Below are 57,307 nucleotides of genomic sequence, written 5' to 3'. Positions count from 1 at the left end.
CGCCCGCCACCGCGTCAGCGTCCTCTTCGCCATGCTCCGCGCCGGACCCTTCTACGGACCCAGGAACCGCCGGCTCGCTTGACGAAAGACATAGAGGCCCCCGGGGGAAAGCGCAACACGTTGCCCAGCTCACAACGTCTGCTGCCTGGCGGGGCGGGGACAGAAGAGACCTCAAGCGTGGCCATATCCCTGCCGTACGAGCGGCACATCATCTGGCATCGCACCGGAGGTCACTCGATCCTGTCGGTGCCGTAGCCGAGCCCACCAGAAAGCGGGACTTCCCCAATTGAAGAAGTCCCACTCAACGACAGGAATCAGCCCTCAACGAGCTCGGCGTCGACGATGACGTTCTCAGCATCGGCATCTACGTCGGTGTCGACTTCTACCTTGCTGAGGATCCGGCCGATGCGACGGATGGCATCTTGCTGTCGCTGCGCCTCCTCGCCGCTACGAGCTTTCCGTGCGACCTTGTCCTCCGTGGCGTTCCCGACAACCTGCCACGCCGCGTCCAGCAGCTCCAGCGCCGCGTCCACCGGGTCTGAGCTCCGGCTGAGCATGCCGCCCTGCTCGGGTTTCGCTTCGGCCCGTTGCGTGGGCATCACCGCTTCGGGTGCGGTCGTCCAGGCAGCGCTGAAGGCCTGGCTACGCTCCGCCGGGTCGGAGACACCCCTGGCGGCCGCCACCGCCTTCTTCACTCGCTGCTGGACCTGGTTGGCTACAAGCCGGACCCCGCCTGCCTGGTGGGCCCAGTACAGCTCGGCATAGGCGCGCGCGGCCTCCTGGTCGCTGGTGCGCTCCGCGTACGGTTGCAGCTTTCGCAGGTGACTGTCGGGCAGGGGACGGCCGAGTTCCTTCTGCACGGTCTGCGCCAGACGCCAGGTCTTCTGAAGCCGGTCCGCCTCGCTGGTCGAGAGACCATCGTGCTCCTGCTGCAGGTACTGCTCCCAGGTGCGGGTACCGTCGCCGCGGTACAGGCGGCGCCTTCGGACTACTTCCAGGGAATAGCCGAGCATCCAGCGGGCTGTGCGGGCGTTGTCGACGGCGCGGTGGGCCTCGGTCAGGAGACGCTGCTCGTGCTCCTCGAGCGGACCCTTCGCGGTCTCCGGCGCGGCGTCCACGTCAGGGAGGGTCAGTCCCCAGTGCTCCATCGTGAAGGGCTGAGCGCGCACCTGCGGAGGTCCGGCGGGCCGGTCAGGCACAGCCGGGCTCTCCGACGCGGGACTCACCCTGTCGGCGGGAGGCTGCTGGGCTCCCTTGTTGGCTGCCGCTCGGAAGTCACGCCGCCTAGAAGACTGATGAAGATCTTGGTGAGGGGCTGTCCGGCCGGAGGCCGGATGGTCCCTCTTCGTTATGTGCCGGTTGGGGTGAGGTGCCAGGCACCGTCGACGCGGGTGAGTCCGAGGTTGATCAGTCGGCGGAGGTTGAGGGCGGCGGCTCGGGTGTGGAGCCAGGCGTCGTTCTTGAGGGTGCCGCGGTAGCGCAGGCGGCGGTTGCCGTGGTGGACGAGCCAGGCAACGGCCCGTTCGACCGGTGGCCGCCAGCGGCGGTAGTCGGCCTGCCAGCCGGGATCGGTGGCGGCCTGGTGGCGGGCGGTTGTCTGGAGGTCGTGGTGAGGCCGGATGGTCAGGATGCGTCCGGCCCTGGCTTTGGTGCACCGCTCACGCAGGGGCATCCGGTGCACAAGTCCCCGAAAGAGGCTTTGCGCTGGTAGTGCTGCCCTCCAGGGTCGGACAGGCCAACAGTGTGTCCGGCCGGGCAGGTCACGAGGGCGGCTTGGGTGTCGATGGTGAAGTCGTCGGGGGTGAAGCCGCCGGGGACGGCGGGCCGCAGCGGGGCGGGTTTGAGGAACAGCCGGTGCCCGGCCTCGTGAAGGGTCTGGCGGGCATCGCCGGTGGAGTAGGCGGTGTCACCGAAGACGTCCAGCGGGGTGGTCTCGCCGGCGAGCAGGTCCAGGCCGACGGCGGCCTCGTGGTGCTCGGGCCCGGCGCCGGGCCGCAAGGCGAGGGCGATGTATAAGCCGGTCTCGGGCTCGATGGCCAGGTGGGCCTTGAAGCCGTCCTGCTGGTGGCTGCGGGTCTTGTGGACGTGCCGTGCTTCGGGATCGACGGTGGAGACCAGCCGGCCCAGGGCGTGGGAGGAGGACGGGCCGCGTGCTCTGCGGTCGCAGGGGCCGGCGTCGTTGCCGAGACTGAGCCAGAAGCAGTTCGCGCAACTGGAGGCGGAGCTGGCCAAGGGGCCGGCCGCACACGGCTGGCAGGACCAGCGCTGGACCCTGAGCCGGGTCAAGACCGTGATCGGCCGGCGCTTCCACCTGACCTACACCATTCAGGGCGTGCGCAAGCTGCTGGTGCGTAACGGCTGGTCCTGCCAGGTCCCCGCCCGCCGGGCCCTGGAACGCAACGACGAGGCCGTGGCCGGCTGGGTGAAGGAGACCTGGCCCTGCGCGGAAGACTCGCGGCGGCCCGTGGAGGCTGGCTCGTCTTCGAGGACGAAGCCGGCTTCTCCATGACGCCGCCGCAGGCGAAGACCTGGTCACAGCGCGGCCGAACCCCGGTGGTGCGGGTCCGCGGCCGCTCCCGCAGACGCATCTCCATCACAGCGTTGACCCGCTACAAACCCGGTCACCGCCCGAGGCTGATCTACCGGCCCCGCCGCGACGACGGCAACCGCGACGGACGCAAGAGCTTCTCCTGGCGCGACTACCGCGACCTGCTGACCGCCGCACACCGGCAGCCCGGCGGCCCGATCGTCCCGGTCTGGGACAATCTCAACGTCCACAAGGCCGCCGACCTGCGGGAATGGGCGGCTGCCCAGGACTGGCTGACCATCTACTACCTGCCGCCCTACGCACCCGACCTCAACCCCGTCGAAGGTATCTGGTCGCTGCTGCGGCGCGGCTGGCTCTCCAACGTCGCCTTCAGCACCCCCGAACACCTCGTTCAGACCATCCGACGCGGTCTCCGCCACGACCAGTACCGCAGCCACCTCATAGACGGCTGCCTCACCGAGACAGGACTGACCCTGAGCCCCTGATCACCGAAGACGACATCACGAGTTCAACCTCAGTAGGTTGGCTGACGTGAGTACGCGGGGGCAGAGCTACAGATATGTCGGACCGGTTGAGGTGAAGGCTGCGGTCCGGCCTGGCAGCGGCGGGTGCCCGATCAGCTCGGCAGCTGACTTCGACGGCTGGATCGCTGAGCGATCGGCAGCAGAGCTGACCGAACCGTTCACCTTCGTGGTCAGCACGGATGGTGTGCTTTGGCTGGCGCCGCGGTGAAGTGAGCACGTGGCCTGCGCTGGCGGGGACATGGTTCTGAGTGCTGGCGAGATGAGCTTCGTGTGCGAGGAAGACCGGTGGATCGTGGGCGAGGTCAGCAACCAGTCCACCGGATACTGCCCGGACGTCTCCTCCTGGTCGGCAGTCGCTCATGCTCTGGACGACGTAGAACTTGGGCGGCCCTCTGGCTTCACCCACGAGGTGGTGTTCCGGCGGTGCCCCGACTGCCAGGAGCACAACATCGTGCGCGAGGGCGACTTCGTCTGCGTCTTCTGCGGCAGCGATCTGCCGGAGACGTGGAACGTGGATCCCGCCGTTTGACGGCCCACCCGGGCCGTCAAACGCAAGCTCAAGCAGATCCAGTACCGCCCGCACTTGATCGACGGCTGCCTCGCCGGCACAGACCTGATCATGGACGGCTGACGACGGCCGGCGCGACGGACGCAAGAGCTTCTCCTGGCGCGACTACAGGTACCTGCTGGTCGCCGCACATCAGCAGCTCGGCGGCCCGATTGTGCTCGTCTGGGACAACCTGAACGTGCACAAGGCCGCCGCCCTGTGCCAATGAGCGGAAGGCCAGGACTGGTTGACCATCTACTACCTGCCGCCCTACGCGCCCGACCTCAACCCCGTCGAAGGGATCTGGTCACTGCTGCGACGCGGCTGGCTGTCCAACGTCGCCTTCAGCACTCCCGAACACCTTGTCCAGCGCATCCGCCGCGGCCTGCGGCACATCCAGTACCGCAGTCACCTCATAGACGGCTGCCTCGCCGAGACCGGCCTGACCATCAGGCCCGCATGAACAACCATGCGACATCACGAGTTCAACCTCAGTAGGCACGTCTGGCCTCTACGTGGCAGTGGAATTTGCTCGGGGTGTTGCGCTGCCTGCTGCGGATTTTCTGCTGGTCCTGTGTGCGGGTGGAGGATTTTGCGTAGGGCGTGGCCAGGGGCGGCTCACCGCTCCGTGGGAGCGCGCCCACGAGGGACCTGCGGGTGCCGGTGTCGGCTGATCTCTCTCTGGTACTGGGTGCATCAGTTCGTGTCAGACCTCTTTACGCGGTCGGCGGGCCTCTGTAACCATCTCGTCGCAAGTTGTTGCAGCAACATTCCGGCAGGATCTGCAATCGGTCTCTCGATCCTCCCCCAAGGCGGTTCAGATGCCGGACGCAGCAGGGACCTCGCGCGCGCCCACCAGGCGGCGGGGGTTCCTGGAGCCGTGCCTGACCGCCCCGTTCTCTGGAGATCCCGCATGAAAAAACGAACTCCCCACCACCGGGTGCTGAGACGCTCCCTTGCGGCCGCGACGGCCGCAGCGGGTGCGCTCAGCCTGCTGATGGCGCTGCCCGCCACGTCCCTGTCGGGAACGGACGCGGTGCCGGTGGCCGCTGATGTCGAGTCGACGGCGACCGTCTTCTACTACACGAAGACGAAGAACTGGTCGGCCTACAACCTGCACTACGCCCCCGACGGCGGCTCGTGGACCACCGTGCCGGGCGTGGCAATGGAGGCTTCCTGTACGGACTGGGTCAAGACGACCGTCTCCCTGGGGGCGGCCGGCGGTCTGCAGGCGACGTTCAACAACGGCAGCGGCACCTGGGACAACAACGCCGGCAAGAACTACGACCTGGGTACGGGCGACATCACCGTCAAGGACGGGGTCGTGGCCCACAGCGACCCGTGCGGGGGCGATACGGATCCGGGGCCGACGCCGACCCCGACGCAGGGCGTCAACAGCGCGACCGTGTACTACTCCACGGCGAGCCTGGGGTGGACCACCACGAACCTGCACTACCGGCCGGCCGGGAGCGCCTGGACTGCTGTGCCCGGCATAGGCATGGAAGCCGCGTGCACGGGCTGGGTGAAGAAGACGGTCGACCTCGGCACCGCGACGTCGATGCAGGCCGTGTTCAACAACGGCAACGGCATCTGGGACAACAACAACGGCAGCGACTACACGATCGCCTCCGGTGTGAGCACCGTGAAGGACCGGGTCGTGGCGAAGAACGCCGCAGACCCGTGCGTGGCGGAGGTGCCCGACACCCAGGCGCCGACCGTTCCCACGCAGGTGACGGCGAAGGCGGACGGCGTGGCCATCATTCTGACGTGGGAGCCCTCCACCGACAACAAGAAGGTCACCAAGTACCAGGTCACCCGTACCGGAGGCACGAAGGGCACCGTCGTCACCGACGTGAGCTCGACGGTGCTGTCGGTGGCGGACCTGGAGGAGAAGACCGCCTACACCTTCACCGTGCGCGCGGCCGACGCGGCGGGCAACCTGTCGGATGCCTCGACGCCGACGACGGCCACCACCGGTGTCAAGCCGCCGGCCCCCGCGCCGGGCAAGCCGCTGGGAACCGACCCGCGCAAGGACCCGATCTACTTCGTGCTGACGGCCCGTTTCCACGACGGTGACGCCTCGAACAACCGCGGCGGCAGCCAGCACGAGCGTTCCGGCAACGCCGCCAACAACGACCCCATGTTCCGCGGCGACTTCAAGGGCCTGATCAACAAGCTCGACTACATCAAGGCTCTGGGCATGTCGGCCGTCTGGATCACCCCGGTGGTCCTCAACCGCTCCGACTACGACTACCACGGCTACCACGGTTACGACTTCTACAAGGTCGACCGCCGCCTGGAGTCCGCCGGTGCCTCGTACCAGGACCTCATCAACGCCGCCCACGCCAAGGGCATGAAGATCTACCAGGACGTCGTCTACAACCACTCCTCCCGCTGGGGCGCCAAGGGCCTGTTCACACCCAAGCACTACGGCGTGCGGGACTCGCAGTGGAGCTGGTACTACGACGAACCCAACTCCTCCTTCGAGTACGACGGCCTGTCCATCGAGCCGAAGTCCGGCAAGTCGTACTACAACGGCGACCTGTGGTCCACCGAGCAGCCCACCGGCAACACCTGCGTCAACTGGGGCAAGGCGACGCAGTGGACACCTGAGGGCTACCGCATCTACAACTGCCAGTGGCCCAACGCCACTTCCGGCATCTGGCCCAAGGACATCTACCACACCTGCTGGCTGGGCAACTGGGAGGGCGAGGACTCCCGCTCGTGCTGGCTGCACGACGACCTCGCCGACTTCAACACCGAGAGCCCCAAGACCCAGAACTACCTGATCGGCGCGTACAACAAGTACATCGACATGGGCGTCGACGGCTTCCGTATCGACACGGCCGTCCACATCCCGCGCACCACCTGGAACCGCCGCTTCCTGCCGGCGATCCAGGAGCGGGTCACCCAGCAGCACGGCGCCGAGGCGGCGAAGAACTTCCTCGTCTTCGGTGAGGTCGGTGCCTTCGTCAACGACAAATGGAACCGCGGCTCGGTCAACCACTCCGCCCAGTTCTTCACCTGGAAGGAGCGCAAGGAGTACGCCGCCGACGACGCCAAGGCGGCGCTGGAGATGTACGAGTACGAGAACACCGCGGGCGTCGCGGCTCAGCCGAAGTCCACAAACGCGTTCCTCCAGGGCAACGAGTACCACGCGCCCGACCACAGCCGCTTCTCCGGCATGAACATCATCGACATGCGCATGCACATGAACTTCGGTGACGCGGCCAACGCCTTCCACAACGGCAAGGACTCCGACGACTCCACTAACGACGCCACCTACAACGTCGTCTACGTCGACAGCCACGACTACGGCCCCAACAAGGGCGGCGAACGTTACGCCGGCGGCGCGGACGCGTGGGCGGAGAACATGTCCCTGATGTGGACCTTCCGCGGCATCCCGACGCTCTACTACGGCTCCGAGATCGAGTTCCAGAAGGGCAAAAAAATCGACTGCGGCCCATCCTGCCCGCTGGAGACCACCGGCCGCGCCTACTACGGCGACCACCTCCAGGGTGACGTGAAGGCGTCGGAGTTCAGCAAGGTCGACTCCGCCACCGGCACAGTCGCCACCACGCTGTCCCAGCCGCTGGTCAAGCACCTGCAGCGCCTCAACGAGATCCGCCGCGCGGTTCCCGCCCTGCAGATGGGCCAGTACTCCACCGAGGGCATCGAGGGTCAGATCGCGTACAAGCGCCGCTACACCCAGGGCGCGACTGACAGCTTCGCGCTGGTCACCGTCACCCACGCCGCCTCCTACACTGGCATCCCCAACGGCACCTACACAGACGCCGTCACCGGCGATGTCCAGGTCGTCACCGACGGCAAGCTGTCCGTCGCCGCCCCCGGCAAGGGCAACTTGCGGGTCTACGTCCTCAACGGCACCGGCAAGATCGGCGCCGCCGGACCGTACCTGAAGTAGTCCGCAGACACATCTCCCATCCTCCCTGCAAGACCCGGAGCCCTGGACGAGCCGTGACCCCGCTCGTCCAGGGCTCCGGCCCGCTGGCCGCCCTCGGAGGCGTGTCCGGTGGGAAGCCCCAGCGAAGGAGCCGTCTTCATCCCGGTCACTGGAACGGGCTCGGGGCAGGTGCGTGGCCGGGCGGTGATGCTGATCCCTCACCGCGCGCCGGACGTCGAAAAGGCCGCCCCCCTGTCGGTTGACCGACGCGGGCTGGGGGCGGGAGGGCCTGATGGCGGGTGAGTGCGTGGGTAGCAGCATTGGCAGCTTGATGGTCATGTTGACCGTTCTGACTGCATGCGCGAGTCCCTATCAGTACTACGAGGGAACGGGGCTCCACGACGCCACGGCGGCCGAAGTCGCCGGGGCTGGGAGAACGTCGAGGGAACCCGTGTGGTGCTTCGTGGAGACGGAACGGCCCTTCTCGAAAAACTCGACGGGCAGGACTTCGACTTCGAGGACGGCTGGCGTCTCTCCGGTACGGGAACCTGGCAGCTGACCGACGATGACGGCGGACAGGTCGTCCGACTCGCGCTGACGGCCCGAACCCGAGTCGAGAGGCGCTTTCCCGCACCTGCGGCTGACCCCTCGACTCCGGAGTCCCCGTCGACCTACTCGTGGTTCTTTTAAAGTATGTGGACCGGGATCAGCACGATGGGCTGGTGCTGTTCTTCATGTACGGCGATCCGGACATCGGGAGCATGTACGTGAAGACGCGCGAGACACAGTCATAGCCATTCGTTGATCGCTGCGACCAACACGGTCGCCTCGAAACGGACGGCGAGCTTGTCGTACCGCGTGGCGACAGCACGGTTCCTCTTGAGGCGGTTGATCCCACACTCGACCGCATGGCGCTGGCGGTAGTCGTCCGGGTCGAAGCGCGGCGGCCGGCCTCCGCGGGAACCGCGCTTCCGGCGGTTGCGCGCCTGGTCGGCCTTGTCCGGGATGGTGCAGCGGATCCCGCGGCGGCGCAGGTAGGCACGGTTCCTGCGGGAGGCGTACGCCTTGTCGGCCCGCACGCGATCGGGCCGGACGCGTGGCCGGCCCGCTCCGATGCGGGGCACGCGAACCTTGTCCAGCACGGGTTCGAACTGCGGCGAGTCACCGCGCTGCCCGGCCGTGACCACAATCGACATGGGTTTCTGACCCTGCTCGACGGCCAGGTGGAGCTTGGTGGTGAACCCGCCGCGCGACCGCCCCAGCCCATGATCAGGGAGCTCGGTGAAGATGCCGCCCAATGGTTCCTTCTGCCGGTCGCCCTGCTTGCGGGCCCCGGCCGCGTGCTGATGGGCGCGGCATACCGTGGAGTCGACGCTCAGGTCCCAGACGATCGCGCCCTTCGCGTCGGCCAGGGCCTGGAGCCGGGTAAGGATACGGTGCCAGGTGCCGTTGCGCTGCCACCGGCGGAACAGGTCGTAGACCCGGCCCCACGGCCCGTACTCGACGGGGACGTCCCGCCACGGCATACCGGTCCGGACCCGGAACCGTATGCCGTCGATCAGCTGCCGCCGGGGCCAGACGGGCGGCCGCCCCGACCTGGCACCCTTCGGCAACAGCGGCTCCAGCACCGCCCACTGCTCGTCCGTGAGATCTCCCCGACCCATGAACCGTGATCATTCACAGCCCAAGATCCACTTTCGACACAGGGCCTAGAACGGCTAACACAATGAGCGGAGCTGTCGGTGGGTGATCAGGCAGCGCGTTCGGTCTGCGGTGGGGATGCCCGACGTCCGCGGATGGGTGGGATGGCGTCCGGCGTTCAACTCGGCGAGCAGCACTTCATGCAGCTCCTGCCAGACACCTGCCTCGTTCCAGTCCCGCAGCCGGCGCCAGCAGGCCATATCCGAGCCGAAGCCCAGTTCCTGGGGCGAGTGCTCCCGCTGAATGTCGTTGTACAGCACGAACAAGATCCCGCAGAGAACCTGCCGGTCGGGGCCCGGCTTGCGCCCGGGGTACCGGAAACGGCGTTCCCGCTTCGGCAACAACAGCTCGATCCGCACCCACAGGTCATCCGACATGATCCACGGCGAAGCCCCCAACCCACCACCCACACCCAAACACTCACACCGACACGGTGATCAGCACCAACTCGTCTCATTGCGTTAGCGACTCTAAGAAGATGACGGACACCGTCTCGTCTTCCCGGGCCAGTGATGGGACGGCCTGAGTATCGATCAGGCCCACAAACGATGCCGCGCGATGGCGCACGTCGGGGCCGTGCGTGTGCATCGCGCGGCGTGTGGTCACAGCCGGCGGCTCACAGCAGGCGCCACTCCTGGTACGGCCGGTCGGCGTTGCACGTCTGCTGGACGACACCGGCGCCGTTGTAGATGTTGCCTCCCGCGACCTCCAGGCATTTGCCGCTGTGACGGGCGACCAGCGTGAAGTATCCGTTGGGGCGCTGGACGATCTTCCACTCCTGGTTGGGGGTGTCGTAGCAGTGCCACTGGTGGACCGTCCCGCCGTCGGCCTGGCTCGCATCCGCGACGTCCAGGCACTTGCCGCTGTGGTCGGCACTCACCTTGTAGTAGCCGTTGTCCAGTGAGGTGAAGGTCCAGTTCTGGTTAGCGGTGGTGTAGCACCCCCACTGCTGGACGAACGCGCCGTCGGCCTGGCTCGCATCCGCGACGTCCAGGCACTTGCCGCTGTGGTGGGCCTCCAGCTTGGTGTTGAGCGGGGCGGCGCTCGCAGGTGCGATCGCCCCGGTGACCATCATCGTCGCGCTCAGCGCGAGGGCGTACAGACCGGTGGTGAATACTCGTCCGGGTGTCTTCACGGTGACCTCCTTGCAGCCGCTCTTTTTGGGGGGCGGCTGAACCATCACCGTTATACAAGAACACATAGCGGTATTCATAGAGCACAAGAAATAATAGTATTATAATTTTGTATTCCATCATACACCGGCAAAAACATGACCTCGGAGATGCACTATCGATCAGAAGGCCATTGCGTTCACATACTTGAGCGCGAATCCAGCGAACCGACAACAATGTGGACACCTCGGCCGAGGCTCCCGTAGCTGCGTGGGCGGTCGTGGTCTGGTCGGCCGCAAAAGCGGAAAACGCCTGCAATGCGGGGCTGGCGACGGTGAGCGCTCGTCTGCCAGTTCTTGCTGTCCCTCACGCTGATGGCGGGGCTTACTGAGGTTGAATTCGTGGAGTCCTAGGGCCTGACGGCTCGCCGCCCGTGCAATATTCCCGATGCACGCGGTATCCACAAGGGACGGGCTGACGGCCGAACGTCAGCAGTTCCGCGAGGAGTTACGGCTCAGGGCTGCCGAGCGTTTCGCCGGAGCCAGGCGAGCCCGGTGAGCGACCGGCCCACCGCTGGGCGGTCGTCAGTGAGACCTGGAAGCGTTCCGCGGCCCGGCGAAGAGGCCAGCCGTCCTCGACAACACAGCGGGCCAGCCGCAGGTACCCGGTCTCGGTCAGGGGTGCATTACGGTGGGGCACGAGGGCCCTTCTGGTCGGTGTAGACGTCGCAATCCACACCGGACCCGGAAGGCCCTCACCCGTTCAAGATCCCTCAGTCGAGACCTGCATCACCCGGCCGCAGGTCTGGGCGCCCAGGCCCTGGTAGCCGCGTCGGCAAGGATCTCCACAGCGGGTCCGTCGGCCAAGAGCTTGACCAGCCCTAACTGGCGGGCGTGGGTGATGTCCGCGCAGCCGCCGGGCTTGGTCGGGTTGCAGAAGAGCACGCGGCCGTCCCCGTCCGTGACGACCATGGTCGTGACCGCGTTCTGCTTGTTCTTGCCGGAGATGAACCTGTCCCGGTCCTCGCACCCGGCTGCCGGCCGGCGGACCCGAATCTCGGTGCCGTCGGTGATCCCGGTCTTCCCGTCGACACCGAGGTGGCCGATGACCTCGGCCAGGGTCCGCAGCCGCATGCCCGGGCTGACGGTGCACCCTCGCCCGGCGAGCCGGGGCCGCACCTGGGCGATGGCCCGAGTGATGGTGGAGCGGTCGGCACTGAACCAGCAGGCGGGCACGTCGTGCGTGGTGGCATGCCGGAGGTGCACGAGCGTGGCCAGGAGCCGGTCGACGAACACCAGCCGGTGCTTCGCACCCGCGCCCACAGCGCGCTTCCCCGGCCGTGCCGCAAGCTTGGCCTGGTGCCGTCCGTGCCACAACGGGCCCGGTTCCGTGACGAGTTCAGCGATCACGTTGGCCGACAGACCCGTGATCCTCCGGTCGCTGATCATCGCTGCACAAGACGCGTCCCCCACCACACGACCATGATCGACGATCAGAAGCTCGACACCTTCCTGCCTACCGCGCACGACCTCGCTGGAGAACCTCGTGCACTGGAATGGTGAGCTCGCCGGGCTCATGCAAGATGCCCGCCATGGCGAACCAGCACCGTCAGTCACCTTCCGTCGTAGTCACGCCGTGACCGCTACGGAGAAGGCCGCCACTGGACTCATCAGCCCTGAACAGCTCGTCATCTGGGCACAGGCCGTGCATGTCGAGGCCACGTGGACATCGAGGAAGGACACCAGGCCCTGCCCGAAATCTCGGCCCCCGAGCTGTTCGAACCGGCCACCCGTGATGTCTGCCAACAATGGCTACACGTCCTGACAATCACCGAGGTGGCCACCGATGAGTTCGGCGTCCCCGGCCGCTGCCGCCGCCACGCCACCGTCACCGCCCGGGGTGGCGGGTGCCCCGCCTGCGCAGGCGCCGCCCTCGATCCACGCCTTGTTGCGGGCGAACTCCCGCTCGGCCGCCGGCAACTTCCAAGGCGCGCATCCAGGGCGCCCCCAGCACCGTAGCGAGGCCGGGCGCCGCACGCGGGCGGCACCGACCCGCACGGCAGCGGCACCGGCCTCTTCACGGCTGTCTTCCCGCTGCCCGCCTTTCCGGTGCAGGCGGCGATGTTGGTGGCATCCGCTCAGCCGGCCGACGTGTTCTGTGTCGCCTCACGTGCTTGGGTGAGGGCTCGCTCCCTGAGGTCGCCGCCGAACAACTGCATCGTGGTGGCGGCCAGGATGTCGTCCCTGCCGATGGTCCGCCCGTCCCCCCTGCGGGCGGACAGGGCCCGCAGGGGGTCCTTGAGGGACGGGGGTGGGGCCGGTTCGCCCGACATCACCAGGGCGACCGTACCGAAACGTTTGATCCCGCCCTCGCGGACGACTGTGGCCGCGTTCCGGGCGAGGTCCGTCAGGAACACGCTGGCGATTCCGTCCAGGTCGCGGACCATCGCTGGGACGGCCGTCACCCCCTGGCTCCGCAGCAGCTTCTTCACCCCGGCCTCGAACCTGTGAGCGCCGACCACAGCACTCGGTTTGCGTGACCTGCTGCGCTTACGAGAAGACACGATGACGCCCTCGGCGTCGTACAGGACACCGGTCAGGCCGCGGAATGTCGCGCTGTGCTCGTACCACTTGCTCCCCACCTCGAGCTCGACGTTACGGTCGATCGCCGAGAGAAGGTCCCCGGGAACCAGCCTCTTCCTGGCCTCCGTCGCCGCCGCTTTCCTCGCGCCGTCGATGATCTCCGTCAACACTGTCCGCGTCACCGACGCGGCGGCCCACGCGGCCGACCGAGAGACGTGCATCGCAGTCACGTCCCGGAACACCGCTTTGACGAGAGAAGGCTTGAGCGGCGAGACATCCATGACCGAGGCGGCATGGGGACCGCTGCGCTCAGGGCGTGCGGGCTGTTTAGTCATTGGAGGAAACGCTCCCTGCTATCGGAGGTGTCAAAGGCCCACACTTCACCACGCAGACCCGCTCTCTCCCCCCCATCCTCCCTTGAAGCGGCACCCGGTAAAGGGCCTGACGGGCACATCCCGACGGTCGGGCATGGGTGATGTCCGTGCAGCTGCCGTGCCGAGCCGGGCAGAAGAGGACGCGGCCGTCCCCGCCCGTCTTCGGCGGCACGGCAGCGGTGGCCGCGGCTTTGCCGTGGCCAGTCCACCGGCCGGATCACGCTCTACGGCTGGACTGCCGGGGCACGCTGGTACCAGGTGCCCGGCTTGCCGCCGAGGCCGGCCGGACCGGCCGGGACGAAACCGGCCTTGGCGTCGTACCGGTGGGTGAACTGGTCGTAGTACTCATCGCCACGGTCGGGGACCGAGACAGCGAAGTAGACACGGTTCGCCAGTTCGAAGGCCAGCACCGCCGGGGCACGGGCAGCGTGCAGCCGCTTCAGCTCGGGCATCGCCCGACCCTACCCAGCTGGTGTGCTGAGGCCACCTGAGTTTCCGCCCGCGGCAAAGGGCCCGAGGAGCGCGGCCCACCACCATGGCCGGGGCCCGGCCGCTCGCCTCGGCGCAGTGACCCGCGTCACACCCGGCTCCTGTCAGTGACCGGAGGGCCGTCTCGTTCAGAGGGCACGCGAACGAGACAGGAGCAACGCCATGAAGCACCGCATCGTCGTACTCGGCGCCGGATACGCCGGGGCCTTCGCCGCCGGAAGCCTGGCCCGCCGGCTCTCCCCCGCCGACACCGAGATCACCGTCGTGAACGCCGGGCCCGATTTCGTCGAGCGGATGCGGCTCCACCAGCTCGCGAGCGGCCAGGACCTCGCGTTCCGCAGGCTCTCCGACGTGTTCGCGGGCACCGGGGTGCGGCTGCGGCTGGCGCACGTCACCGGCGTCGACCCCGGGCGCAGAACCGTCGCCGTGACCGGCGAGGACGGCGGCGGCGAGCTCGCCTACGACACGCTTCTCTACGCGCTCGGCAGTTCGGTGGCCCGCCACGGCGTCCCCGGCGTGGCCGAGTACGCCTTCGATGTGACCGGCCGGTCCTCGGCGCTGCGTCTTCGCGAGCGCCTGGCCAGCCTCGGCGGGGGCGGCACCGTGCTGGTCATCGGTGAGGGGCTGACCGGCATCGAGTCCGCCACCGAGTTCGCCGAGGCCCGGCCCGACCTCTCGGTCGCGCTGGCCGCCCGCGGCGAGCTGGGTGCCTGGCTCTCCCCGCGGGCCCGCCGTCACCTGCACCGGGCCTTCGGCCGGCTCGGCATCACCGTCCACGAGCACACCGGTATCGAAGCCGTCGAGCCGGCACGGGCCATCGCCGTCGACGGCAGGTCCGTCCCGGCCGAGGTGACCGTGTGGTCGGCCGGGTTCGCCGTGCATCCCATCGCGGCCGCCAGCGGACTGGAGGTCGCCGGGACCGGCCAGATCGTCGTCGACCGCACCATGCGCTCGGTCTCGCACCCGGACGTCTACGCCATCGGTGACTGCGCCTACGCGATCGGCGGGAGTGGCCGGCCGCTGCCGATGTCCTGCGCCTCGGCCGGGTTCACCAGCATGCAGGCGACCGCCGCGATCATCGCGCGCCTGACGGGCAGCGAGGTCCCGGTCACCGCGCTGAAGTACCACGGCAACCACGTCAGCCTCGGGCGGCGGGACGCGATCTTCCAGCTGGTGGACGGGGACGTCCGGCCGAGGTCCTGGTACCTGGGCGGCCGGACCGCCGCGCGGCTCAAGTCGGGTGTGCTCAAGGGAGCCGGGTGGGGTGCCGCTCACCCGGCCTTCGGCATGCCCCAGCGCAGGCGCCGCCTGGCGACCTCGCCCGTCCGCGCCGGTGTGAGCGCCACTGCCTAGGGTGATCCGCATGGACAGCGCGGCCGTCGAACGGTTCGAGGCCAGCCGGGGCCGGCTGGCCTCGCTCGCGTACCGTCTGCTCGGCTCAGCGGCCGACGCCGAGGACGCCGTACAGGACGCGTTCCTGCGCTGGCAGACCGCGGACCGGGCGCGTATCGAGGTGCCGGAGGCGTGGCTGACCAAGGTCGTCACCCATGTCTGCCTGGACCGGCTCCGCTCGGCGCGGGCGCGTCACGAGCGCGCTGCCGGTGCCTGGCTGCCCGAGCCGCTCCTCGACGGCGACCCGATGCTCGGCCCGGCCGACACCTTCGAGCAGCGTGAATCGGTGTCCTTGGCCGTGCTGGCCCTGCTGGAGTGCCTCTCGCCGGTCGAGCGGGCGGTCTACGTCCTGTTCGAGGCGTTCTCGTACCGCCACACCGAGATCGCCGGGATCCTCGACATCAGCGTGTCCGCGAGCCAGCAGCATGTCCACCGGGCCCGCGTCCGGGTCGCCGCCGGGCGCCGCCGCGGCGGTGAGGCCGACCCCGCGTCCGCGCGCCGGGTCGTCGAGGAGTTCCTCGCTGCCGCCACGTCGGGACGCACCGAACGGCTGGTGGCGCTGCTCACCGACGACGTGACGGCGGTCTCGGACGGTGCCGGACTGGCCAGGCGGCTGTTGCGGTACACGACGCGCGAGCGGGTCGCCTCCCACGTGCGGGCCGGTTTCAAGCCGACACCGGCGAAGCGGCGGCTCGCCGGCGATACACATCGCGTGGGTCAACGGCTCCCCGGCCGTCCTCGCAGTGGTCGACCGCCGGGTCGTGGGCGTCGTGACGTTCGAGGTCAGCGATGGCAAGGTCGCGTCCCTGCGCGGCATCGCCGCCGCGGACCGGCTCGCGCGCCTCAACGAGGCATGGCGGCAGCACGAGCCCGGCGCGCCGGTCATCAGCGCGTGGTGACCGGCGCCACCGGAGTCCAGTGACCTGACTCGGAGCAGGAAGCCTGGGCCCGCCCGCGGGAATCAGCGCGGTCCAGGGGCTGCCTGCCCGGGTGGTCCGGTGAAGAAGTCCGCAAGGGAGGACGCGAGCGGTTCTGGAGCCTCTTCGGCCACGTGGTGCCCGGCGTCGATGCCGTGGCCCCGTACGTCCGGTGCCCACGGCCGCCAGATCCTCAACGGGTTTCCGTACAGCTCTTCGAGGTCGTCCCGGAGCGACCACAGGATCAGTGCCGGGCACCTGATCCGTGCCCCGGCGGCACGGTCGTCCTCCTCGTGCCGGCGGTCGACGGTGAGGCCGGCCCGGTAGTCCTCCAGCATCGCCCGCACCACGTCGGGGTTCCTCGTGGCCGCTCGCCACTCGTCGTAGTTCTCCTGCCCCATGAACTGCGGGTCGCCGCGGTACCAGCTGTCCGGGTCGGCGTTGATGACCCGCTCGGGGATGTCCGGCTGGGCGAAGAAGAACCAGTGCCACCACTGCGTGGCGAACTCGGCCGTGATGCGGGACAGGTGCTCGGTGAGGGGCAGGCAGTCGATCAGCGCCACCCGCGAGACCGCGTCGGGATGATCGAGCGCGAGACGCAGCGCGACACTGCCTCCGCGGTCGTGTCCGGCGAGCGCGAACCGGGTGTGGCCGAGGGAGCGCATCACCTCGACCACGTCGCCGGCGACAGCCCGCTTGGAGTACCCGGCGTGGTCCGCGGTGGGCGCCGGGCCGGTGGAGCGGCCGTAGCCCCGCAGATCCGGGCAGACCACGGTGAACCCGCGCCGGACCAGGAGCGGGGCGACGCGATGCCAGGTCGCGGATGTCCGGGGGTGGCCGTGCAGCAGTACCACCGGCGGCCCCTCCCCGCCGTGGCGAACGAACACCGACGCTTCACCGGTCTGGACCCGCCTGGCCTCGAAGTCCTCGAACAAGACCCGAACCTCCCGTTCTCGTTGGCACACCGCCCCCGCACCTGTCGGCCAGGGCAGCACCGCCACGAGGAGGACCAGGTGCGCAAGCTGGTCCTCCTCGTGGCGGGTGCTGAACCGGCCCAGCTCTCCTTGTGCCCAGCGGAGACCGTGGACACGACTGCCGGACCGGAGTTGTCTGCCGGCCGGCCGGTGCAGCGACGGCGGTGGGCCACGGAACGGATCGCCGGGCCCGCGCGGCACGGTGGTCAGGACAGCGCCGCACGGGCTGTCAGGGTGCCTGCCTGCCGTCGGCGGTGATGCGCGTGACGGCTTCGAGGGTCAGGGCGCGGTCGTGGGGTTCCTGTGCGAGGGCTCGGTGGAGTGCCAGTCCCTCGATGAGGGCGTCGAGCTGGCGGGCGGTGTCCGGGGCGAAGTGCTTCTCCAGGTGGGTGCGGCTGCGCGCCATCCACGCGTGCGTGAGTTCCCGGTAGGCGGGCTGCCGGGCGGCGAGGGTGTACAGCTCCTGGGTGAGGACGAGGTCGCGCCGGCTGCCCTCGGACAGGACGTGGATGAGGTCGGTCACCGCGGCTCTGGCCTGCTCGCGGTCGGTCGGCGCGCTGAGATACGTGTCGAACAGCGTGACGATGTGGTCGGTGAATCGGCGGTACGCCTGCGCCAGCAACTGGTCGATGCCGCTGAAGTGGTAGGTCATCGAGCCCAGGGGAACGCCGGCACGGGCGGCGATCTTCCGGTGGGAGATGCCGGCGACTCCCTCGTCGGCGATGAGGTCGAGGGTCGCGGCGAGGATGCGCTCGCGGCGCTGGGGGTCGGCGTGTCCCGTGGCCATGGCGGTGCTTTCAGAGGGTGCGGACGGTGCGGGCGGGGTTCCCGACGGCGACGACGTCAGCGGGAACGTCCTTGGTGACGACGGCGCCGGCGCCGATGACGGAGTTGTTCCCGATGGTCACGCCGGGCAGCACGATGGCGCCGCCGCCCAGCCAGACGTTGTCGCCGATGGTGATCGGCCTGGCCGCTTCCAGCTTGTCGCGCCGGGGCTGGGGCTCCAGCGGATGGGTCGGGGTGAGCAGCTGGACGCTGGGGCCGATCTGGCAGTCCTCGCCGATGGTGACAGCGGCGACGTCGAGGGCGGTCAGGTTGCAGTTGACGAAGGTGCGCGCGCCGATCGTGATGTTGCTGCCGTAGTCGACGTACAGGGGCGGCCGTACGTGGGCTTCCTCCCCCAGGGAGCCGAGCAGCTCCGCGAGGAGCGGCCGCGCGGCGTCGGCGTCCTCGGCGTAGGCGGCCAGGTAGCGGGCGGCCAGGCGCACCGCGTGCTGCTGGCGCCGGGCGATCTCCGGGTCGTCGGCGATGTAGAGGTCGCCCGCCTGCATGCGCTCCAGGTTCGTGCGCGGGTCATCGGCGAAGTAGTCCGTCGTCGGCATGGGTACGACCGTACATTCCGGAGCATACGATCGTACCTTCTGACGGGCGCGGCAGGACATCGGCCCTGGAGGCGGCAGCGGGGCGGCCGTCAGTCCTCCGGCTCCGCCGACGTCTTGGCACAGAGGTACGGACGCGCGAGCAGCAGGCCGGTGCCGGTGGTGGCGATGCCGAAGTAGACCGGCGCGAGGTGGAGGAAGTCGGTGTAGTGGATCGCGCCGTGCACCGCGACAGCCGGGAGGAAACCGGCGGCCGCCGCCGCGGCCAGGCTCCAGAACACCCACGCCTCACCGCGTCGCCAGCCCCACGCGCTGAGCAGGGTGATGGCCACCGCGGCGGCCATCAGAGCGCCGCCGAACCCCGCCCGGTCGTGGGCGACGAACGGCACGAGCCGGGGGTTGACGGATTCGAGCGTCTGGGTGCTGGCACCCAGGAAGGCCAGGTCGGTCGGCACGAAGACGCCGGTCAGGCCGATCACCGAGATCACCGCTCCGCCGACGAACAGCCCCGCTCCGGTGACGATCAGCAGCAGCTGGCCCACCAGCGACCGCAGGCGCTCCCGCTCCGGCCCCTCGGGCGCCAGGCGCCATCGCGGCGTGTGCGGGGGCCGACGGACCGCGGCCACGAACATCGGGAACAGCACGAGGGTGGTGGCCGTGTGCAGGGGTTCCACGAAGCCGGTGCCCAGGAAGTAGAGCAACGTGGGGAAGCCGATCGCCCCCGAGAGCAGATACACCTCGCGGGCCCATGGCCAGCCGCGTCTGATCCCGCCCACGGCGAGGCCGGTGTAGAGGGCGCCGATCGCTGCCATCGTGCCGGCCATGGTGATCCGGTCGTGCTGGAGGAAGGGCACGAGGTGGTGGTTGGCGGCATGCAGTTCGTGCAGCGTCATGCCGAGGTAGTCGCGGTCGTACCAGAGCAGCACCGGCCCGAGCGTGATCGCTGCGGCGCCGAGTCCGGCGCCCGTCATGCCGAGTCCGACGAGCAGCGCCCACCACCAGGCGGGCCAGCGGCGGGGGTCGCGTCCGACGTCCCGCAGCACCGGGGCGGGCGCGGTGGGCGTGGCCGCCTCGGTGACCCGTTGGAACCAGCCGGGTCCGGCCGCGACGAGTACCCCGGGCCGGGCGAGCACGACGGCGCCCGGTTCCTTGAGCGCGGTGGCCGCGGCGGTGACCGACGGGTCGGACACATGGACCACGTGCGGATCGTCGCCGCTGGTGAACCCGTCGACATGGGGCTGGAGAGCTGCCTCGGCCTCCGGGTCGCAGGCGCGGACCACCAGCGGGACGGAGCGGCCGGCGGCGGCCTCGCGCACGGTCTCCGCGTCGGCCGCCGACACGGGTGCCACCTCGACGACACCGGCCCCGAGCGGGGGCATGGCGCGTACCGCTTCGCGGGCGAGGGAGGGCGGGACTGATATCCCGAGGCGGACGGTCACGGGCTCGCCGGCGATCTCGCCGGCGAGCCGCTTCGGCGGGTGGCGGTGGCCGAACCCCCGGGCGATCAGCCGCGCGCCGGCGGGACGGGAGCCGATCGAGGCCAGCAGCCGCAGTGCGGTCCGCTGCGACCGGCGCCGGCCGAGGAGGGCAGCGGCCGAACCGCGCAGCGGGTGGTACGTCCAGTCCGGCATCAGTCGCCTTCGCTCCCCTTCGCGGTGGCCCGGTCACCGGGCGCGCTCCAGCCCAGCACCGGCGTCATGGAACGCAGCGCCGCCCGCGCCGGCATCAGCCGGGCGGCCGTGTTCCGCAGCAGCACCGCCGGAGGCCACGACAGCTGGCCGACCGCGCCGAGCCGGGCGGAGCGGCGCGTGATGGCCTGCGTTCTCGGGCGGCGCAGCAGGTCGTACGAGCGGAGCGCGGCGGCCACGTCCGGGGTGCCGTCGAGGCAGTGGGCGAGGGTGACCGCGTCCTCAAGCGCCTGGCATGCGCCCTGGCCCAGATTGGGGGTCATGGCGTGGGCCGCGTCGCCGAGCAGCGCGACCCGGCCGTGGACGAAGGAGGGCAGCGGCGGCAGGTCGTACAGGTCGTGCCGGAGGACCGTCTTCGCGGGGACGGCGGCCAGGAGGGCGGGGATGGGAGCCGGCCAGGACCCGAACCGGCGCAGCAGTTCGGCGTACTCGGACGAGCCGGAGGCCGCTCCCGCGGGCAGCGACGCGGTCGCGAAGCAGTACATCCGCCCGCCGGGCAGCGCCGTGTAACCGAACCGGGCCCCGCAGCCCCAGGTCGCCGCGCCCTCGGCGGGCGGCTCGGGGAGGGGCTCGGTGACCATGCGCCAAGCGGTGTAGCCGGCGTACCGAGGACCGGCCGCGTCCGGCCACAGGGCGCGGCGGACCGCGCTGCGCAGCCCGTCGGCGCCGATCACGAGGTCCGGCCGGGACTCGCCCCCACGGTGGCCAACGACCGGGCGGGGCCCGCTGCCGTCGACCGCGGAGACCTCGCTGTCCGGCCGCAGGCTGCCGGCGGGCAGCGCCTCGGCGAGCGCGCGCAGCAGGTCCGCGCGGTGCAGGACCACCAGGGGGTGGCCGAAGCGGCGCGCCAGCTCCGCGTTGTCCGTACGGGACAGCCAGCGGCCCTGCCGGTCGCGTACCCCGCCGGCGGCCTCGACCGCGCCGAGTGCCCGGACGGCGCCGCCCAGGCCGAGCCCCTCAAGCGCGCGCAGCGCGTTCGGCCACAGGGAGATGCCGGCGCCGATCTCGGTGAACTCCCGGGCCCGTTCCAGCACCTCGACGTGCCAGCCCCGGCGATGCAGGGCGATGGCCGCCGCGAGTCCCCCGATCCCGCCGCCGACGATGGTCGCGGCGCGCTGCGGCATGGGTCCTCGCTCCGGGTTCGGGGCACCGCCCCGGTCGTGTGTCCGTCGGTCCGGTGCCCGGCGGCGCGCGATGCGACGCGGACCCGGCTGAGCCGGCACATCCTAGCAACCGGGCGGCGGACGCCGGTCCGGCTGTGTCCGGCCCCCGCCCGGGCCACCGCCGCCCCGCGGCGCCGACCCGCAGGAGCCGGGGCGCGCCGGTCACAGGGACAGGCCGCACCAGGGCCAGGGGCGGAACGCCCGGGAAGCCCGGGGCGGAGGCTCATCCCGGTTCCCGCCCAGCCGATTTCGCCCGCGACGGAGCTGAGCCGGGTGGTCAGGCAGGCGTCCGGGCCCGGAGTGTGGCGCCGGGAGCGAGCGGTGGGCGAGCTGTTCGGCGACGCCGGTCAGCCAGCGCCGGGCCGCGACGCCTCCCCCGTCGGGCGCCACCCGTCCGGGTGGCGCCGCGCTGGTCCCGCGAGGTCATCAGCCGGGGAGTCGCTCGATGAGCCAGGTGCACAGCTCCTCGGTGATGGCCGTGTGCGGTGGTCGTGGACGAGCAGAGGAAGTCGTCCAACTCGCTCTGGGAGCAGCTCCCACAGGGGAGTGGGACCGGGCGCCCACACGGCCAGGGTGTGGCGGTCGACCACGTGCAGCCGCTGCTGCGTGGCGAAGGTGACGGCCGGTGCGGTGACCCGGCCGTTCGTCGCGATCACCGCGACGTCCGCGCCGTGAACCTGGCGGGCGGTGCCGTTGAGGACCTGGAGGTCCGGCGTGCCCACGGCGGCACCGGCGAGGCCGCCTCGCCGGTGCTTGCACTGGATCACCCAGCGCCGCCCGTAGGGATCGGTGGCCTTCACGTCCGCACCCAGGACCCCGCCGCGGCCGACTCGGACCGCGTCGCGGCAGCCGTCACGGCGCATCAGGTCCCGTACCGCGTCCTCGAAGTGGGTGTGGTGCAGGCCGTCGAGCTGGGACAGCGCGTACCGCAGGCTTCGGGCACGTGCCGCTTCGCGCCTGAGGCGCCGCCAGCGCTGATGGAACCAGCCGGTGCCGGCCAGCGCCACGAGCGTGCCGGTGACGGGGAGGACCCACCAGTGGGCGAGCAGCCAGTTGACGGCGGCCACCACCAGTCCGAGACCCACGGCCGCGGCCAGGAGCAGGACGGCCAGCCGGCCGCCCGGGTCGTGCCGCCGCTTGTTCGGTCCTCGGTTACGCCGTCGCGCGGGCGGACGCCTGGTCACCGCCGTCCGGCTCCTGCGGGGGGGGGGGGCTCACCGGCCGGCCTCGGTGAGACCGCTCGCGAGCTGGCTCAGGAGGCCGGCGATGCTCTGGCCTGCTGAGGTCGGGGCAATGAGGACGCCCAGGGCCAGGACGATGACCACGGTCATCTTCTCGTCGAAGCGGCTGCGGGCTTCCGTGCGCCGTCGCAGCCGGACGAGGACGATGACCGCGAGCAGCACAGCCACGTTGATGGTCAGCAACCGTTCAGACCTCCTGCCAGGAACCGGCATCTCATCCGTGCGGGGGCTCCGCGCCCCAGCCCTCCTGTGTAGTGGGGCCTCGCGGCGGCGGAGGGCCGTTGCCGGCAATTGGCAGGAAGTCGTCGGTTCTGGACACGTGGCCTGTGCCAGGTGTGCCGGAGGGACGCCCGGCAGGCTCCTGGAGCGGCGGCAGTCGTATGGTCTGCCCACCCGTTCGGGGCTTCCGGCGGTAACCTGCGGCGCCATGGGGATCGACAGCGCGGTGGTGGTGGGCGGCGGCACGACGGGCCTGTGCGCGGCGGTGCTGCTCGCGCGGCGCGGCGTGGAAGTGCGTCTGGTGGAGGCCCGGGCGGACATGGGGGCGCTGGGTTCTGGCCTGCTGCTGCACGGCAACGCGCTGCGGGTCCTGGACGCCGCCGGGCTGGCGGACGAGGTGATCGGGGCGGGGACGGCGTTCGACGCGATCGTGATCCGGCGGCCGGACGGGGCGGTGGTGGCCGAACAGCCGGATCTGCGCAGCGGCGGGCCCGGGCTGCCCGCGACGGTGGGCATCACCCGGCCCCGCCTCCAGCGGATCCTGGCCGACGCGGCCGAGCGGGCCGGGGTCCGGCTGCACCGGGGCGCCCGGGCCGCGGTCCCGGACGGCGGGGAGGGGGCGGTGCGCCTGCCGGACGGGCGCAGTCTGGAGGCCGACGTCGTGGTCGCGGCGGACGGTGCCCGGTCCGCGCTGCGCAGCGGCGTGGACGCCGGGCGGCTGCCGCGGGCGACGGGGTGGGCGGTGTGGCGGGCGCTGGTCCCGCGCCCGGCCGCGGTGGTGCGCACCGAGCTGTTCTACGGCGGACCGGCGCACATCGCGGGGTACTCCCCGATGGGCGCGGACACCGCCTACGTGATGTGCGTGGTGGACGCGCCCCAGGGGCCGGTGGCCCGCGAGGAGTACGCGCGGCGGATGCTGGAGCTGGCCGGTGCGTACGGCGGACCGGTGTGGGAAGAGGTGCGCGGCCACCTTGCCGGAGCCGGGATCCACCTCACGCCCTTCGAGGCCTACCTGGCCGATGCCTGGTACCGGGGACGGGTGGTGCTGGCGGGGGACGCGGCGCACGTCATGCCGCCGACGCTGGCGCAGGGCGCGGCGATGTGCCTGGAGGACGTGCTGGTGCTCGCCGAGGTGCTGACGGGGCCGCAGGCCCTCGCGCACGCCCTCGCGCGGTACCGGGCGCGGCGGCGGCCGCGGGCAGCGGCGGTCGGGCAGGCCAGCCTGCGGCTCAAGGACCTGCTGGGGGCGGGCCGGGTGGACCAGGCGCCCCAGGTGATCGGGCGGACGCTGACGGCGCTGGTGACGCCGCCGTAACAGCCCGGCCCGCCCTCCCGGGGGTGAGGCGAGCGGGCGCCGCGGTGGCGGGGGAAGGCCGGTCACGCGGGCAGCGACGAGGCGCCCGCTCGGGCTCTTCCCCCGCACACGGCTCCCGCTCCCCCGCTGCCCGCGCGTCCCGCCGACGCGGGGGCCCGGCCGCGACGGGCCGGTCCGCGGTCAGGCGAGCCGGTAGAGAGTGGGTTGGGCGGAGATCCCGTTGGCCGTGAAGTTGGCCAGGACGAAGCGGCGGAAGGACGGGCGGAAGACCATCTGGGGGGCGACGTCCCGCAGGCGGTCCCAGCGGCAGTGGTTGATGATCCCGTAGTCCTTCCGCTCGTCGTCGAGCGGTTCCAGGACGTGGGAGTTGTCCAGGTCGGTCTTGACGTTCCACCACCCGGCCGTGTACTCCCACACCGGGATGAGTTCCTCGTTGTCCTGGGCGTAGAAGAAGTTGAAGAGGAAGACGCCCCGCCGCTCGCGCTCGACGTCGCCCATGCAGCGCGTGTTGGCCGTGGCGGTTTCGAAGGTCCGCCGGGCCGTTGCCTCCACCCGGTGGACGAGCCGCTGGTAGGTGGTGTCGTCGCGCAGCGTGCGGGCCTGGGCGGCGTCGGCGGTCTCGACGAGCACCACCAGGTCGTAGCGGGCCCGTTCGACGCCCTGCGCCTCGGCTCGGCGCATGAGGCGGTGGTTGATGCCGAAGACCAGGTGGGCGAAGCCGTGGAACACCGTGGCCCGCTCGACGGCGTCGTGGCGTTCGAGGTCGGCGGCCAGGCCCTTGACCTCCTGGATGAGACGGGTCTTGGCCCTGCTGCCCGGCAGGAACATGGGGCGGCGGTCCAGCTCGGCGGCCAGCAGGAGGTAACCGGTCGGACTGGACGCAAGCAGGGGGGCCTGGGCCGGGTTCAGATGCTTGTTGACGATCTCCATGGTGGCTCTCCTTCGGTGCGCGCTTCCTGCGGTGGGCCAGCCCGGCAGACGCGGCACCAGGCAGCCCCCGGGCGGGAGCCCGGCCCGGAACGCTCAGCACCACGCTGGGCGGCGGTCGTCTCCGTGGGTCTTCCGGACCCTCTCGCACGCTTACCACGTGGGAGCGCGGGCATGCCGGGCGACGGGTGCGGGGCCCTGCGGGGCGGCCACGGGCCGGTCGAAGGCCGTGGCCGCCCCGCCCCCGGCGCCGGAGGGGCCGCCCGCGGGAGCCGCGGGAGGGCGGCGCCCGGAGAGCGTCAGTAGGCGTAGGGCCAGCCTGCCGCGTCCCAGCCCAGGAGGTTGACGCCGAGCTTGGCCGTCCCCCGGTCCTCACCGTCGTAGTAGTGGTAGACGAGCAGGTCGCCGTCGGTGTCGTGCAGGACGCTCTGGCCGCCGGGGCCGATGACGCGGCCGTGCGTCTCCAGCAGCGGTGTGCCGCCGCCGTTCACCATCGGCGTGCCGTTGCGGTCGCGGAAGGGACCGGTGGGTTCGGTCGAGCGCCCCACCATGATCTTGTAGGTGCTGGACGTGCCCGCGCAGCACCGGTCGAAGGAGACGAACAGGTAGTAGAAGGAACCGTGCCGGATGATGTGCGGGGCCTCCACCGCGTGCGGACTCGCCGGACGGGTGGCCAGGTGACGGCGCGTGGTGTCCCAGGCGGCCCGCTTGCCCGACGCCGGATCGATGCGGATGGCGTGGATGCCCGACCAGTACGAGCCGAAGCTCAGCCACCAGCGGCCGTCCGCGTCGACGAGCAGCGACGGGTCGATGGCGTTGTGGTCGCTGGACGTGCTGGTGGTGTAGACGACGCCCTGGTCGGTCCAGCTCCCGGGCCGCCCGGTGGTGCTGGTGGCCAGCCCGATGGCCGACCGGTTGCTGCCGAAGCTGGAGACGGCGTAGTACATCAGGTACCGGCCGTCGTGGTGGGAGATGTCGGGGGCCCAGACGTCGCTCGTGGGCGAGTAGGTGCGCCACCAGGACGGCGGGGTGGCGAAGGCGGACCCGGCCCGCCGGAAGTGGACGCGGTCGGTGGAGGTGCGGGCCTCCAGTCCGCCGTGGGTGGAGTACAGCACGTAGCCGTCGGCCGTGCGGATCATCGTCGGGTCGTGGACGAGGACGTCCCCCGTCACGTGGCCGGGGCCGGGGTAGGCCGAGGCCGGGACCGCTGCCGTGAGGGCGAGGAGCAGCGCGCCGAGCAGGGGGAGCACGGTGCGCAGCAAAGGTCTGCGGATGCGTATCCGAGGAAGGTTCACGGTGCCTGACTCCGTCGCTGGAAGGCGGCTCGGGATGCCGCTGGGCGGGCCCGCGAGCGGGCTTGACCGGTATGTCGAACACTGTTCGGTGGTGAGTCGTGCCGAGTGTCGGGCACGGCGGCGCCCGGGTCAACGCACCGCGCGCGTTCGGTTTCCTGACAACGCCGTGCCCGCCCGCCCCGGTGGGGGCGGGCGGGCCAGGCGTTGTCAGGGGTGCGCCGGAACACCTAGGATGTTCGGGGTGTCGGATAGGGTCCGGCATCCCGAACGACGAGGTGGTGTTCTGTGGGTCGGCTGGTACCGGCGGTGACGCGGGCTCTGGACATTCTCGAACTGTTCCTGGACGGCGCCGGAACGATGACGGCTCCGGACATCACCCGCAGGCTGGGGCTGCCCCGCACCACCGTGCACGAGCTGGTGTCCACCCTCGCCGCACGCCGCTACCTGGAACCGGTCCCCGGCCGGCCGGGGACCTACCGGCTGGGGGTGCGGGCCCACCAGCTCGGCAGCCGCTACGCCGAGCACCTGGACCTGGCCGCCGAGGGGCAGCAGGTCGCGCGTGCCGTGGCCGAGACCTGCGAGGAGACGGTGCACGTCGCCATCCTGGAGGGCACGGACGTCATCTACATCGCCAAGGTGGACAGCACGCACGCCGTACGGATGGTGTCGGCGGCCGGCCGGCGCCTGCCCGCGCACTGCACCTCCGTCGGCAAGATGCTGCTGGCCTCGCTGCCCGAGGCCGAACTGGACGCGCGGCTGCCGCGGGAGGAGCCGATGGCCGCGATGACGGACGCGAGCGTCACGGCACCGGACGAACTGCGCCGCCAGCTCGCCTTTGCCCGGGAGCGGGGCGTGGCGCTGGAGGAACGGGAGTCGAATCCGGACGTCAACTGCGTCGCCGCGCCCGTCCGGGACTCCTCGGGGGCGGTGGTGGCGGCGATGAGCATCTCGGTGCCGTCCATCCGGTGGAACGAGGAGCGGCGCGGCGCGCTGGAGGAGCTGGTCGTGAAGGGCGCCGCGGACCTGTCCGTCCGGCTCGGCCACCGCGGCCGGCCGTGACCGGCGTGGAGACGGCCGTCGCGGCGCGGGCGGCGCTCGGCGAGGGCCCGACCTGGGACGCCGACGGCGGACGGCTGCTCTGGGTGGACGTCCTGGGCTCGCGGGTGCACACCTTCGAACCGGCGACCGGCCGCCGCACGAGCCTGGACACCGGGGAGCACGTCGGCGCCGTCAAGCCGCGTGCGGGCGGCGGACTGGTCGCCAACCTGCGGGACGGCGTCGGGCTGTACGCAGCGGACGGCTCCTTCCGCTGGCTCGTGCACGATCCGGTCGAGGGGCGGCGCGGCAACGACGCGGCCGTGGCACCCGACGGCGCCCTGTGGGCCGGGACCATGCGCTACGACGAGCGTCAGGGCGGCGGCACGCTGAGCCGGATCGACGGGCGGGGCACGGTGTGCCAGGTGCTGCCGGACGTGACCGTCAGCAACGGGACCGGCTGGAGCCCGGACGGCCGGTTCATGTACTACGTGGACAGCCCGACGCGGCGCATCGACGTGTTCGACGTCGCCGGGGACGGCGCCCGCGTCACCGGCCGCAGGCCGCTGGCGGTGGTGGAGGAGGGCGCGGGGTTCCCCGACGGGCTGTGCGTGGACGCCGACGGCTGCGTCTGGGTCGCCCTGTGGGAGGGCGGGGCGCTGCGCCGGTACACGCCCGCGGGGACGCTGGACCGCGTGGTGGAACTGCCGGTGCGGCGCCCCACGGCGTGTGCCTTCGGCGGGAGCGGGCTGGGCGACCTGTACGTGTCCACGGCCCGGGTGGGCCTGGACCGCCCCGGGCCGCACGAGGGGTCACTGCTGGTGCTGCCCGGTGTGGGCCAGGGCCTGCCCGGACGGGCCTTCGCGGGCTGAACCACGCACCGGTACCGCGCACCGGGCCCGCCGCACGGCTCTGCGCACGGCATGCCGGATCACAGCCGACGCCCCGGACGGCAGGCAGGTCCGCGGGCCGGAGCGTTCGGCACCGCGGCGGCGGCAGCGGGCTTGGTCACGTCTCTTGACGGTCGCGACACCCGTTCGTAATCTGTTCAAAATCGCAGACGATGTTCGAAATCCTGAACACGTGCTGGGTTCACCCGCACTGCCCCCGTCCGCCCCCGAGCAGCAGTGCGCTCCCGCCGGAGAGGAAACCACGACCATGCGCGACCGCACCCCCAGGCGTGCGACCCCGTTGCCGGTGATGGCTGCCGTCACCGTTCTCGTCGGCTCGCTCACCGCCTGTGGCCAGGAGGCCGTGGGCGGCAGCCGGTACGAGCCCGAGGGCGGCAAGGGCGCCACCGTCGGCCTGGCGATGCCGACCAAGTCATCGGAGCGGTGGATCGCCGACGGCCGGAACATGGCCGAACGGTTCCGGGCCGCCGGGTACCGCACCGACCTCCAGTACGGCGACGACAAGGTGGAGAACCAGGTCGCCCAGATAGAGAACATGATCACCAAGGGCCACGAGCTGCTGGTCATCGCGGCCATCGACGGATCGTCGCTCACCAGCGTGCTGGCCAGGGCCAGGGACGCGGGAGTGCGCGTCATCGCCTACGACCGTCTCATCATGGGCACCGAGCACGTCGACTACTACGCGTCCTTCGACAACGAGCGGGTCGGCGAGCTGCAGGGCCGGTACATCGCCGACGCGCTCCAGCTCGACCGGCACGAGGACGAGACGTTCACCATCGAGCTGTTCGCCGGGTCGCCGGACGACAACAACACCCGGTACTTCTGGAACGGCGCGATGAAGGTGCTGCGCCCGTACCTGGCAAGCGGTCAGCTCGTCGTCCGCAGCGGCCAGACCGAGATGAACCAGGCCACCACGCTGCGCTGGGACGGCGGCAAGGCGCAGCAGCGGATGGACGACCTCGTCAGCGCCCACTACGGAGCCACCGACGTGGACGCCGTCCTCTCCCCCTACGACGGCATCTCGATCGGTGTCATCTCCGCCCTCAAGAGCGCCGGATACGGCACCGCGGAGCAGCCGTTCCCCGTGGTCACCGGCCAGGACGCGGAACTGGCGTCCATCAAGTCGATCATCGCCGGCCAGCAGACCCAGACCGTCTTCAAGGACACCCGCGAACTCGCCGAGCAGGCCGTCCGGATGGGCGACGCCGTCCTCACCGGCGAGAAGCCGGAGGTCAACGACTCCAGCGCCTACGACAACGGCAAGAAGGTCGTCCCCGCCTACCTGCTGGACCCCGTCAGCATCGACAAGGACAACGTGCGGCTCCTGGTCGACGAGGGCTACCACACCGAGGAGCAGCTGCGGTGACCGGGCCCGTTCTGGAGATGCGCGGCATCACCAAGTCCTTCCCCGGGGTGCGGGCACTCCGCGGTGTCGACCTCGTGGTGCGGGAGAAGGAGATCCACGCGGTCTGCGGCGAGAACGGCGCGGGCAAGTCGACGCTGATGAAGGTGCTCAGCGGGGTGCACCCGCACGGCAGTTACGAAGGGGAGATCCGCTTCGAGGGCGAGACGGTGGCGTTCCGGGACGTCCGGGCCAGCGAGCGGCGCGGCATCGTCATCATCCACCAGGAGCTGGCCCTCATCCCCCGCCTCTCCCTGGCCGAGAACATCTTCCTCGGCAACGAGCACGCCCGGCGGGGCGTGATCAGCTGGCACGACACGCTGCGGCACGCCGCACGGCTGCTGGAGCGCGTCGGGCTGCCGGAGAAGCCGCAGACCCGGGTCGCCGACATCGGGATCGGCAAACAGCAGCTCGTGGAGATCGCCAAGGCGCTGTCCAAGGAGGTGAAGCTGCTCATCCTGGACGAGCCGACCGCCGCGCTCAACGACGAGGACAGCGCGGGGCTCCTCGACCTCATCCTGGAACTGCGCGACCAGGGCATCGCCTGCATCGTCATCTCCCACAAGCTGGGCGAGATCCGGCGCATCGCGGACACGGTGACCATCCTGCGGGACGGCGGCACCGTGGAGACCCTGGCCGTCCGGGAGGCGCCGCAGGCCCCCGCCGAGCTGTCCGAGAACCGGATCATCCGCGGCATGGTCGGCCGCGACCTGGAAAACCGCTTCCCCGACCGCGTCCGCTACCAGGGCGAGGACGCCGGACAGCCGGCCCTCTCCGTCACCGGCTGGACGGTCCGGCACCCGGTCGACCGGCGGCGCAGGGTCGTCGACGACGTGTCGCTGCACGTGCGCCGGGGGGAGATCGTCGGGGTCGCCGGGCTGATGGGCGCGGGACGCACCGAGCTGGCCATGAGCGTCTTCGGCCGCAGCTACGGGGTCTACGAGGGCGGCAGCGTCGCCGTGAACGGCCGGGAGGTGCGCACCGGGACGGTGCCGGAGGCCGTCGCGCACGGCATCGCGTACGTCACCGAGGACCGCAAGACGTACGGACTGAACCTGATCGACAGCGTCACCCGGAACATCTCCCTGGCCTCCCTGGACGGCCTCGCCCGGCGCGGTCTCGTCGACGAGCACGAGGAGCGGCGCGTGGCCGGGCGCTACCGCAGGTCGATGAACATCAAGACGCCCTCCTTGCAGGAGCAGGTCCAGCGGCTCAGCGGCGGCAACCAGCAGAAGGTGGTGCTGAGCAAGTGGGTCAACGCCGACCCCGAGGTGCTGATCCTGGACGAGCCCACCCGCGGCATCGACGTCAGCGCCAAGTACGAGATCTACACCGCCATCGGCCAACTGGCCGCCCAGGGCAAGGCCGTCCTCTTCATCTCCTCCGAACTGCCCGAACTCCTCGGGATGTGCGACCGGATCTACACCATGGCCGCCGGGCGGCTGACCGGTGAGATCGCCCGCGAGGACGCCACCCAGGAAGTCCTCATGCGCCACATGACCATGGACTAGGAACTGAGAGCCGCCATGACCACCGCGACCTCCGGCACGCCCGCTCCGCCGTCCCCCGCACCGTCCGGCCGGCGGTCCGCCGGTGCCGTCCTGCTCGGCATGCTGCGCGGCAACATGCGCCAGTACGGGATGCTCGTGGCGCTGGGGCTGATCGTCGTGCTGTTCCAGATCTGGACGGACGGCACCCTGCTGCTGCCGAACAACGTCTCCAACCTGATCCAGCAGAACAGCTACATCCTCATCCTGGCCATGGGCATGATGATCGTCATCATCTCCGGGCACATCGACCTGTCCGTCGGGTCCCTGGCGGCCTTCGTCGGCGCGGTGGCGGCGGTGATGATGGTCCGGCACGACATGCCCTGGGTGCTGGCCCTCACGCTGTCCCTGCTGATCGGGGCGGCGGCCGGCGCCTGGCAGGGCTTCTGGATCGCCTATGTCGGCATCCCGTCGTTCATCGTGACGCTGGCCGGCATGCTGCTCTTCCGCGGTGCCACGCAGATCGTCCTCGAAGGCCGTTCCGTCGCCCCCTTCCCCCGGGGCTTCCAGCAGGTCGCGCAGGGCTTCATACCCGAGGCGGGCCCCTACACCCAGTACCACAACCCCACCCTGCTGATCGGGCTGATCGTCCTCGCCGTACTCCTCGTCCAGGAGTACCGGGCCCGCAGGCGCCAGCTCGCCTACGCGCTGGACGTGCTGCCCTTCCGCCTCTGGCTGCTCAAGTGCGTGGTGATCGCCGCCGCCGTGGTGGCCTTCACGATGACGCTGGCCAGCTACCACGGGGTGCCGGTGGTGCTGCTGGTCCTGTGCGCCCTGCTGATCGGGCTGGGCTTCGTCATGCGCAACGCGGTCGTGGGCCGCCACGTCTACGCCCTGGGCGGCAACAAGGCCGCGGCCAAGCTCTCCGGCGTCAGGGACCAGCGGGTGACCTTCCTGGTCTTCGTCAACATGGGGGTGCTGGCCGCGCTCGCGGGCTGCGTCTACGCCGCCCGGCTGAACGCCGCCACCCCGCAGGCCGGTCTCATGTTCGAACTGGAGGCCATCGCCGCGGCGTTCATCGGCGGGGCCTCGATGAGCGGCGGCGTCGGCACGGTCCTGGGCGCCGTGATCGGCGGCCTGGTGCTGGGCGTGCTCAACAACGGCATGTCGCATGTCGGCATCGGTACGGACTACCAGCAGGTCATCAAGGGGCTGGTGCTGCTCGCCGCGGTCGGCTTCGACGTCTGGAACAAGCGCAAGGCCGGCTCGTGAGACGCGTCCGGCCGCTCCCACCCCTTCCCACGAGGAGCGAGGCACCATGACGACCGACAGACGGAGCGTGCTGGCCGCGGGTGCCGCGGGCGTGGCCGCCGCGGCCACCGGCACGGCACCGGCCCACGCGGCCGGCCCGGCGCACACGGCGGACGGCGCCCCGCGGGCGGACCGCGGGCGGATCCACCGGGAACCCTTCGGCACGCTGCCCGACGGCCGCCCCGTCGACCGCTGGACGGTGACCGGGGGCGGCACCCGGCTGCGCGTGCTCTCCTACGGGGGCATCGTGCAGTCGCTGGAGCTGCCCGACCGGCACGGCAGGCGGGCGAACGTGGCGCTGGGTTTCCGCGATCTGACCGACTACGTGGCGCACAGCCCGTACTTCGGCGCGCTGATCGGGCGGTACGGCAACCGGATCGCCGGCGGCAGGTTCACCCTGGACGGCCACACGCACCGCCTTCCGGTCAACGACGGCCCGAACAGCCTGCACGGCGGCGACCGGGGCTTCGACAAACGGCTCTGGGACGTCCAGCCGTACCGGAAGGGGGACGCCACCGGTCTGACCCTGCGGTACGTCAGCGCGGACGGGGAGGAGGGCTACCCCGGCACGCTGACCGTACGGGCCGACTACCTGCTCACCGCGCGGGGCGCCCTGCGGATCGACTACACCGCCACCACCGACCGCGCCACCGTCGTCAACCTCACCAACCACACCTACTTCAACCTGGCCGGTGAAGGCAGCGGCAGCGTCGAGGACCACCTGCTGACGATCGCCGCCTCCCGCTACACGCCGGTCGACCACACCCTCATCCCCACCGGCCGGCTCACCCGCGTCGCCGGCGGCCCGTTCGACTTCCGGCACGGCAGGAGCGTGGGAGCCGGCCTCCGCGCGGGGCACGAACAGCTGCTCCACGGCCAGGGCTACGACCACAACTTCGTCCTCGACAAGGGCGTCACCTCCGCCCCCGGGCACGCCGCCTCACTGCACGACCCGGGCTCGGGCCGCACGATGCGGATCGAGACCACCGAGCCCGGAGTGCAGTTCTACAGCGGCAACTTCCTCGACGGCACGCTGACCGGGACCTCGGGACGCGTCTACCGGCAGGGCGACGGGCTCTGCCTGGAGACGCAGCACTTCCCCGACTCCCCCAACCAGCCCTCGTTCCCCCCGACCGTCCTGCGGCCCGGCCAGACCTACCGTTCGACGACGGTGCACGTCTTCGGCGCCCGCTGACACCGCGGCCGCCCGGCCGCCCGCGGGCGGCCGGGCGGCGCTTCGCCGGGTTCAGTCCTCCGTGGGGAAGCGCCCGAGACGGCCCGGTGAGCGCGAGCCCAGGGGCGACATGCCCCCGTCGGCTCCCAGCCGCGCGAGCAGGTCCAGCACCAGGCGGCCGCGGCGGACACGCTCCCTGGCCGTGCTCAGGGTCGCCTCCCGCAGCTGCGCCCCGTACGGGTAGAGGGCGGGCGCCTTGCTCAGACCGAACTTCAGGTAGATCGGCGCACCGCGGCGGATGAGCTCGGCGGCGTCGTACATCCGCACGTAGCCGCCGAGGTCGTCCGGAGCCTCGACGTAGAGGTCCATCGGGGCCCGGGCGGCCTGCCGGATCTCGGTGATGTGCTCCAGCGTCAGGTCCGAGGGGATGTTCACGGAGTCCGCGCCGAGCCGCTCCCACACCTGGTACGCGGCCGGGTTGACCGGCCCCACCAGCGCCGAGAGCTTGAACGTGGTGTCGGCGGGCAGCTCGCCGGACACGCGCAGGCGGTGCAGCAGCCACAGCACACCCTCGTCGGCCACCAGCAGGCAGCGCACGCCGAGCGCGGTGGCGCGCAGGGCGTCCTCGACACAGCCCGCCACCGCGTCGTGACCGCGGGCGCGCAGCCCGGCTCCCCCGGAATCGGTGCGGGTGCCCGCGCCGATGTCCCAGGTGCCGCGCGGGCCGGTGAACAGGCACAGCTCGATGTCCCGTGCGGCGCACGACTCGACCATGTCGGTGATCTCGTCGTCGGTGAGCATCCACACGCCGCTGCCCTGGCTGATGCGGTGCACGGGCACGTCCAGGCGGGCGGACTCCTTCAGCACGACGGCCAGGGCCTCGGGACCCTCGACGGAGGGCACCTCGGTGCGCCACGTGCCTCCGTCCGGGAAGGACAGGGGGGAGGCGTCTGCGGGGTCCTGGGCGGGAACGGGGTGGCCGAGCCGGGCGAGCGCGGCGGCACCGGGGCGGCGGGGGCCGGGGGGACCGGTGACAGCGGACACGGAACTCCTCATGCGGTAGGGACAGGGGTCAGGGGTGCAGCAGGACCTTGCCGGCCCTCGGGTCTGCGCCGCCGACGAGAGCGACCGCGTCGGCGTACCGCTCCAGCGGGAGGTCATGGGTGATCAGCGGCTCCGGGTTGAGCAGCCCGCTGGTGAACGCCCGGACGGCGTAGGCCCAGGCGGCCGGGGAGGCGCCGAACACGGTGTGCGTGGTGAGGGCCCGCACGACGAGGCCGGCCGGGTCCAGGCCCTGGGCGCCGGGCCCGGGGATGCCCGTCAGCACGATCCGGCCACCGCGCCGGGCGTACCGTACGGCGTCCGCGGCGGAACGGGGCGCGCCCGCGGTCTCCACGACCAGGTCGCAGCGGCCGCCGGGGCCGTCGTCCGGAGCCGCGGTGGCCGTGGCGCCGAAGGCGGCGGCCCGCGCCAGCGCCTCAGGCCGCGGGTCGACGGCGGTCAGTTCCGCCGGGGAGGACGCGGCGAGGAGCTGGACGGCGAGCAGCCCCAGCGTGCCGCAGCCGAGAACCGCCACGCTCTCCCCTGGCCTGGCCCGGGCGGCGAGCGCGGCGGCCGCCACCACGGCTGCGGGTTCCAGCAGGGCGGCGGCGCGCAGGTCGGCGGCGTCCGGGAGGAGGTGCAGCAGCCGCGCCGGGAGCACGAGGTGGTCGGCGAAGGCACCCGGCTGGGTGAAGCCCGTCTCGTCGTAGCCGGCCGAGCACAGGGACGTCTGGCCGCCGCGGCAGCGCTCGCACAGCTGGCAGGTGCGGAAGCCCTCGCCGACGGTCTTCCGCCCGACCAGCGCCGGGTCGACGCCCGCGCCGACGGCGGCCACGGTGCCGGACCACTCGTGGCCGGGAGTGAGCGGGTAGCGGGCGTACCCCGCGGGGCGGGTGCCGTCGTACAGCTCGCGGTCGCTGCCGCAGACGCCGGCCGCGGCGACGCTGACGCGTACCTCGCCGGGGCCGGGTGCGCCCGGCCCCGGCAGCGTCTCGACGCGGTGCCGGCCCGGGGCGTCCAGTACGACCCGTCGTCCCATCAGCGGCTGCCGCTCTTCGGCGCCCGCTTCTCCCAGCCCTCAGCCCACAGGTCGAAGCGGGCCTGCTGCTGCGGGAACTCCGCCGCCGCGTCGGTGTCCAGCTCCACTCCGAGTCCCGGCCCCTCGGGCAGGGTGAAGTACCCGTCCACGACCTGCGGGGCGCCGCGCACCACCTTCTTGATCTCCGCGTCGGCGAAGTCGTTGAAGTGCTCCAGGATCTTGAAGTTGGGGGTGCAGCCCGCCACCTGGAGCGAGGCCGCCGTCAGCACGGAGCCGCCGACGTTGTGCGGCGCGATGAGCATGTAGTGCGTCTCGGCGGTCGCCGCGAGTTTGCGGGTCTCACCGATGCCGCCGAGGTGGCCGACGTCGGGTTGCAGGATGTCGGCGGCCTGCGACTCGAACAGCTCCCGGAACTCGATGCGGTCGTGGATGCGTTCGCCGGTGGCGATGGGCAGCGTCACGCGTTCGGCGACCTTGGCGAGCGCCTTCAGGTTCTCCGGCGGGACCGGCTCCTCCAGCCAGCTCGGCTGGTAGCGCTCCAGCTCCCCGGCGAGCCGGATCGCGGTGGCCGGGCTGAACCTGCCGTGCATCTCCAGCAGCAGCTCGGTGTCCGGGCCGATGGCGTCCCTGACGGCCTCCACCAGGGAGAGGGAGTGCACGGTGGCGGCGCGGTCCAGCTCGTAGTGGCCGGTGCCGAACGGGTCCAGTTTCAGGGCCCGGTAGCCGCGCTCGACGACGGTACGGGCCGCCTGGTGGAACGCCTCGGGGGTGCGTTCGACGGTGTACCAGCCGTTGGCGTACGCCTTGACGCGGTCGGTGACCCGGCCGCCGAGCAGCTGCCAGACCGGGACGCCGAGGGCCTTGCCCTTGATGTCGAGGCAGGCCATCTCCACGCAGGCGATGCCGGACATGACGATCTCCCCGGCCCGGCCGTAGTCCCCGTACTTCATGCGCCGGACCAGGTCCTCCACCGCGAAGGGGTCCGAACCAGCGATGTGGTTGGCCTCGGCTTCCCGCAGGTAGCCGGTCAGCGCGTCGGTGTGCCCGAGCATCCGCGTCTCGCCGACGCCGGTGAGCCCCTCGTCGGTGTGCACCTGTACGTAGGTGAGGTTGCGCCAGGGTGTACCGACGACGTGCGTGCTGATCCCGGTGATGCGCACGGCCCGCTCCCTTCGTGTTCGATATATCGTCAGACGTTCGAAATCTTGAGCAGAACGTAATCAGCCCGCCCGCGCCTGTCAATGGGCGGAGCGGTGCGACGAATTCCGCCCGGGGCGTTGACGCCGCCCGGACCCCGTTCTAGGTTCACGTTCGAAGTTACGTCACTTGTTCGTAATCTCGGACATCACTCTGGAAGGAGGTGCGAACCGCCATGCAGAACTCCTCACCGAGCCGCCGCCGGGTGCTGGCCGCCCTGGGGGCGCTGGCCGCAACGGGCGCGGCGGGCCACGGGGCGGCGGGCTGCTCCGCGTCCGCCACGCTCGCCGCGGGAAAGACCCGGCTCCGCTACTGGCACCTCTTCGGCGGCGGTGACGGCGTCAACATGCAGACGATGCTGGACGCCTATCGTGCCGCCCACCCCGGCGTCGGCCTGGAAGCCTCCACCCTCCAGTGGGGCGCGCCGTACTACACCAAGCTCGGCATGGCCGGGGCGGGCGGCCGGGCCCCCGAGGTCGCCGTCCTGCACCTGGCCCGGCTGCCCGGCTTCGCCCCCGGGCGCCTGCTGGACCCCTTCGACACGTCCCTGCTCGCCGAGTACGGCGTCCACCCGGAGGACTTCCCCGAAGCCATCTGGAACCGCGGCAGCGTCGGCGGCGAGCAGTACGCCGTCCCCCTGGACACCCACCCGATGACCCTGTTCTACAACACCGGCATCTGCGCGAAGGCCGGGCTGACGGACCGCCGGGGCGGGCTGCGACCGCTCGACGGCCCGGGAGCGTTCACGGCGGCCCTGCGCGCGGCCACGAGGGTCACCGGTCAGCCCGGTCTCGTCTTCGAGACCCTGGGCGGCGGGACGGTCGGGCCCTGGCGGCTCTTCTCCACCTTCTACGCGCAGACCGGCGGGACGCTGGTCAGCGACGACGGCACCCGCATCACCCTCGACGACACCAAGGCCCTGCGCGTCCTGGAGTACCTCCAGATGCTCACCGGGGAAGGGCTCGCCGTCAGGCGGGTGGACTACCCCGGCGCCGTCGGCGTCTTCAACGCCGGCGAGACGGCGTTCTACCTCAACGGCGAGTGGGAGGTCACCACCTTCCTCACCTCCGGCCTGCCGTTCTCCATGACCCGCGTCCCCGCCCTGTTCGGCTCCGCCGCCGCGCAGGCGGACTGCCACTCCTTCGTCCTCCCCCACCAGGACGACCGCGGTGGTGAGTCCCACCGCGCCGCCCACCAGTTCGTCGCGTGGATGCTCAAGAACACCGTCGAGTGGGCCAGGGGCGGCCACGTCCCGGCCTACCTGCCCACCCTCGACGAGCCCGCGTACCTGGAGCTGACGCCGCAGTCCCGCTACCGGGGCGTCGTGGACGACGTCGTCCTCGACCCGCCGGTCTGGTTCGCCGGGTCCGCGTCCCCGCTCTGGCTGGAACTGGGCAGCGTCTTCTCCGGCGTCCTCACCGGTTCCCGCACCCCCAAGGGAGCGCTGGCCGAGGCCAGGAGCCGGCTGCGCGACCTGATGGAGACGCCCAACCCCTTCGGAGAAGCGGCATGACCACCACCGTCACCGCCCCGCCCGTCCCCGTCACGAAGGCCGCACCGCCCACCGGCCCCGTCACCGTGCGCCGCCGCTGGACCGAGCACGGCCTGGTGTTCACCGCGCCCTTCCTCCTGATGTACGGCCTGTTCCTCGTCTGGCCGCTCCTGCTCGGGCTGAGGATGAGCTTCGGCAACGACAACGTGGCCGGCACCCGGGCGCAGCTCGTCGGGTTCGCCAACTACGCGGAGGCGCTGAGCGACCCGGACATGTGGTCCGCCCTGGGGAACACCGTCTGGTTCACCGTCCTGTCCACCGTGCCGCTCGTCCTCGTCGGCCTCGTCCTCGCGCTGCTCGCCCACCAGCTCCGCGTGGTGCAGTGGCTGTGGCGGCTCTCCTGGTTCGCCCCCTTCCTCCTGCCCTCCGGCGTCGTCGGACTCCTGTGGCTGTGGGTGATCTACCCCTCGGACTTCGGGTTCGCCGACCAGCTCCTGGCCTCCTTCGGGCTGACCCCCGAGATCGGCTGGCTCACCGACCCGCGGTACGCGATGCTCTCCATCGTCATCACCACCGTGTGGTGGACGGTCGGCTTCAACTTCCTGCTCTACCTCGCCGCGCTCCAGGCCATCCCGCAGCACCTCTACGAGGCCGCCGAGATCGACGGGGCGGGCCCGTGGCACCGGCTGTGGCACATCACCCTGCCCATGCTGCGGCGCACCACCGGCGTCGTCCTGGTGCTCCAGGTGCTCGCCTCGCTGAAGATCTTCGACCAGGTCTACATCATGACCGGCGGCGGCCCCGACGACTCCACCCGCCCGATCCTCCAGTACGTCTACGACGTCGGCTTCACGGGCTACCGCATCGGCTACGCCTCCGCCGTCTCCTACGTCTTCTTCGCCCTCATCGTCATCGTCTCCCTGGTCCAGCTCCGGCTGACCCGGCGCAGGAGAGAGGAGAACGCCAGGTGACCGCCGCCGACCACACCCCTACGGCCACCACAGCCTCCCGTCACCGCCCCCGCCGGGCAGCCGGGGCGGCGCGCGCCACCGAGGCCGGACGCAGGCTCCGCTGGACGCCCGGACGCCTCACCCTGCTGGCCGTCGCCCTCGTCCTGGCCACCGCCTGGGTGCTGCCGCTGGCCTGGGCCGTGGCCACCTCCCTGAAGCCGGCGGCCGAGACCACGCGGACGCCCCTGGAGTGGATCGGCTCCACCGTCACCTTCGACGCGTACGGGGAGGTGTGGGCCTCGGGCGACCTGGGGCAGTGGATGTTCAACTCCGCCTTCACCTCCGTCATGACCACGCTGCTGACCGTGACCCTGTGCGCGATGGCCGCCTACGGCTTCTCCCGCACCGACTTCCGCGGCCGCAAGACGCTCTACGGCCTGGTGCTGGCCGGGATCATGGTCCCGCCGCAGGTGCTCATCGCCCCGCTGTTCGCCGAGATGGTCGCGCTGAACCTGGTGGACACCTACTGGGGCGTGATCCTGCCGCAGGTCGCCGTGCCCGCCATGGTCTTCATCCTGGTCAAGTTCTTCGACGGCGTACCCCGCGAACTGGAGGAGGCCGCCTTCGTCGACGGCGCGGGCCGCTGGCGGGTGTTCTGGCAGATCGTGCTCCCGCTGTCCCGGCCCGTGCTCGCCGCGGTGGCGATCTTCACCTTCATCAGCACCTGGAACAACTTCCTGTGGCCCTTCCTCGTCACCACCGACCCGGCCGGGATGACGCTGCCCGTCGGGCTCGTCAACGTCCAGTCCACCTACGGCGTCCGCTACGCCCAGGTCATGGCCTCCGTGGTGATCGCCGGGCTCCCGCTGCTCGTCGTCTTCGCCCTCTTCCAGCGCCAGATCGTCCGCGGCGTGGCCCACACGGGGCTCGCCGGGCAGTAGGCAGCCCCGCCCCAGCGTCCCTGACCCACCGCACGCCGACAACCGAAAGGTCAGCATGACCCCCGACCCCCTGTCCCCCGCGCACGTCACCCTGGACCCGGCCTTCGCCGTCGGCCCCGTCAGCCCCCGGCTGTTCGGCTCGTTCGTGGAGCACCTGGGCCGCTGCGTCTACACCGGCATCTACGAACCGGACCACCCCGCTGCCGACGCCGCGGGACTGCGCACCGACGTCCTGGACCTCATCCGCGAGCTGGGCGTCACCGCGATCCGCTACCCGGGCGGGAACTTCGTCTCGGGCTTCCGCTGGGAGGACAGCGTCGGCCCGGTGGCCGAACGTCCGCGCCGGCTCGACCTCGCCTGGCGGTCCACCGAGAGCAACCGCTTCGGCCTGCGGGAGTTCGCCGACTTCGTCCGCAAGGTGGACGGGGAACCGATGATGGCCGTCAACCTGGGCACCAGGGGGGTGGCCGAGGCTCTGGAACTCCAGGAGTACGCCAACCACCCCGGCGGCACCGAGCTGTCCCAGCGGCGCATCGACCACGGCGACGAGCAGCCCTACGGCATCCGGCTGTGGTGCCTGGGCAACGAGATGGACGGCCCCTGGCAGACGGGCCACAAGACGGCGGCCGAGTACGGCCGGCTCGCCACCGAGACGGCCAGGGCCATGCGGCAGATGGACCCGGACCTCGAACTCGTCGCCTGCGGCAGCTCCAACCGCGCCATGCCCACCTTCGCGGCGTGGGAGGCCACCGTCCTCGAACACGCCTACGAGCACGTGGACTACATCTCCCTGCACGCGTACTACGAGGAGAGCGACGGCGACCGCGACTCCTTCCTCGCCTCGGCCGTGGACATGGAGACCTTCATCGAGGACGTCGTCGCCACCTGTGACCACGTCGGCGCACGGCTGAAGTCCGACAAGCGCATCAACCTGTCGTTCGACGAGTGGAACGTGTGGTACCAGAAGCGCTTCCACGACGCCGCGCCGGGGCAGTGGGAGGAGGCACCGCGGCTGCTGGAGGACAACTACTCCGTCACCGACGCCGTCGTCTTCGGCTCACTGCTGATCGCGCTGCTGCGGCACGCCGACCGCGTGACCGTCGCCTGCCTCGCCCAGCTGGTCAACGTCATCGCGCCGATCATGACCGAGCCCGGCGGGCCGTCCTGGCGGCAGAGCACCTTCTTCCCCTTCGCCCAGGCGTCCCGGCACGGACGGGGCCGGGTGCTCCAGGTGCACGTGGACGGCCCCGCCCACGAGACCGCCCGCTACGGCGAGGTGCCGCTGCTGCACGCCACCGCGACGGTGGACGACACCAGCGGCGCGGTGACCGTCTTCGCGGTCAACCGCAGCCAGGACCGCGCGCTGCCGCTGACCGTGGCCCTGGGCGCCACCGGCGTCACCCGCCTGGTGGAACACAGCGTCCTCGCCGACGCCGATCCCGAGGCCCGCAACACCCTGGACGAACCCGGACGCGTCACCCCGCACGCCGCCACCGGCACGGCGGTGGCGGACGGCACCCTGCGCACCACCCTCGAACCGCTCTCGTGGAACGTCATCCGGCTGGCCTGACGCCGGGCCGCCCCCGCGGCGGCCCGCGCCACCGCCCGGCCGGTGCGCGGCGGGCCGCCGCCCCCGCCGGCCGGCGTTCCGCACCCACCGAAGACAGGAGCTTTCCCATGACCGCAGGCACCCACCTCCAGGGTTACGACCCGAGGACCGGACGGCCCACCGGCGACCCGGTCCCGGTCAGTGACGCCGGGGACGTCGGGCAGGCGGTCGACGCCGCCCGCGAGGCGTCGGCCGCCTGGGCGGGGCAGCCGGGCACACGGCGCGCGGAGGTGCTCGACGCCGTCGCGGACGCGCTGGACGCCCGCACCGCCGAACTGGTGGCCGTCGCCGAAGCGGAGACCGCGCTGGGCGAGGCCCGTCTGACCGGCGAGGTCGCCCGCACCAGCGGCCAGCTGCGCGCCTTCGCCGGGGTCCTGCGCGACGGCCGCTACCTCGGCGCCGTCCTCTCCCCCGCCGACCGGGCGCGCAACCGCCCCGACGTACGGCGGATGCTCTACCCCGTCGGCCCGGTGGCCGTCTTCTCCGCCAGCAACTTCCCCTTCGCCTTCTCCGTCGTCGGCGGTGACACCGCCTCCGCCCTGGCGGCGGGCTGCCCGGTGGTCGTCAAGGCGCACGAGGCCCAGCCGGGCACCTCGCAGGCCGTGGCCACGACCGTGCGGACCGCGCTGCGCGCGGCGGGCGCCCCCGACGGGCTGCTCGGGCTCGTCCACGGCAGGGACGCGGGAACCGCGCTCGTCCAGCACCCCGCCGTCCGGGCCGTGGGGTTCACCGGCTCACCCGGCGGCGGGCGGGCCCTGTTCGACCTGGCGCAGGGGCGGCCCGAGCCGGTTCCCTTCTACGGGGAACTCGGCAGCGTCAACCCCGTCGTCGTCCTGCCGGGCGTGGCGGCCCGGCGGCCCGGAGAGCTGGCGCAGGGCTACGCCGCGTCGCTCACCCTCGGCTCCGGCCAGTTCTGCACCAACCCCGGGCTGCTGTTCGTGCCCCAGGAGGCGGCTCCCCTGCTGGAGGAGATCGGGACGCAGGTAACACGGTCCACCGGCGGCCCCCTGCTGTCCGGCCGCATCCGGGACGCCTACCGGGCCCGCACCCAGGCCCCGCCGCCCGAAGCCGCGCCGCTGGCCACCGGATCGGCGGACGACACCGCATGGTCGGTTCCGCCGACGGTGTGGCGGTGCACCGCCGCCGAACTGGCGGCCTCTCCCGGGGAACTGACGGAGGAGGTCTTCGGACCGGCGGGCCTCGTGGTCACCTACGCGTCCGAGGACGAGCTCGCGGCAGCCCTCACCCGGCTGCCGGGCAGCCTCACGGGCACCGTCCACGCCGCCGGGGACGAGCAGGAGGCGGCCGGGCGCATCGGTGCCCTCCTGCGCCCGCGGGTCGGCCGCCTGATCCACAACGGCTGGCCCACCGGGGTGGCCGTCTGCTGGGCCATGCACCACGGCGGCCCCTGGCCCGCCACCACGGCGTCCGCCCACACCTCCGTCGGGGCGACGGCGATCAACCGCTGGCTGGTGCCGACCGCCTACCAGGACTGGCCCGACGCGCTGCTGCCGCCCGAGCTGCGGGACGCCAACCCGCTGGGCATCCCGCGCACGGTCGAACCCTGACCCCTGCCCGTCCCCGCCGGCTCCGCCCCGCGCCTCCCGCGCCGGGACGGCCGGGGGCGCACGTGCACCGCGCGCCCCCGGCCCTCCGGTGCGCGCGGCGCGGTGCGCACGCTCCCCGCGAAGCCGCCCGGCCGGTACCGCTAGGCTGAGCCGTTGTCGTCCGGAAACGGTTGGCACGGAACGGTCCCCGTCGAGACCGGGGTCATGCGATGGAGCGGAGTGCAGCGGTGACGGGGATGGAACTGGGAACCGCGGTGTCCGTGGCGCGGGAGATCGCCGAGGAGGTCCTCGCCCCGGAGGCGGCAGCGGTGGACCAGGAGCACAAGTGGCCCGACACGGGCATGAAGGCTCTGCAGTCCCGGCTGGGCGGGCTCGTGGTCCCGCGGGAGGCCGGCGGGTCCGGGCACGGGCTGCTGGCCGTCGCGCAGGTCGGTGAGGCGACGGGCCGGGCGTGCGCGTCGACGTCGATCTGCTTCGGCATGCACCTCGTGGGCTCGGCGGTGATCGCCGCGAAGGCGAGCCGACGGCAGCACGCGCACTACCTTGAGCCCATCGCCGCCGGGGAGCACCTGACGACGCTGGCGCTGTCCGAGCCGATGACCGGGGGCGAGTTCTGGCTCCCCCAGACCCGGATGGAACGCCCCGGCCCCGGGCGGCTGCGCCTGACCGGCGCCAAGAGCTTCGTCACCAACGCCGGACACGCCGACTCCTACGTACTCTCCGCCGTCGAGACGGGGCCCGGAGCGCCGCCGGGCCAGTTCTCCTGCGCGGTGGTCGACGCCGGTGCCCCGGGGCTGCGGTGGGGCGACCCCTGGCGGGGGTTCGGCATGCGCGGCAACGCCTCGCGCGGGCTGGAACTGCCCGGGGTGGAGATCGCCGACTGGTGCCTGCTGGGCGAGGAGGGCGACGAGATCTGGTACGTCTTCCACGTGGTCGCCCCCTACTTCCTGATGGCCATGGCCGGTACCTACCTCGGGGTGGCCGCCGCCGCCCTGGAGGAGGCCCGCGCGTACCTGCTGCGGCGCAGGGAGACGCGCGCGGGACGGCCGCCGTCCCACCAGCCGGTCGTCCAGCACCGCCTGGGCACCATGTGGGCCCGGGTGGAGCGCACCCGGCGGCTGATCCACCACGCCGCCATCGAGGCGGACACCGGCGGGCCGGAAGCGCTGCCGGGCCTGGCCTCGGCCAAGGCCGAGGTCGCCGACGCCGCCGAGGCCACCGTCAACGACGCCCTGACGCTGGTCGGCGGCATCGGCTACGGGCAGGAATCGGCCCTGCACCGCATGCTGCGCGACGCCCGCGCCGCGCACGTGATGTCCCCGACCACCGACCTCCTGCGCGTCTGGACCGGCAAGGCCCTGCTGGACGAGCCCCTGCTGGAGGGCTGAGCGGTGAACCAGGCGCTTTGCTGCCCGCCGGAGCACACGTCCGTCCCGCGGTACGCGCGTCACCGGAGCCGGAGGGCCGAGGGATGAACCCCGCCGCGCCCCTGATCCTGCTGGTGGACGTGCCCGGCCCGGCGGCACGGGCCGTCGCGGACGAGCTGGCCGCCACGGCCGGAACCGCCGGGCCCGCCGAGACCGTCGAGATCTCGGCCGCTGACGTCCTCGCGTACACCGCGGGGACACCCGGTGGGCGCCGGCCCACGGTGGTGGTGCTGGGGGGGCGGGTCACCGAGGCGGTCGGCCTGGTGCACTCCCTGCGCCCCCACTCCACCGACCTCGCCGTCGTCGTGACCGTCACGCCCGCCACCTCGGTGAAACTCGCCACGCTCCCGATCCTGTTCCCCGCGGACATCGTGCGCCGTGTCCTGGAAGAACGCGCGGCGTACCTGCCCGCGGTGGTGAGCGACCTGCTGCGACGGCTCCTGGACCGCCGCAGCCACGCCGTGGCACAGGCCGCGGCCCAGCGGCAACTGTCCACGGGCGCCGCGATCGACCGTCAGCTGGGCGAACGGCTGCTCGGGCAGTTCCTGGACCAGGCTCCGATCGGCACGCTCATGCTGGACGGGGACGCGGTGATCGCCTGGAACCGGCGCGCCGCCGACACCCTGGAGCTGACCGAGCCGGAAGCGCTGCACCGGCCGCTGACCGACCTGTTCCCCGCCGCCGAGCGGACCGCGCTGCGTCAGCACCTGACGGCCCACGGACCCGGCCGGGCCGCCGAGCCCGACGCCGTCTTCGAACGCGTGCGGCCCGACGGCACCAGCCAAGCCCTGCGGATAGCGGCCCAGCAGGTCACCGACACCGAAGGGCGCAGCCGCACCCTCGTGCTCGCCGAGGACGTCACCGACCGCCTGCACGCCCAGCGCAAACTCGCCGAACGCACCAGCCACGCCCAGCTCACCGCCGAGATCGCCGCCGCCATGACGGCCTCCGGAGCACTGAACGAACGCCTGCACCGGTGCGTGCGCGCCGCCACCGAGCGGCTGGGCGCCGACCGCGTCTGCATCTGGACCCTGGACGCCCAGGGCGAACTCGCGCACACGGTCTGCGCCGACGGCGACGACGCACCCGCCGGGGACTCCCCCTGCCTGAGCGGTCAGCGTCACCTCGTCGAGCAGGTCATCACCGCACGCCGCCCGCACCTGGACGTCGCGGCCCTCCCCGGCGAGGGCCGCGGGCACGGCTCGTTCGTCGGCTACCCCCTCATCTCCGGCGAGGAACTGATCGGCGCGCTGACGCTCACCACCCGGCTGGCCCTGCCCGGGTCCACCCTGGTCACCCTGGAGAACCTCGCCGACCAGATAGCCGTCGGCACCCGGCAGCACCGCCTCCTGGACCGGCTGAAGGAGACCACCCGCGCCCTTGAGCGGCCCCTCCTCCCGCCCCGCCTGCCGGACCTGCCCGGTTTCGGTCTCGCCGCCCGTTACGCCCCCTACGGTGAGGGCCTGCACATCGGCGGGGACTTCTACGACGCCTTCACCGCCCCCGACGGCCGCCACGTCCTGGTCATGGGCGACGTCTGCGGCAAGGGACCCGCCGCGGCGGCCATCACCGGCCTCGTCCGCCACACCCTGTGGACCGCCGCCCAGCACGCCAGCGACCCCGAACACGTCCTGCGCCTGGTCAACAGCGCGCTGTGCCGCGAGGGCGCCCCCTTCTGCACCCTCATCTACGTCGTGCTCGACCCCTCCCCGGCCCCCGCCCGGCTGCGGATCGCCTGCGCCGGCCACCCCGCGCCCCTGCTGCGCCGCGCGGACGGCAGCGCCGTGCCGCTGGAGGTCCACGGCCAGTTGCTGGGCGTGGTGGACGCGCCGCGCCATCCGGTGACCGAGCTGGACCTGCGGCCCGGCGACACCCTGGTGCTCTACACCGACGGCTTCACCGAAGGGGCCGGCGCCCGGGACCAGCGGGAGCCGGAGGACCTGGCCGCCCTCGTCGCCTCCTTCCCCCCGGCCGACCCGGCGCGCCCCGCGGAGAGCCTCGTCACCGCGCTGCTGGACGACGCCCGCGACTGGTGGGGCGAACGGCTGCGGGACGACCTCGCCGTACTCGCCGTGACCGCGCACTCCGCGCCGTCCGTGCAGCCCGGTGGCCCTGCGACCTGACCGCCGGGGCCCTGACCGGCGCCTTGCCGCAGCCTCCAACGGGGGGCAGCGTGCCCCGCACCAGGGGCGAGTGCCGACGTGCCAGTGACCCGACAGCCGCTGCGACGTGGTCGCAGCCGCGGGCATCCGCGCCTCGGGGAAAACGGGTGGAGGGAGGAGACGCGGGGCCCTTGCTACGGTGACCGGCATGAAGCTGATGCGCGCCGCTGTGACGACGACGCCGGAGGGAGTCCCGGCGCGCTGACGAACCGTCCGAAGCCCCGGGCAAGTGCCCCGGGGCTTCGTCATGGGCCCGGTCACTTGCTCCGTCACCAGCGATGAGACCGCGATGACCACCGTGCACGACCACCGCAGGCTCGGCCGTGAGCTGCACCTGTTCGACACCGACCCGCTGATGGGCGCCGGACTGCCGTACTGGCTGCCCGACGGCGCGGCCGTGCGGCACGCCCTGGAAAGTTACGTCGCCGGGCCCACGAGGCGCTCGGTCTCAGCCGGACCCCCTACCGGCTGTCCCTCCCCGGCCCCGGCGGGAAGTACGTGGATGCTCCAAAGATGTGGCAGCGGTCCACCACCCTGCTGGCCGACGTCCTCGACCACTGCGGCCCGCCCTACGAAGCGGCCGAGGGGGAGGCCGCGTCCTACGGCCCCAAGATCGACGTCCAGGTCACCGACGCGGCAGGCCGGGAATCCACCCTCTCCACCGTCCAGGTCGATTTCCACCAGCCGGAGCGGTTCAACCTGCAGTACACCGGCGCGGACGGTGCCAGGCACCGTCCGGTCATGATCCACCGCAGCGTCATCGGCAGTGTGGAGCGGGCCGTCGCCCATCTCGTCGAACAGCACGGCGGCGCCTTCCCCGCCTGGCCGGCCCCCACCCAGCTGGCGGTCCTCCCGGTCACCGGCGCCGGACTGCCGCACGCCGCCGCCCCCGCGGAGCGGTGTTCCGGCCTCGGCCTGCGCGCCTCGGTCACCGGACCGGAGCGCGGCACCCCGGGCGCCCGCGTCCGCGAGGCCCGCCGGGTCCCCTACCAGGCCGTCATCGGCGCCAGGGAAACCGCCGACGGCCTCGTGGCGCTCCGGCTGCGGGACGGGCGACGGCTCACCCCGCAGCCGGCCGGTGCGGTCCTGGACCGCATCAGCGCGCTCGTCAGCGCCCACAGCACCGGACTGTGGGACGGGGCCGCCGGTCCGTGAGGCCAGCGCGCCGGCCACCGCGCTCTGGCGTGTGTCGGGTCCGGACCCGTGTCCTCAGAAGTCCAGGTCCAGGTAGTCGATGTCGTTGATGGCCACGTCCGAGATGCCCATGGCACGGCTTCCGCCGTCCTGGAAGTACACCTCCTTGAAGCCCTCGGCGACGATGCCGCGCAGCTGCTGGTCGCCGGCACCCTGCTCACGCGCGTCGAACAGGCGCCGCGCGTACGCGGGAGGGAGGTGGACGGTCAGGCGGCGGAAGCGGCCGTCGTCGGTCGTGCCGACCGGTGCGGTGTAGCCGAACCGGGCGCGCGTCTCCACGGTGATGCCGGTCGTGGCGGCGGCGCGCTTCCGGCGGCGCTTGCGGACCTGGGGCTGCCAGCGGGCACGTACGGCGGCGTCGATCCTGGCGGCGATGTCCTCGGGCGGGTGCTTGCGGGCGCCGCGCCGGTAGCGGTTGACGGAGTCGGCGGTGACCCCGATCTCCGCGGCGACGGCCTTGGCGGTCTTCATCTGCCTGAGCAGGAACCCGATCTGGCCCTTGAGGGTCTTGGGCGGCTGACGGGTGAACGCCTCCCGGTCGGCGCGCTCCAGCGCGTCGTCGATCTCTCCCACCGTGCGGTTCAGCTCCCTTGCGGGGTCGGGGCCCGGTCATGGGGCCGGAACGTCGTGTCCGTTGCCGGCTGCCACCGGCTACTCGCCCTCCTCGAGGACGGCGTCGCCGCCCTTGATGTGCCGGGCGGGGTTGTAGCCCTGCTCCATCAGGTCGACCGCCCAGGGCATGTCCTGGACGCCTTCGAGCTTCGCCAGCCCCGGGCTGGGGCCGAGGCGGAAGGAGCCGGGCTGCGGCTTGCCGGAGGCGCTGTAGGGCAGGAAGTCCAGCGGTGAGCGGCCCGGCGAGGGGTAGACGACGCAGTCGGACAGCACGGCCAGCGGGTACAGGCCGGTCATCTTGGCCATGTTGAGCAGCTTGCGGTGCATGTTGACCCGCGCTTTGGAGATGACGGCGGCCCGGATGTCGGGGCGCCAGGTCGGGCGTTCCAGGGCCGGCCACCGCTCGCCGTCCCGGTAGTGACGTCCCTGGGGGCGTTCGCGCAGCTTGCCCACGCCGCCCTTGACGGTGGCCTTGATGGCGGACAGGACGGCGGCCAGGCCCGGATCGGCCTGCTGGTGCCGCTCCATCGCCGCGAGGAACGCGCGGTCGTCGAGGTCCCTGGTGACGCCGAGGTCGGCGAGGGTGTCGAGGTAGGCCGCCTTGAGGCGGTCGTGCCACGGGTCCAGGTACGCCCCGGTCTCCCGGCGCAGGAACGCCTCGACGGGGGCGACGTTGTAGCCCAGTTCCTGGGCGTAGGCGACGGTGTGCGTCTGGTACCAGGCCGGGCCCTGCGGGCGCTTCCCCGATGGGGTGAACGGGCTGGGCAGCCGGGGGTCCAGCTCGACGTGCGAGAGGTCCACGTACCAGCTGCCGGGAATCTTCTTGTCGAACACCGGGCGCCGCACGTGTTCCGGTCCGGACAGGCCGACGACCAGACGGGCGGCGGCGGCGAGGAACGCGGTGTTCAGGTCCAGGCCCACGGCGAAGGGCATCCGCAGCATCTCCTCGTCGGAGAGCAGATCGACCTCGCGCATCCACTGGTACGCCTCCTCGTCCAGGAAGCCGCCCGTCCAGCCACCGCCCACGACCACAGGGTGCTCGGGCGTGGCCTCCGGCGGCGCGGGATCGACCGGTTCCGTCCCGAGGCTGCCGGGATTGTGGCCGGACACCCAGTTCCCGGCCGCCCGGTCCTGCACGGCCCTCGTCGGCGGGCGCAGACTCGTCATCAGCTCCAGCCCGGAGACGGCCGTGGAGCCGCGGGGGGTGATGACCCGCCGGGCGTAGACGCCGAGGACCCGGGCGATGTCGGCCGGTTCCATCCCGGCGACGCCCGGCCAGGAACGGGCGTCGAGGGCGTCCCAGGCAAGGACGGCGAACTGCACGCACTGCCGCTGTCCCGCCGTGGCGGGGCGGTAGACGCGCGCCCAGGGGCCGAAGCCGCGCTGGGTGAGCCTCCACCCCGCCCCGGTGATCTGCCGGACCACCGGGTGGTCGTCCGGCAGGCGCAGCGAGCGGCGCTCCTCGTGGCCCTCCAGTCGCTCCGGCAGCCCGAGCCGCACGGCCGCGGCCGCGGTCAGCACGATCAGCGGATCGGCGTCGCGGCCGTTGCGGTGCAGCCGCGCGGCACCGAGGCCGGACTCGGCGAGCGTCCACGCCACCAGCTCCGGGACGGTGGTCGCCGGGCAGTCCAGTACGAGGCCGCCCGTGCCGTACGCCTGTCCGTCGCCGTCCAGCACGGCGAGCGGGCCGTGCGGGAACCGCGGATCGGCGGCGGGCTGCGCGTCCCGTTCTCCCGCTGGGCGGCGCGCCGGCGCCGGGCGGGCGGGCGGGCGCTCCCGCCGGGGCCGCGGCGCGGCCGGACCGCCGGGCGCCGCCGCCGGGGCCGCGTCGGAGGCCGCGTTCGGGGCCGCCTTCGGGCCGGCCGCGCCCGGGCCGGCCGCTTCCGGAACCGGCTGCGGGGCGGGGACCGCCGCAGGGGTGGTACCGCGCGGCGGATGCTTGGCCGCCCAGCCCCTCAGCAGCCGCTGGTACGCCTCCAGGCGCGGCGGCTTGGGCTCGGAACGCCCGTTCTCCCAGTTCTTCACCGTCTGGGTGGTGGACCTCAGGGCCTGCGCCAGGCGGGCCTGGGTGATGCCCGCGGCCTCGCGCAGCCGGGCCCGTTCCGCCGGGGGCGGCAGCGGCTCCTCCTCCAGCAGCGCGTCCACGGACGCGAACAGCTCTTCCTCGGAAGCCATGCCTTTCACCTCCAGCCGGACCGTAGCAGGGCTGACCTTAGCCATGTGTTTAGCCACACGGTTAACCCGGTCGGATGGGGCGCCGCAGCGGAACCGGAGCGGTGACGTGGCGGACCCGCTACGGCGACACCGACCGTGCGTCGCGCCCGGCCTGAGCACCGCCCCGCCCAGCAGGTGGCTCCCGTCAGGCGGCGGGGCCGGGCGGGCGTCAGCAGCAGGTGCGACCGGGGCGGCAGCCGCACGCGCCGGTTCCGGCGGGGGGCGCCGGCACCGCGGCGGGCACGGCGCAGCAGCCCCGGCCCTGCCAGGCGTTGCGGCCCTCCCTGACGGCGATGGCCGCGATGACGAGGGCGGCGACCGGATCGGCCCAGGCCCAGCCGAGGAGACTGTTGGCGAGGAGGCCCACCAGGAGGACGGCGGACAGGTAGGTGCACAGCAGGGTCTGCTGGGAGTCCGCCACCGCGCTCGCCGAGCCGAGTTCGCGGCCCGCCCTGCGCTGGGCGGCGGACAGGAACGGCATGACCAGCAGGGAGAGGGCGGCGATCACGATGCCCGCGGTGGAGTGCTCCGCCTCTGCGGCACCGGACAGGGCGCGGACGGCGTCGAGGGTGACGTAGGCGGCCAGCGCGAAGAAGGAGACGGCGATGATCCGCAGCGCGGTCGCCTCGCGGGTGTCGCGGACGGCCTGGTCGGCGGCGGAGAACTGCCAGGCGACGGCGGCCGCCGATGAGACCTCGATCACCGAGTCGAGGCCGAAGCCGATCAGCGCGGTGGAGGAGGCCAGGGTCCCCGCGGTGATGGCGGCGACCGCCTCGGACACGTTGTAGACGATCGTCGCCGCGACCAGCAGCCGTATGCGCCTGGCCAGTGCGTCACGGCGGGCCGGGGACGGGCCCAGAAAGACAGCGGTCATCTCAGCAGCAGTCCTTCGTCCGCGCGTCCGGGCAGGCGCGGTCGGTCTCGACCGCGACGACGGCGGTGCGCAGATCGTCGAGCGCGTGGCCGAGGCGCTCGTCGGCGAGTTCGTAGCGGACGCGGCGGCCCTCGGGGGCGGCGACGACCAGGCCGCAGTCCCGCAGGCACGTCAGGTGGTTGGACAGCCGGGTACGGGAGACGCCCAGGGCGTCGGCGAGGTCGGACGGGTAGGCCGGGGCCTCGCGCAGCGCGAGCAGGAGGCGGCAGCGGACCGGGTCGGCGAGCGCCCGGCCGAAGCGGGCCAGCACCTCGATGTCGGAAGCGACAGTCAGCATGCCGAGAAAGTACACGACTTCCTGGATTCATGGAAACGTGTACCGCGCGGAAGCGTCCCGCTCGCGGACGGGCCGCAACCGCGCCGCATTTGGTCCTCCGCCCGGTCTTCTGCCCCGGGCCGGGTGTCTCCACAATGGGTGAGGAGAGTCCGGCCGGGCGGTCCCCGGCTGACGTTCCCCTTTCCCGGAGGCGTGATGAGACCCACGCGATCAGCTCTGCCCCTGCTCCCCTTACGTCCCGCCCGGTGGTGGCGCCCGGTGCGGGGGCTGCTGGCGGCGGTGGCCGGAGCGCTGGCCCTCCTGCTGGCCGTGTCGGCGCCGCCCGCCGCCGCGGGCACGTCCGGCGCGGGCGCGGAACGGGCCGCGGCACCGCTGCCCCTCTACGGCGGTGACATGCTGTACAGCCGCTCCGGCCGGTGCCTGCTCTCCTTCAACGCCTACCGGGGGCGGGCGCAGCACGGGATCATCCCGGCCGACTGCGGCCCCGTCGGCACCCAGTGGTACCGCGACTCCGCGCTGACCACCCCCGTGGGCGCCACCAGCCACACGTCGAGGGTCTACGCGGTGATCTCGTACGGCGACGGCGTCGACGCCCGGCCCGCCGTCCGCCAGGGCACACGGATCATCGGCCTCACAGGGATGCGGACACCCGTCCTGGGGCAGAGCATCTGCCACACCAGCGTGGTCAGCGGACTCACCTGCGGAACCGTGACCGGGCTCAACCAGACGGTCGTCTTCCCCGGCGGCGTGATCACCGGACTGATCCGCGCCACGACGTGCGCGCACCCCATCGACATGGGGGCTCCGGCCCTCGTCGGCAGCCAGGCCGTCGGCTTCCTGCTCGGCGGCAGCGGAAACTGCCCGACCGGCGGCACCAGCTTCTACCAGCCGCTGGCACCGGTCCTCGCCACGTTCGGGCTCACCCTGCTGCCCGGGTGACGCCGGGCCCGGGCGGCGGCTGACAGTGGACCGGCGGGGCGCGGGGCGCTGCCCGCGGTGTGGCACCGCCGCGTGCGCCGGCTCGTCCGTCGCGGCCCCCGGCCCGCTCCGGACGCGGAGTCGGGCCCCGCCTCACACGAGGAGTCAGGACAGGGCGAGGGCCGCGGCGAGACCCGCCACGGCGGTCGCGTGGAAGTGCCGCTCGAACCGGTGGACGGCCGGACCCGTGACCGGCCGTCCGTCACGAGGGACCAGACCGTCGTGGTGCCGCTGTGCGGCGAGCACGGTCCACGCCTCGGAACCCAGACATCCGCCGGGCAGGCAGGCGTCCACCGCCAGCAGTTCCCCGACGAGGTCCCATTCCGCCGCCTCCTGCCACACGTCGTGCCAGACGGGGAGCCACAGGTGCAGGTAGTCCCGCAGCGGTGGGGGCAGGGCGTGCGGGCGCGATCCCCAGTCGGTGAGGTGGTAGACGGTGTGCGTCACGGTGTAGGCGGTGTCCCAGTCGATCAGCCAGGGCTCCGGCCGCCGGCCCAGCCAGGTCGCCCCCGCCAGCGCCCGGTCGTCCTGAGCCGGCGGCAGGCCCACCGTGCGAGCGGCGTTGTGCACCGCCAGGCGGCGGTTCGGGCGCAGTTCCGCCGCCTGGCGGCTGACACGGTGGTGCAGGTGGCCGAGCAGGGTTTCCAGGGGCAGGTGCCGGTACCCGGCGGGCCGGAAGCAGGCGTACACCTCCAGCGGATCGGTGGCAGCGGGGTGGCGGAGCTGCCGCTCGTACAGGACGTCGCCGAGGGCGTACTGCTTCCAGGCGTGCTCCAGGAGCGTGCGGGCGGCCTCCCGGCCCCCGGCGCGGCCGCGCAGCACGACGCGGGCGAGCAGGGCCGTCTCGCCGAGCAGCTTGTGGCTCCTGGCGTGCTCCTCCCGCCCGCCGGTGTCCAGCGTGCACCGGTGCAGGTGGGCGCCGAGCCAGTCCAGGGCGCCGGTGAGCAGGTGCCGGGCCGCCGTACGGCCCGGCTCGGGCAGCGTCACGCGACGGTGCCCGGCCGGGCGAAGAGCAGGCGGCGGGCGATAGCCGTGTCCACGGCCGTCCGCGCACCGGGCGTGTGCAGGTCGATGTGGTCGAGGAGGGCGCACAGGTCCAGAGCCGGGACGTTCCGCCCGGGGCCGGTGAGGGCGAGCCAGCGGGCCAGCCGGGCCGCTGTGGGGTGGTCGCCCCGCAGCATGGCGCGGACGGTGCCGCGTGCCACGTCCGGGGCCCGCCCGGCCGCGGAGGCGGTGAAGGGCGTGTCGAGACCGGGAAGCGCCAGAGGTGCCGCGGCGGCCAGGTGGGCGGAGTACTGCCGCCAGGTGTCCTCCTCCCGGAGGGGGCTGGCCGGGGACGGCACGCGGCGGCCGCAGAGCCGGTGTACCGCCGTGTCGCGCCAGACCGCGTGGAGGGCGTCGGACGGAGCGGGGAAGATGCGGAGCGCCTCCTCGGCCACGGCACGGTCGGCGGGGTGCGGGGGTGCACCGGCCAGTGCGGTGGGTGCGAACAGGTCCGGTCCCAGCACCCGTACGGCCGCCAGCGCGGACGGGTCCTGACCGGCGCGTGCCTGCGTACCGCCCGACACCGGGTGCGTCCCGCCCTCGGCGAGGGCGGCGCCGACACGTTCCGCCAGCTCCTCCACCGCCGCACGGCCGGACCGCAGGGCCGGGGCACCGCCCGTCTCCGTCACCGTCCGCCCTTCGCCGCTCGGGCACGGCCGCCGTGCCGCTGGCCGGCGCGCGGCCGCTGCTCCGGCGCCCTGGCAACGGCCGCGGGTGGCACCCCCGCCAGGGCGCCGGGCGTCACAGGGGGAACGAGAAGTAGAGGAAACGGTCGGTCGACGCCGGGGTGACGGAGACGTCGGTGACGCGGGCCTCGTCGGCGCGCATCAGTTCCGACACCTCCGCCCACGCGTCCGCCGTCGCCTCCTCGGCCCAAGGGGCGCGGGGCGCTCGAAGGTCCAGCATGATGCCTCCGGTGTTCTTCGCCGCTCAGGGCGGCACGGCTCACGCCGTTGCCGGGCGTGAGGCGGCACTGCGGCCGCGCGGTCTGTTCTACGGGCACGGCGGTACCGCGGCGGGCGGAACCACCCCGTCTCACTCGAACGGGGGACGGACAGGAGTGCGGGGCCTCGCCGCCGAGGGGCGACGGACGGCTCCCCTTCCCGCCCGTCCCCCCCCCCGTGCGGTGCCGGACGCCTCCCCGCAGGGGCGGGCTCAGACGGCCGGAGCCGGTCTGCCGGCTGCCCGGCCGCCGGTCAGCGGGTGCCGGGCGAGCCCGTCGAGCAGTTCCCGCAGCCGTGCGCTCGGCGCGGGCGGCAGCGGGAGCAGCGGCGGACGGGGTGGTCCGGCGTGCCGGTCCTGTAGCTCCAGTCCCGCCTTGACCGCCCGGGGCAGGCCGTGTTCGACGATGAACCGCAGGAACGGCAGCATCGCCTCCAGCAGCGCGTCCGCGTGCGCGTGCTCGCCCGATCGCTCGGCGGCGTGGAGCGCGAGGCACCAGTCCGGCACCAGGCAGGGCGCGGCGGTGCACCAGCCGGCGGCGCCGGACCGGAACGCGTCGAGGGCGACGGGGTTGTTCCCGTTGTAGACGGACAGGGCCCCGTCGGACAGGTCCAGCAGGGCGCGGAAGCGCGCGACGTCGCCCGTGCTCTCCTTCACCATCGTCAGGTTGGGGATCTTCCGGGCCAGTGCCGCCACGGTCTCCGGACGCAGGTCGACGCCGCTGGTCCCGGGGTTGTTGTAGAGCATCACCGGCAGGTCGGTCGCCGCGGCGACCGCGGTGAAGTGCCGCGCGAGTTCGTCCTCGGTCAGTTTCCAGTAGGTCTGTGCCAGCACCATGACGGCACTCGCCCCGCTCCGGGCGGCGACCCGGGCGCGGCGCACGGTCGTCTCCGTGCTCCAGTGGGAAACGCCGACCACGGTGGGCACCCGGCCCGCTACGGCGTGCAGGGCCGTCTCGCAGACGGCGTCCCACTCGGTCTCGCGCAGGTAGGCGCTCTCGCCCGTGCTGCCGAGCGGGGCGACGGCGTGGCTGCCGGCCTCGACGAGGTCGCCGACCAGGCGGGTCAGTGCCGGGAGGTCGGCTTCCCCGGTCTCGGGCGAGAAGGGGGTGACGGGGTAGGCGATGACGCCCTTCAGGGCGGGAGCGGGCATCAGATCCGCACCTCGTTCGTGACGCAGTCGGGGTGGTTGCGCAGGGCGCGGCGTGCGTAGTAGGCGAAGTTCGCCCTGTTGCGCCGGTCGGTGGACGTCCAGTCGTGTGCCTCCCGCGCGAGGTCCGGGGGCAGCGGCTGGACGGTGCCCGCGGACATGGCCAGGAGCTGGAGGCGGGCCGCGCGCTCGATGAGGACGGCCAGGTTGCACGCCTCCTCGACCGTGTCGCCGGTGACGAGCTGGCCGTGGTGCGCGAGGAGGACGGCCCGCTTGTCGCCGAGCGCCGCCGCGATGGTCTCGCCCTCCTCGTTGCCCACCGGGACGCCGGGCCAGTCCTTGAGGAAGGCGCAGTCGTCGTACAGGGGCGTGGTGTCCATCTGGGAGACCACGAGGGGGACTTCCAGCATGGCGAGGGCCGCCGTGTGGAGGGCGTGGGTGTGGATGACGCAGTTGACGTCCTCGCGGACGCGGTAGATCCAGGAGTGGAACCGGTTGGCGGGGTTGGGCATGCCCTCCCCTTCGAGGACGCTGAGGTCCTCGTCCACCAGCAGCAGGTTGTCCTCGGTGATCTCGTCGAAGCCGAGGCCGAGCCGCTGGGTGTAGTAGGTGCCCGGTTCCCGCCCGCGTGCGGTGATCTGGCCGGCCAGTCCGGAGTCGTGGCCGCCGTCGGACAGCGCGCGGCAGGTGAGGGCGAGCTTCTGCCGGGTGGTCAGCTCCGCGTCGCCGAAGTGGTCGCGCATCTGCCGTTCCGCACGGCCGACGAGCACGTCCTTCGTCTCTCGCAGGGTGTGTGCCATGTCTGCTCCAAGGTGGGCGCCGGCGTCTCCGGCGCACCTGTGCCCCGCGGTGCCGCGCCGGGGCGGCACCGCCAGGAAACTAGAATCACTATATGACACCTTGTGTCATCGATGGCAAGGGCCCGC

General features: G+C 72.2%; 45 protein-coding genes and 10 pseudogenes (1 of these 55 cut by a window edge). 23 read left to right on the top strand and 32 right to left on the bottom strand.

Going from position 1 to position 57,307, the window contains the following annotated elements; all coding sequences use genetic code 11:
• A pseudogene (locus V1J52_RS21960) lies at positions 1-82 on the top strand (transposase); its annotated part reaches 569 nt to the left of the window's first position; the annotation flags it as partial.
• A gap of 232 nt (positions 83-314) precedes the next feature.
• On the opposite strand, the gene V1J52_RS21955 reads toward V1J52_RS21960, so the two are convergent.
• From V1J52_RS21955 to V1J52_RS21945, 3 genes are all read right to left on the bottom strand, one after another.
• A complete protein-coding gene (locus tag V1J52_RS21955; protein ID WP_330141671.1) occupies positions 315-1,118 on the bottom strand; it encodes a hypothetical protein in 804 nt (267 codons plus the stop codon).
• A 230-nt stretch (positions 1,119-1,348) separates the two neighbouring features.
• The gene (locus tag V1J52_RS21950; RefSeq protein ID WP_330141670.1) at positions 1,349-1,672 is read right to left on the bottom strand and encodes a transposase; all 324 of its coding nucleotides are present in this window, start codon (positions 1,670-1,672) and stop codon (positions 1,349-1,351) included.
• Positions 1,624-2,232, bottom strand: coding sequence for a transposase (locus V1J52_RS21945; protein ID WP_330141669.1), 609 nt, complete (start codon positions 2,230-2,232; stop codon positions 1,624-1,626). Before V1J52_RS21945 ends, V1J52_RS21950 begins: the two co-directional genes overlap by 49 nt.
• Here V1J52_RS21945 and V1J52_RS26185 point away from each other — a divergent pair.
• From V1J52_RS26185 to V1J52_RS21920, 4 genes and pseudogenes are all read left to right on the top strand, one after another.
• A pseudogene (locus V1J52_RS26185) lies at positions 2,126-3,033 on the top strand (IS630 family transposase); the annotation flags it as partial. The gene V1J52_RS21945 and the pseudogene V1J52_RS26185 overlap by 107 nt on opposite strands.
• A 46-nt stretch (positions 3,034-3,079) precedes the next feature.
• A pseudogene (locus tag V1J52_RS21930) lies at positions 3,080-3,601 on the top strand (hypothetical protein).
• 100 nt (positions 3,602-3,701) lie between these two features.
• Positions 3,702-4,082 (top strand): annotated as a pseudogene (locus tag V1J52_RS21925) (transposase); the annotation flags it as partial.
• Between the two features lie 450 nt (positions 4,083-4,532).
• Positions 4,533-7,544, top strand: a complete 3,012-nt coding sequence (locus V1J52_RS21920) for a carbohydrate binding domain-containing protein (protein ID WP_330141666.1) — start codon at positions 4,533-4,535, stop codon at positions 7,542-7,544.
• Between the two features lie 767 nt (positions 7,545-8,311).
• Here V1J52_RS21920 and V1J52_RS21915 read toward each other — a convergent pair.
• From V1J52_RS21915 to V1J52_RS26180, 8 genes and pseudogenes are all read right to left on the bottom strand, one after another.
• On the bottom strand, positions 8,312-9,187 hold the full coding sequence (locus V1J52_RS21915; RefSeq protein ID WP_330141664.1) for an IS5 family transposase: 876 nt from the start codon (positions 9,185-9,187) through the stop codon (positions 8,312-8,314).
• A 150-nt stretch (positions 9,188-9,337) separates the two neighbouring features.
• Positions 9,338-9,601: pseudogene (locus tag V1J52_RS21910) on the bottom strand (transposase); the annotation flags it as partial.
• A 239-nt stretch (positions 9,602-9,840) separates the two neighbouring features.
• A complete protein-coding gene (locus V1J52_RS21905; protein WP_330141663.1) occupies positions 9,841-10,359 on the bottom strand; it encodes an RICIN domain-containing protein in 519 nt (172 codons plus the stop codon).
• A gap of 535 nt (positions 10,360-10,894) precedes the next feature.
• Positions 10,895-11,035, bottom strand: a pseudogene (locus V1J52_RS21900) (IS481 family transposase); the annotation flags it as partial.
• Between the two features lie 89 nt (positions 11,036-11,124).
• A complete protein-coding gene (locus V1J52_RS21895) occupies positions 11,125-11,913 on the bottom strand; it encodes a transposase family protein (RefSeq protein WP_330141662.1) in 789 nt (262 codons plus the stop codon).
• Between the two features lie 234 nt (positions 11,914-12,147).
• Complete coding sequence (locus V1J52_RS21890) at positions 12,148-12,315, bottom strand: hypothetical protein (RefSeq protein WP_330141660.1); 168 nt, start codon at positions 12,313-12,315, stop codon at positions 12,148-12,150.
• Positions 12,316-12,473: 158 nt separating this feature from the next.
• Entirely contained in the window at positions 12,474-13,253 is a 780-nt protein-coding gene (locus V1J52_RS21885; RefSeq protein WP_330141659.1) for a hypothetical protein, read from the bottom strand.
• 350 nt (positions 13,254-13,603) lie between these two features.
• Positions 13,604-13,744 (bottom strand): annotated as a pseudogene (locus V1J52_RS26180) (GNAT family N-acetyltransferase); the annotation flags it as partial.
• Between the two features lie 199 nt (positions 13,745-13,943).
• On the opposite strand from V1J52_RS26180, the gene V1J52_RS21875 reads away from it, so the two are divergent.
• Both V1J52_RS21875 and V1J52_RS21870 read left to right on the top strand, forming a co-directional pair.
• Positions 13,944-15,134 (top strand): NAD(P)/FAD-dependent oxidoreductase, encoded by a 1,191-nt coding sequence (locus V1J52_RS21875; RefSeq protein WP_330141657.1) that lies wholly within the window; start codon positions 13,944-13,946, stop codon positions 15,132-15,134.
• Between the two features lie 10 nt (positions 15,135-15,144).
• Positions 15,145-16,072 (top strand): annotated as a pseudogene (locus V1J52_RS21870) (sigma-70 family RNA polymerase sigma factor).
• A gap of 62 nt (positions 16,073-16,134) precedes the next feature.
• Here V1J52_RS21870 and V1J52_RS21865 read toward each other — a convergent pair.
• The 7 genes and pseudogenes from V1J52_RS21865 to V1J52_RS21835 form a co-directional block, all read right to left on the bottom strand.
• Positions 16,135-17,025 carry an alpha/beta fold hydrolase gene (locus tag V1J52_RS21865; protein WP_330141656.1) on the bottom strand — a complete coding sequence of 297 codons (891 nt, stop codon included), beginning with the start codon at positions 17,023-17,025 and terminating at the stop codon, positions 16,135-16,137.
• Positions 17,026-17,293: 268 nt separating this feature from the next.
• Positions 17,294-17,851: a TetR/AcrR family transcriptional regulator gene (locus tag V1J52_RS21860; protein WP_330141655.1), complete on the bottom strand. Its 558-nt coding sequence runs from the start codon at positions 17,849-17,851 to the stop codon at positions 17,294-17,296.
• 10 nt (positions 17,852-17,861) lie between these two features.
• Entirely contained in the window at positions 17,862-18,446 is a 585-nt protein-coding gene (locus V1J52_RS21855) for a sugar O-acetyltransferase (protein ID WP_330141654.1), read from the bottom strand.
• Positions 18,447-18,535: 89 nt separating this feature from the next.
• Positions 18,536-20,074: a hypothetical protein gene (locus V1J52_RS21850; RefSeq protein WP_330141653.1), complete on the bottom strand. Its 1,539-nt coding sequence runs from the start codon at positions 20,072-20,074 to the stop codon at positions 18,536-18,538.
• Positions 20,074-21,255 (bottom strand): FAD-dependent monooxygenase, encoded by a 1,182-nt coding sequence (locus V1J52_RS21845; protein ID WP_330141652.1) that lies wholly within the window; start codon positions 21,253-21,255, stop codon positions 20,074-20,076. Before V1J52_RS21845 ends, V1J52_RS21850 begins: the two co-directional genes overlap by 1 nt.
• 566 nt (positions 21,256-21,821) lie before the next feature.
• Positions 21,822-22,478: pseudogene (locus V1J52_RS21840) on the bottom strand (restriction endonuclease); the annotation flags it as partial.
• 30 nt (positions 22,479-22,508) lie between these two features.
• On the bottom strand, positions 22,509-22,718 hold the full coding sequence (locus V1J52_RS21835) for a hypothetical protein (protein WP_330141651.1): 210 nt from the start codon (positions 22,716-22,718) through the stop codon (positions 22,509-22,511).
• 244 nt (positions 22,719-22,962) lie between these two features.
• Here V1J52_RS21835 and V1J52_RS21830 point away from each other — a divergent pair, with 244 nt between their 5' ends.
• On the top strand, positions 22,963-24,069 hold the full coding sequence (locus V1J52_RS21830; protein ID WP_330141650.1) for an FAD-dependent monooxygenase: 1,107 nt from the start codon (positions 22,963-22,965) through the stop codon (positions 24,067-24,069).
• A 180-nt stretch (positions 24,070-24,249) separates the two neighbouring features.
• Here the strand turns inward: V1J52_RS21830 and V1J52_RS21825 are convergent, their stop codons facing one another.
• Together V1J52_RS21825 and V1J52_RS21820 are read right to left on the bottom strand one after the other, a co-directional pair.
• Positions 24,250-24,999, bottom strand: coding sequence for a hypothetical protein (locus V1J52_RS21825; protein WP_330141649.1), 750 nt, complete (start codon positions 24,997-24,999; stop codon positions 24,250-24,252).
• 296 nt (positions 25,000-25,295) lie between these two features.
• Positions 25,296-26,255, bottom strand: a complete 960-nt coding sequence (locus V1J52_RS21820) for an arabinan endo-1,5-alpha-L-arabinosidase (RefSeq protein ID WP_443075897.1) — start codon at positions 26,253-26,255, stop codon at positions 25,296-25,298.
• A 321-nt stretch (positions 26,256-26,576) separates the two neighbouring features.
• On the opposite strand from V1J52_RS21820, the gene V1J52_RS21815 reads away from it, so the two are divergent.
• From V1J52_RS21815 to V1J52_RS21790, 6 genes are all read left to right on the top strand, one after another.
• Positions 26,577-27,350, top strand: coding sequence for an IclR family transcriptional regulator (locus V1J52_RS21815; protein ID WP_330141647.1), 774 nt, complete (start codon positions 26,577-26,579; stop codon positions 27,348-27,350).
• A complete protein-coding gene (locus tag V1J52_RS21810; RefSeq protein WP_330141646.1) occupies positions 27,347-28,198 on the top strand; it encodes an SMP-30/gluconolactonase/LRE family protein in 852 nt (283 codons plus the stop codon). Before V1J52_RS21815 ends, V1J52_RS21810 begins: the two co-directional genes overlap by 4 nt.
• 286 nt (positions 28,199-28,484) lie before the next feature.
• On the top strand, positions 28,485-29,603 hold the full coding sequence (gene chvE, locus V1J52_RS21805; protein ID WP_330141645.1) for a multiple monosaccharide ABC transporter substrate-binding protein: 1,119 nt from the start codon (positions 28,485-28,487) through the stop codon (positions 29,601-29,603).
• A gap of 17 nt (positions 29,604-29,620) precedes the next feature.
• Positions 29,621-31,150, top strand: a complete 1,530-nt coding sequence (gene mmsA, locus V1J52_RS21800; protein ID WP_330141712.1) for a multiple monosaccharide ABC transporter ATP-binding protein — start codon at positions 29,621-29,623, stop codon at positions 31,148-31,150.
• A 15-nt stretch (positions 31,151-31,165) separates the two neighbouring features.
• Entirely contained in the window at positions 31,166-32,398 is a 1,233-nt protein-coding gene (gene mmsB, locus V1J52_RS21795; protein ID WP_330141643.1) for a multiple monosaccharide ABC transporter permease, read from the top strand.
• Between the two features lie 46 nt (positions 32,399-32,444).
• Entirely contained in the window at positions 32,445-33,632 is a 1,188-nt protein-coding gene (locus V1J52_RS21790) for an aldose epimerase family protein (protein WP_330141642.1), read from the top strand.
• A gap of 51 nt (positions 33,633-33,683) precedes the next feature.
• Here the strand turns inward: V1J52_RS21790 and V1J52_RS21785 are convergent, their stop codons facing one another.
• The 3 genes from V1J52_RS21785 to V1J52_RS21775 are packed head-to-tail and all read right to left on the bottom strand — an operon-like array spanning position 33,684 to position 36,851.
• A complete protein-coding gene (locus V1J52_RS21785; protein WP_330141641.1) occupies positions 33,684-34,667 on the bottom strand; it encodes a U32 family peptidase in 984 nt (327 codons plus the stop codon).
• 16 nt (positions 34,668-34,683) lie between these two features.
• Complete coding sequence (locus V1J52_RS21780; RefSeq protein ID WP_330141639.1) at positions 34,684-35,691, bottom strand: zinc-dependent alcohol dehydrogenase; 1,008 nt, start codon at positions 35,689-35,691, stop codon at positions 34,684-34,686.
• A complete protein-coding gene (locus tag V1J52_RS21775; RefSeq protein ID WP_330141638.1) occupies positions 35,691-36,851 on the bottom strand; it encodes a mandelate racemase/muconate lactonizing enzyme family protein in 1,161 nt (386 codons plus the stop codon). The genes V1J52_RS21780 and V1J52_RS21775 overlap by 1 nt, the downstream gene beginning before the upstream one ends.
• 212 nt (positions 36,852-37,063) lie before the next feature.
• Here V1J52_RS21775 and V1J52_RS21770 point away from each other — a divergent pair, with 212 nt between their 5' ends.
• From V1J52_RS21770 to V1J52_RS21735, 8 genes and pseudogenes are all read left to right on the top strand, one after another.
• A complete protein-coding gene (locus tag V1J52_RS21770) occupies positions 37,064-38,401 on the top strand; it encodes an extracellular solute-binding protein (RefSeq protein WP_330141637.1) in 1,338 nt (445 codons plus the stop codon).
• Positions 38,398-39,351 carry a carbohydrate ABC transporter permease gene (locus tag V1J52_RS21765; RefSeq protein ID WP_330141636.1) on the top strand — a complete coding sequence of 318 codons (954 nt, stop codon included), beginning with the start codon at positions 38,398-38,400 and terminating at the stop codon, positions 39,349-39,351. The genes V1J52_RS21770 and V1J52_RS21765 overlap by 4 nt, the downstream gene beginning before the upstream one ends.
• Complete coding sequence (locus tag V1J52_RS21760) at positions 39,348-40,271, top strand: carbohydrate ABC transporter permease (protein ID WP_443075895.1); 924 nt, start codon at positions 39,348-39,350, stop codon at positions 40,269-40,271. The genes V1J52_RS21765 and V1J52_RS21760 overlap by 4 nt, the downstream gene beginning before the upstream one ends.
• A gap of 55 nt (positions 40,272-40,326) precedes the next feature.
• Complete coding sequence (gene arfA / locus V1J52_RS21755) at positions 40,327-41,841, top strand: arabinosylfuranosidase ArfA (RefSeq protein WP_330141635.1); 1,515 nt, start codon at positions 40,327-40,329, stop codon at positions 41,839-41,841.
• 107 nt (positions 41,842-41,948) lie between these two features.
• Positions 41,949-43,448 carry an aldehyde dehydrogenase (NADP(+)) gene (locus V1J52_RS21750; protein ID WP_330141634.1) on the top strand — a complete coding sequence of 500 codons (1,500 nt, stop codon included), beginning with the start codon at positions 41,949-41,951 and terminating at the stop codon, positions 43,446-43,448.
• Positions 43,449-43,684: 236 nt separating this feature from the next.
• Positions 43,685-44,836: an acyl-CoA dehydrogenase family protein gene (locus V1J52_RS21745; protein WP_330141633.1), complete on the top strand. Its 1,152-nt coding sequence runs from the start codon at positions 43,685-43,687 to the stop codon at positions 44,834-44,836.
• Between the two features lie 83 nt (positions 44,837-44,919).
• A complete protein-coding gene (locus V1J52_RS21740; RefSeq protein WP_330141632.1) occupies positions 44,920-46,998 on the top strand; it encodes a SpoIIE family protein phosphatase in 2,079 nt (692 codons plus the stop codon).
• Positions 46,999-47,460: 462 nt separating this feature from the next.
• A pseudogene (locus tag V1J52_RS21735) lies at positions 47,461-48,192 on the top strand (aminoacyl--tRNA ligase-related protein); the annotation flags it as partial.
• 54 nt (positions 48,193-48,246) lie between these two features.
• Here the strand turns inward: V1J52_RS21735 and tpg are convergent.
• From tpg to V1J52_RS21715, 4 genes are all read right to left on the bottom strand, one after another.
• Complete coding sequence (tpg, locus tag V1J52_RS21730) at positions 48,247-48,804, bottom strand: telomere-protecting terminal protein Tpg (RefSeq protein WP_330141631.1); 558 nt, start codon at positions 48,802-48,804, stop codon at positions 48,247-48,249.
• Between the two features lie 78 nt (positions 48,805-48,882).
• Positions 48,883-51,018, bottom strand: coding sequence for a telomere-associated protein Tap (gene tap, locus V1J52_RS21725; RefSeq protein ID WP_330141630.1), 2,136 nt, complete (start codon positions 51,016-51,018; stop codon positions 48,883-48,885).
• 208 nt (positions 51,019-51,226) lie between these two features.
• A complete protein-coding gene (locus V1J52_RS21720; RefSeq protein ID WP_330141629.1) occupies positions 51,227-51,931 on the bottom strand; it encodes a cation efflux transmembrane domain-containing protein in 705 nt (234 codons plus the stop codon).
• 1 nt (position 51,932) lies between these two features.
• A complete protein-coding gene (locus V1J52_RS21715) occupies positions 51,933-52,268 on the bottom strand; it encodes an ArsR/SmtB family transcription factor (protein ID WP_330141628.1) in 336 nt (111 codons plus the stop codon).
• 195 nt (positions 52,269-52,463) lie between these two features.
• Between V1J52_RS21715 and V1J52_RS21710 the strand changes: the two genes are divergently transcribed.
• Positions 52,464-53,207 carry a S1 family peptidase gene (locus V1J52_RS21710; protein WP_330141627.1) on the top strand — a complete coding sequence of 248 codons (744 nt, stop codon included), beginning with the start codon at positions 52,464-52,466 and terminating at the stop codon, positions 53,205-53,207.
• A gap of 144 nt (positions 53,208-53,351) precedes the next feature.
• Here V1J52_RS21710 and V1J52_RS21705 read toward each other — a convergent pair whose 3' ends face one another.
• The 5 genes from V1J52_RS21705 to V1J52_RS21685 form a co-directional block, all read right to left on the bottom strand.
• On the bottom strand, positions 53,352-54,233 hold the full coding sequence (locus V1J52_RS21705; RefSeq protein WP_330141626.1) for a DUF6895 family protein: 882 nt from the start codon (positions 54,231-54,233) through the stop codon (positions 53,352-53,354).
• A complete protein-coding gene (locus tag V1J52_RS21700) occupies positions 54,230-54,919 on the bottom strand; it encodes a hypothetical protein (RefSeq protein ID WP_330141625.1) in 690 nt (229 codons plus the stop codon). Before V1J52_RS21700 ends, V1J52_RS21705 begins: the two co-directional genes overlap by 4 nt.
• Before the next feature lie 112 nt (positions 54,920-55,031).
• Positions 55,032-55,196 (bottom strand): hypothetical protein, encoded by a 165-nt coding sequence (locus V1J52_RS21695; protein ID WP_330141624.1) that lies wholly within the window; start codon positions 55,194-55,196, stop codon positions 55,032-55,034.
• A 249-nt stretch (positions 55,197-55,445) separates the two neighbouring features.
• Positions 55,446-56,384, bottom strand: a complete 939-nt coding sequence (locus V1J52_RS21690; RefSeq protein WP_330141623.1) for a dihydrodipicolinate synthase family protein — start codon at positions 56,382-56,384, stop codon at positions 55,446-55,448.
• A complete protein-coding gene (locus V1J52_RS21685; RefSeq protein ID WP_330141622.1) occupies positions 56,384-57,181 on the bottom strand; it encodes an aldolase in 798 nt (265 codons plus the stop codon). The genes V1J52_RS21690 and V1J52_RS21685 overlap by 1 nt, the downstream gene beginning before the upstream one ends.
• Positions 57,182-57,307 lie beyond the last annotated feature (126 nt).

Origin of the sequence: Streptomyces solitudinis (genome assembly GCF_036323765.1) — a bacterium.
Taxonomy (GTDB): Bacteria; Actinomycetota; Actinomycetes; order Streptomycetales; family Streptomycetaceae; genus Streptomyces.
Note: the sequence above shows the minus strand (reverse complement) of the source record. Positions and strands in the feature narration are given on the sequence as shown.

What these genes read in the sequence shown, in the direction of transcription:
- V1J52_RS21950 (WP_330141670.1), bottom strand. Translation starts at nt 1,672, where the DNA reads ATGCCCCTGCGTGAGCGGTGCACCAAAGCCAGGGCCGGACGCATCCTG.
- V1J52_RS21920 (WP_330141666.1), top strand. Translation starts at nt 4,533, where the DNA reads ATGAAAAAACGAACTCCCCACCACCGGGTGCTGAGACGCTCCCTTGCG.
- V1J52_RS21915 (WP_330141664.1), bottom strand. Translation starts at nt 9,187, where the DNA reads ATGGGTCGGGGAGATCTCACGGACGAGCAGTGGGCGGTGCTGGAGCCG.
- V1J52_RS21895 (WP_330141662.1), bottom strand. Translation starts at nt 11,913, where the DNA reads ATGAGCCCGGCGAGCTCACCATTCCAGTGCACGAGGTTCTCCAGCGAG.
- V1J52_RS21885 (WP_330141659.1), bottom strand. Translation starts at nt 13,253, where the DNA reads ATGACTAAACAGCCCGCACGCCCTGAGCGCAGCGGTCCCCATGCCGCC.
- V1J52_RS21875 (WP_330141657.1), top strand. Translation starts at nt 13,944, where the DNA reads ATGAAGCACCGCATCGTCGTACTCGGCGCCGGATACGCCGGGGCCTTC.
- V1J52_RS21860 (WP_330141655.1), bottom strand. Translation starts at nt 17,851, where the DNA reads ATGGCCACGGGACACGCCGACCCCCAGCGCCGCGAGCGCATCCTCGCC.
- V1J52_RS21855 (WP_330141654.1), bottom strand. Translation starts at nt 18,446, where the DNA reads ATGCCGACGACGGACTACTTCGCCGATGACCCGCGCACGAACCTGGAG.
- V1J52_RS21850 (WP_330141653.1), bottom strand. Translation starts at nt 20,074, where the DNA reads ATGCCGGACTGGACGTACCACCCGCTGCGCGGTTCGGCCGCTGCCCTC.
- V1J52_RS21845 (WP_330141652.1), bottom strand. Translation starts at nt 21,255, where the DNA reads ATGCCGCAGCGCGCCGCGACCATCGTCGGCGGCGGGATCGGGGGACTC.
- V1J52_RS21830 (WP_330141650.1), top strand. Translation starts at nt 22,963, where the DNA reads ATGGGGATCGACAGCGCGGTGGTGGTGGGCGGCGGCACGACGGGCCTG.
- V1J52_RS21825 (WP_330141649.1), bottom strand. Translation starts at nt 24,999, where the DNA reads ATGGAGATCGTCAACAAGCATCTGAACCCGGCCCAGGCCCCCCTGCTT.
- chvE (WP_330141645.1), top strand. Translation starts at nt 28,485, where the DNA reads ATGCGCGACCGCACCCCCAGGCGTGCGACCCCGTTGCCGGTGATGGCT.
- mmsA (WP_330141712.1), top strand. Translation starts at nt 29,621, where the DNA reads ATGCGCGGCATCACCAAGTCCTTCCCCGGGGTGCGGGCACTCCGCGGT.
- mmsB (WP_330141643.1), top strand. Translation starts at nt 31,166, where the DNA reads ATGACCACCGCGACCTCCGGCACGCCCGCTCCGCCGTCCCCCGCACCG.
- V1J52_RS21790 (WP_330141642.1), top strand. Translation starts at nt 32,445, where the DNA reads ATGACGACCGACAGACGGAGCGTGCTGGCCGCGGGTGCCGCGGGCGTG.
- V1J52_RS21785 (WP_330141641.1), bottom strand. Translation starts at nt 34,667, where the DNA reads ATGAGGAGTTCCGTGTCCGCTGTCACCGGTCCCCCCGGCCCCCGCCGC.
- V1J52_RS21780 (WP_330141639.1), bottom strand. Translation starts at nt 35,691, where the DNA reads ATGGGACGACGGGTCGTACTGGACGCCCCGGGCCGGCACCGCGTCGAG.
- V1J52_RS21770 (WP_330141637.1), top strand. Translation starts at nt 37,064, where the DNA reads ATGCAGAACTCCTCACCGAGCCGCCGCCGGGTGCTGGCCGCCCTGGGG.
- V1J52_RS21765 (WP_330141636.1), top strand. Translation starts at nt 38,398, where the DNA reads ATGACCACCACCGTCACCGCCCCGCCCGTCCCCGTCACGAAGGCCGCA.
- arfA (WP_330141635.1), top strand. Translation starts at nt 40,327, where the DNA reads ATGACCCCCGACCCCCTGTCCCCCGCGCACGTCACCCTGGACCCGGCC.
- V1J52_RS21750 (WP_330141634.1), top strand. Translation starts at nt 41,949, where the DNA reads ATGACCGCAGGCACCCACCTCCAGGGTTACGACCCGAGGACCGGACGG.
- V1J52_RS21745 (WP_330141633.1), top strand. Translation starts at nt 43,685, where the DNA reads ATGGAACTGGGAACCGCGGTGTCCGTGGCGCGGGAGATCGCCGAGGAG.
- V1J52_RS21740 (WP_330141632.1), top strand. Translation starts at nt 44,920, where the DNA reads ATGAACCCCGCCGCGCCCCTGATCCTGCTGGTGGACGTGCCCGGCCCG.
- tap (WP_330141630.1), bottom strand. Translation starts at nt 51,018, where the DNA reads ATGGCTTCCGAGGAAGAGCTGTTCGCGTCCGTGGACGCGCTGCTGGAG.
- V1J52_RS21720 (WP_330141629.1), bottom strand. Translation starts at nt 51,931, where the DNA reads ATGACCGCTGTCTTTCTGGGCCCGTCCCCGGCCCGCCGTGACGCACTG.
- V1J52_RS21715 (WP_330141628.1), bottom strand. Translation starts at nt 52,268, where the DNA reads ATGCTGACTGTCGCTTCCGACATCGAGGTGCTGGCCCGCTTCGGCCGG.
- V1J52_RS21710 (WP_330141627.1), top strand. Translation starts at nt 52,464, where the DNA reads ATGAGACCCACGCGATCAGCTCTGCCCCTGCTCCCCTTACGTCCCGCC.
- V1J52_RS21695 (WP_330141624.1), bottom strand. Translation starts at nt 55,196, where the DNA reads ATGCTGGACCTTCGAGCGCCCCGCGCCCCTTGGGCCGAGGAGGCGACG.
- V1J52_RS21690 (WP_330141623.1), bottom strand. Translation starts at nt 56,384, where the DNA reads ATGCCCGCTCCCGCCCTGAAGGGCGTCATCGCCTACCCCGTCACCCCC.
- V1J52_RS21685 (WP_330141622.1), bottom strand. Translation starts at nt 57,181, where the DNA reads ATGGCACACACCCTGCGAGAGACGAAGGACGTGCTCGTCGGCCGTGCG.